Raw genomic sequence first — 57671 nt, 5'->3', positions numbered from 1 at the left:
GCGGCGTGGGGGGCCCGCGCTTCATGGGCAGCGTGCGCTATGAGTTCTTCCCGAACGCCGAGCGAACACGCCCGCGGCGGCCGGGCGGTTGGGTGGTCGGCCCCGAGCTGGGCTGGCGGGGGTTCACGCCCGCGGCCAAGGGCCGACCCATGAGCAACACCTTGTTGTTGGGCATCTGGTTTGGGTACTACTGGGGTCGCTGAGGCATGCCGTTTCGCAGCCACGACGCCGAGCAAGACGAGCACCTGCGCGAACCCGTCGCGCGCTTCTTCGCGCTGGATGCTGCGCTGGAGCCGACCCGGGGCATGTTCGGTGACCGAAGCGCCCAGCGCTTCGCCGCCGCCAGCTTGGTGTTGGTCCCCGGTGAGCCCGCGCAGATCGCCACGCAGCTGCGCGAGACCGCCAAGCAATTTCAGCAGCTCATGCCCTGGCGCGTCGGCTTCGCGCCGCAGCTGCACTTGATGTTCGCCGTGGCCTTGGTCCGCCACGACGACACCCCAGACGCCCTGCTCGACGAGACCAAGCGGGTCCGAAAGATCATGCGCGCGCTCGGGCTGCGCTGGGCTCCCGTCTACGAGTTCATCGCGGTGTTGGTCATGCGCACGCTGGGCGACGGGGCGCCGATCAGCGACGAGCAAGTCCAGCGCATGCGCGACATCTACGAGGCCATGAAGCAGCACCACTGGGTGCTGACCGGGCCCGAAGACTTCCCCGCCTGCGCGTTGTTGACGACCCGGGCCGGCACTCCACAGCAGCTCGCCCAGTATGCCCACGACATCTACGAGGGCCTGCGCGCGGGTGGCCGTGGGCGCGGTGACCCGCTGCAGACCGCCAGCAACCTGCTGGCGATGTTGGCCTCGGACCACTTGCCTGCGCCCGCGCTGAGCGAGCGCTTCTTGGCGTTGGTCAGCGCGTTCGAGCACGCCGGGCAGAAGATCGCGGCCAGCGAGTACGACGAGGTCGCGCTGCTGTGCTTCTTGTCGCGGCCGGTCCCGGCGATCGTCGAGACCGTCGCCGCATACAAGCAGGCGCTTGGGGCCGACATCCGGTGGTTCGAGGGCGACTACGCGTTTGGGTTTGCGACGAACTTGGCGTTCGTGCAGCTCGTGGGTGGCGACCCCGAGCTCGGGCCGATCGCCGACTTCAAGTCGTTGCTCGACATGTACTCGATCTTGCTACAAAATGGCGGCGGCTGAGCCCGTGCAGGGTTCACGCGACAAAGCGACGCGATGCCCGCCAGGTGATCAAATGGCCCCCGATGCCCGGCGCCTTCAGCCAGCCTGGCTCCCCGTTTGTGGCTGGCCTACAATCGGCACCCACAACCTCATGGCTGCGCCCACGAAACGCTCTGTCGCTGCGAAGCCGGTCAAGCACCTGCCTCGCGCCGAGCGCTCGGAGCCTCGCGCATGATCACCCGCATCGAGGCCCAGAACTATCGCTGCTTCGAGAGCGTCGCGGTGCCGCTGGATGCGTTTCGGATTATCGCGGGCTCGAATGGCTCGGGCAAGACGACCCTGCTCGATATCCCGGTGCTGCTCGGGGATCTACTGCGGGCTCGAAACGTCGCGGCTGCGTTCTTGGAGCGTCTGCCCCAGCGTGGGCCCCGGGCAACCTCCCTGGGCGAGCTCTCGTTTCGCGGCCAACAACACAGCTTCGTGCTCGCGGTCGAAGCCAAGCTCCCCCAGCGCCATGCACAGGCACTCGGGAACGCAGCGCCCAAGGCTGTGCAGAGCGATCCTGCACGCCTGCCAACGCACCTTCGCTATGAGCTTCGGCTCACGGTCCACGATGGGCGCCAGCTCGAGGTCGAGAGCGAGTACTTGTTTGCGTTCGCGGCTGGACAAGCCTACGAAGAACGGCGCCTGCCCGTGCAGGGGGAGAGCACCGAGCAGCAGGATTGGCGCTTCATCATCCGCCGAGATCACGTCCACGACGCGGCCGCGTCGGCAGTCAGCCTCACTCCCGAGCTCGCGGACGCGATCCAGCGCGAGACGCAGATCGACCGCACGCGTCTGGCCCTGACACGCCTCGAGCTCGAACCTCCCGCGGAGTTCGGCGCGGGCCGGTGGTTGCTCGAGCACCTGCAGACCGGCGCGGTGTTCTTCGACCCCAACTGGGCCACCCTGCGCCGTGCAAGCCCCCCAGGCCTGCCCAAGCCGTTGATGTCCTCGGGTGAGAACCTTCCTTGGTTGATCCTGCGGCTGCAAAACCAGGACCCCGAGCAATTCGCCGACTGGGTCGCGCACGTCCGCACGGCGCTGCCGCAGGTGGTGTCGATCGAGTTGCGCGAGCGCGAAGAGGACCACCATGTCTACTTTCGGGTTGGCTACGAGGGCGGGTTCGAGGTCACATCGAGCGGCCTCTCGGAAGGCACCTTGCGGATCCTCGCGTTGACGTCCCTGGCCTATGTGCCTGACCCTCCGCAGCTGCTGGTGGTCGAGGAACCCGAAAACAGCATCCACCCCCAGGCAACGGAGGCCATCATGCTGTCGCTGCGGTCGCTCTACGACAGCCAGGTGCTCGTGTCGACGCACTCGCCGGTCGTGCTCGCTGACAGCGAACTCGAGGAGCTCCTGATCACACGCTTGGGTCGGAACGGCGGCGCGCAGGTTCTCACCGGCCCCAGTCACCCGCGTCTGGCCACGTGGAAGGGCGGCATCGATCTCGGCAGCCTGTTCGCGGCGGGTGTGTTCGAATGAGAGAGCTACTGTTGTTGGTCGCCGACGGCCAAATGGGTGCGGCGCTCGGCGGATTTCTCGAGCGCGATGCTCTCGACCGCATTGTGGGCTGCCGAGCGTTCGAATTTGACGGGCGCAGCGATATCCGCGTGGCCAAGGGGCAAAACGACTGTGGCTTGCACACCCGCGCCGAGGAGTTGCTGCGGCCGTTCATGGGGGAGTATCGCCACGCCGCTGTCGTCATCGACGAACAATTTCCGGGTAGCCCGGGGGCCGCAAAGATCGCGGCCCACCTCGACACCCAGCTGACGCGAGCGGGATGGCCACCGCCGATCGGGTTGAGCCTCGTGGTCCGGCCGGCGGCCGATGTTTGGTTGTGGTCCGACTCGCCGCACTCGGCGATGGCCATGGGCTGGGAATCCTGGACGCAACTGCAGCCGGCTTTGGTCGCAGCGGGCTGGCTCGACGAAGGTGCAACCAAGCCAGCGCGACCCAAGGAAGCCGCAACGTGGGCCGTCCGCAACGGCGCGCGCAAGGTCAAACGCTCGGCGGCACTCTACCGAAAGGTCGCGTCGCGGGTCGCCGTAGGCCGCTGCCAGGACCCCGCGGTGCGGGAGCTAATCGCCGCGCTGCGGAAATGGTTTCCAGCGGAGGAACCATGAAGACCGAGCTTCAGCGACGAGTACGAAGGTCACCTTCGAGACCTGGGCCTCACGCGCGCCGCAGGGTCAGCAAGGTGATCTCCGAGGGCGACCCCGCGCGGTTGGGCGGCCCCCAGTAGCCGGTCCCCGCGCTCACGTAGATCTGCATGTCGTCATGCCGCGCGAGCCCGTGCACGTAGGGCTGCATCAGGTGGATCATCAAGCTCATCGGGAAGTACTGGCCCGAGTGCGTGTGGCCTGACAGCTGCAGATCAAAGCCTGCCTTCGCGGCCCCGTACACGCTGCGGGGCTGGTGCGCGAGCAACACGGCGAGGTCGTGGGCGGGCGCGTTGGCCTTGGCTTTGGCGGGGTCCGACGCGTGCGCGGGCTCGTGGCGACCGGCGCCGAGATCCGTCACGCCCGCGAGCAACAGCCGGGCCGCGCCTCGCTCGATCAGTCGGTGCTCGTTGTTCAGCACCGTCGGGCCAAGGGCGTCGATCGCCGCGCACCAGGCCGGGCCGTCCCAGTAGTACTCGTGGTTTCCGGTCACGAAGAACGCCCCGTGCTGGGCGCGAAGCTTGGACAGCCCGCCAAGCTCGGGGCCCAGATCATCGACGAAGCCATCGACGAAGTCGCCAGTCAGCGCGACCAGATCGGGCTCGAGTGAATTCGCAACGTCGACGACCTGGTCGAGCCAGGTCCCGCGGATGGTTGGGCCGATGTGCACGTCGGTCAGCTGGACGATGCGCAGGCCGTCGAGGTCGGGATGCAGATCTTGGATCGGGACGTTGACCCTCACGACCCGTGGGACCCGCCGGGCCTCGGCGAAGCCCACGACCGAGAGGCCCACGGCGCCACCGACGATCCCATAGTTGGCGATGTCGGCGAAGAACTGGCGGCGCGGCGGGGACCCAAGGCCGGGCCCGTTGTCTGGCTGGGCGTCGCTTGCTCGCGGATCCAGCCGGTCTTGGGTGGCTCGCCAGCGCTTGCGCAGCGCGAGGCCGCCCTGGGCGACCAGCCGCGGCGTGTCGACGATCATCGTCAGCGCGATCAGCAAGGTCGACACGCCCATGAACACGAAGCCAATCCACTGAAGGACGCCCAGCTCGTTGACGATCTCGAGCCGGCGACCGAACACCGCGAGCACCGGGACGATCGCCAGCGAGACCAGCACGCCCACGATCATCCGCCGCACCCAAGCGGGGTACTCGCGGCCGCGAACGATCAGGCGCCGACCGACCCAGACGTGCATGAGCGCCCACAGGCACAAGAACACGCCGAAGAACAACACGGTGGAGAGGGTCATGATGCCGGGCGTGGATCGGACGCTGGGTGCGCTCCGATCGAGCATCGGCTGCATACGCCAACTTGGCGAAAAAGCTACTGTCGGGTCAGATCAGCTCGTAGCTGAGCGCCAAGGCCCGGCCGCGCCGCTCGATCGAGAGCTCGATGTGCTCGAGCTCGGGTTCGCCGCTGGTCCAGATCGCCAGCAGCCGATCCCCCGTGCGCAGCCCCAGCAGCCAGAGCGGTGTGCCTGCGTGGATGTTGCGCAGCTCGATCGGCTCGCCTGCGCTCGCGGTCGACATCGCCGCGTCGCGGGCCTTGGCCAAGGTCTTGGCGACGACGCCGATCCGCGCGAGGTCGGCGTCGACTGGTCCGAGCGGGGCCTCGTCGAGGACGCGGCGATCGATCGTGTACGCGTAGCGATCGGTCCGCTGCACCCAGATGTCGAGATTGAGCGGCGTCGGATCGGCAGGGTGTGGATCAACCTGGGCGTGGCGGCAGCGTGGCGACGTCGCCGGGCGGGTCCGCGTCTGCTCGCGCGACTGCTGACGGATAGATAGGCTGTCTGGCTGGGATCGTGCGTCGACATGCACGATCAAGCTGGCAGGGTGCTCGGGTTGGTGATCGCTGCGGAGCTCGTGGATCAACCATCCTGCGTGGGCGCTAGCGCCGAGGAGGAGGGCCGCGAACCATGGAAGGAAGGGGGCCTTGCGACGGATGCTGCTCGATGCGTGCATGCGCGGCGGTTGTGCAAGGCGTGTACCCACTCCGATCGAACGACGACACCCGGCTCACAGCTCGTTTACGCAGGGTATTCGCAGCGAGCGGTGACAATTCGACAGCGCGCGCCCGCGGCTGGTGTCAGACCGGATCCACGCGCGCGCGCACGCCCGCGAATGAATCGCATTCACCGAGGACCACCCACGCGCCTCCAATGTGCGCTGTGGCGGTGAAACAAATTGCCCGATACCGACGCCGGATCAGCGCGGATCGTGAGAGCCCCACGTCGCCGCGTAGCTATCGCCGCGCACCCCCTTTCGCTCCACGCTGCGAACCCCCGCGCACTCGCGTCGTCACGCCCACGACGGCGTGAATTCCCCGACTACGCCTGGCCAAGCTGGCATCCGGCCGCTTATATCGCCCGCGAGGGCAGGACGACGTGGTGAAACGCTTCAAGATTCTCGGCACCGGCATGGCGGTCCCACAGCGGATCATGACCAACTTCGACATCGCGAAGTTGGTCGACACCTCGGACGAGTGGGTCACCGAGCGCACCGGGATCAAGCAGCGCCACATCGCCGACGCCGAGACCTCGTCCGCGACCCTGGGTGCCCGCGCCCTCGCCAACGCCTGCGAGCGCGCGGGCATGCAAACCGCCAACCTCGACGCGATCGTCGTCGCGACCTCGTCCCCCGACACCCTGTTTCCCTCGACCGGCTGTTGGATCCAAAACGAGCTGGGGATCCGTGGGATGCCGGCGTTCGACGTCGCCGCCGGCTGCTCGGGCTTTCTGTACGCCCTCGAGGTCGCGGCTTGCATGCTCGTGGCCGGCTCGGGCAAGCGGATCGGCGTGGTCGGGTGTGAGGTCATGAGCAAGGTCGTCGACTGGACCGACCGCAGCACCTGCGTGCTGTTTGGCGACGGCGCTGGCGCGGCCGTCATCGAGTCCTGCGAGCAAGACGTCGGCCTGCTCTCGTCCAACTGGGGCGCCGACGGCAGCCTCGCGCCGATCCTGTATCTGCCCGCCGGTGGCACCCGGACCCCCGCGACCGAGCAGACCGTGAAAGACGGCCTGCACATGGTGCAGATGAAGGGCAACACCGTGTTTCGCCACGCGGTCCGGGCCATGACCGCGGCCAGCAAGGCCGCGCTCGCGTCGGCCAATCTGACCGCGGCCGACGTCGATCTGCTGATTCCGCATCAAGCCAACATGCGGATCATGGAGGCCTGTCGACAGCGCCTGGACGTTCCAGTCGAGAAGATGATCTCGATCGTGGATCGCTACGGCAACATGTCGGCGGCGACGATCCCGATCGCCATCCACGAAGCCCGCGAAGCTGGGCGCATGCCCGACGGCTCCACTGTTGCGATGGCGGCGTTCGGGACCGGCCTGACCTGGGCGGGCGCGGTCTTGCGAACCTGAGCCAGCAGGCGGTCGCTACACCGTCGCGGCGGCGATCCAGGCGAGCAGGCCCAGCGACCCGTGTCCGCTCGCAAGCGCGAACGCGGCCACCCGCATGCGCTTCTCCGGCGCGCCAAGCAGCACCAGCACGGACATCGCCAGCCCCGCGCCCAACCACAGCGTGGCGACCTCGATCAGCTCCGGATCCCCGTCGGCGCTGAGCAACGCCCGCCCGACGAGCACCAGGATCGCCAGCGCTCCCCACCACAGCCCGCGATGCCCGACCCGCGCGACGCCGCTGCGCTGGGTCCACAGCCAGCGCGTCGCGGTCCCGAGCCCGCGCCAAGACGCACCAGCGACCAGCAGCGTGAGCGCCGACAACCGGGGCCACAACCACTTGGCACTGACGGTCGCACCCCACGCAACGCCGCGCCACGCGGTGGTCACCGCGGTCACGACCACGTGTGCGCCGTGAGCGGTCGCCTGGCGGACGGCCGCGACCGTCTCGGGATCGACCATCGGAACTCCAGGTTCACGCGCGCTCGCACCAGCGGATCCGCCCGAGCCTGCCCGCCCAGCCGTGTTTGCGCCTGTTTTGCGCGGCGAACGCTTGCCTGGCGACGTGCCCATCTCGCGCGAGTGTTCCAGCTCAGAGCGAGCGGTCAACTTTCTGACGAACCCAGCCGGCGTCGGGCTGCCGGGAGCTGGCTGCTCGCAAAAGACAGCGCCAGGTCGCGGTGGTAGCCTGACGCAGTGACTCGCGCTCGGCTGCTGCTCCCGCTGCTGTTCGGACTGTCGATGATCTTTAGCGGGACCCCTGCCGACGCCAAGAGGGTGATCGTGCGCCAGGCCAAGCCGGCTCCGCCTCGGCCGCCGCCCCCTGCCTGGGATCGCGCCGAAGAGATCGGCAACGGCGGCTACGTACCCAGCGGCCCAGAAGCCAACGCCGAGCCAGTCGCACCGGTCGCGCTCGTCGAGGCCACGGCCACGGTCTGGGCCCAGGCCGGCAGCCGCTCGTGGACGGGCTGCTCGAGCGTCGCCAGCGAGGCCTTCAACCAGCTGTTTGGCTATGGCGAAGACGTCAACAACTACCGCGAGAACCATCGCTGGGCGATCCAGGCCACCGAGTGCCCCAACGCCCCCGAGGTGCTCGCAATGGCCGCCCGCAGCGAGCTCCTGCGTCGCTTCGATCTCCCGGAGGGCCTCGACGAGGCCACCGACTTGAGCGTGATCGAGACCGGCGTGGTCGAGAGCCGCGACCACGCCCTCGCCTGGATCGACGCCGCGATCGCCGAGCAACACCGCCGTCGCGACAAGCGCAGCCTTGGGCTCGAGTACTGGCGCGGCCGGGCGCTGCTGTCCACGGGTGACCTCGTTGGCGCCCGCAAAGCGTTCGGGCGCTCGCTCGCGCGAGCCAGCGTCGAAGGTTGGAAGCTCCGCCGCCTGCTCGCGCTCACCGAGCTCTACGCTGGCAACCTCGGCGCCGCGCTGGACCTGGCCAAGCGCGCGTTCATCGACGCGCCCGAGAACGATCGGCTCGCGTCCTACTATGTGTTGGCGCTGGTGCTCGACCGGGCTGGGGATCAGGCCGGCGCCCGCGTGCGCATGCAGACCGCCCTCGATCGGGACGAGGGCAGCCAGCTGCGCGCGCTCGAGAGCGCGATGCCCCTGCACGAGCGCCTGTACGTTCGCGCCTACGCCAAGACCGTCCGCAAAGAGACCAGCGGGGCGCTGCGGCTATGGACCGCCTACCTCGCCCGACCCGAGCCAGAGGACCCCGAGCGTCGCCTCGCCGAGCGCCACCAGACCGCGCTGCGTCCTCTGCCCAGCAACCTCGGCGGTCCGGCCCACGCCAACGAGGGCGAGGCCGCCAATGCCAGGCCATGACTGTTTTCAGCTCGGGGAAGGGCTTCTCGCCCGGTTTTCAGCTCGGGCGAGGGCTTCTCGCCCGCTTGCGGACGGCATTCGTGGACTGGCTCACCGCGGGCAGCGAGCTGTTTGCAACTGCTTCTGAAACATCGTACGTGAGCTCCCATGGCTGAGTCCATTCCGCGCAAGCCCGTCACTGTGCCGGACATCCTCGCCCGCAAGCGCGACGGCGTGCCGGTCGTGATGATCACAGCCTACGACGCGACCTTTGCCCGGCTGATCGACGCGTGTGACGTCGACATCGTGCTCGTCGGCGACAGCCTTGGAATGGTCATGCAGGGCCACGAGCACACGCTCGAGGTCACCGTCGATCACATGATCTATCACGCGCGCTGCGTCCGTCGGGCGCTGCGTTGCGCTCACCTGACGGTCGACATGCCGTTCATGAGCTACCAGGCCAGCCCGGACCTCGCGGTCACCAACGCGGGCCGGCTGATCAAAGAGGGCGGCGCCGCGTCGGTCAAGCTCGAAGGTGGCGCGCAGGTGCTCCCCGCGATCGAGCGCATCGTCGCCGCCGGCATTCCGGTCATGGGCCACCTCGGGCTCACGCCGCAGAGCGTCCACGCGTTTGGTGGGTTCAAGGTCCAAGCCCGCGACGCCCAAGCAGCCGAGCGTCTGCGCAATGAGGCCGCCCAGCTCGAGCAGGCCGGGTGCTTCTCGATCGTGCTCGAGGGCATCCCCGCGGCGCTCGCCACAGAGGTCTCTGCCTCGCTCTCGATCCCCACGATCGGCATCGGCGCGGGCAATGGCTGCGACGGGCAAGTCCTCGTCATGCAAGATCTGCTTGGGCTCGACGACAGCTTCAAGCCCAAGTTCGTCAAGCGCTACGCGACCCTCGCGGATCCGGTCCGCGACGCGTTCTCGGCGTTCGCCGCCGAGGTCCGCTCGCGCGCGTTCCCGGGCCCCGAGCACAGCTTCGCCAGCAAGAACTCCCCCGTCGCCGCTGCCCCGGATCCCGATCCAAACGACCACGCCGAGCCCCCGCGCCGCGCCGGCTACGGACCTCGCTGAGCTCCGCGGGTTTCGACCATGCCCACTCGAGTGTTGCGCAGCGTCTCCGAGCTTCGCGAGTGGCGAACGCAGCACGGCGCCCGCGAGCTCGCGCTGGTCCCAACCATGGGCTACCTGCACGAGGGCCACCTCGCCTTGATGCAAGAGGGCCGCCGTCGGGTCCCGCGCAATCGCGGGGCGCTGGCGATCTCGATCTTCGTCAACCCAACGCAATTCAACGACCCGGCCGATCTCGCCAGCTACCCGCGCGACGAGCCTGGCGATCTCGCCAAGGCCGAGTCGGTCGGCGTCGATCTGGCGTTCATCCCCAAACCTGAAGAGCTCTACCCCCCGGGCGCCAGCACCTACGTCGAGGTGGGCGCCCTCGATCAACACCTGTGCGGCGCGACCCGGCCGGGGCACTTCCGCGGGGTGTGTACCGTCGTCTCCAAGCTCTGGCAGCTGTTCACGCCAACCGTGGGGCTGTTCGGTCAAAAGGACTTTCAACAGCTGGCGATCATCAAGCGCATGCATCGCGACTTGTTCTGGTCTGGCGAGGTCGTTGGCGTGCCGACCATGCGCGAGCAAGACGGCCTGGCGCTGTCCAGCCGCAACGCCCGCTTGGGGGCGTCTGCTCGGGCGGCCGCGATCGCTATCCCCAAATTTTTGCAGCTCGTCCGCCAACGCCACGCCGCTGGCGAGCGCGTGTCCTCGCGGCTGATCGCCGACGCAGAGCAAGCCCTCGCGCCCGGCCGGATCCACTACGTCTCGGTCGTCGACGCCGAGCAGCTGCAGCCAACAGATCATGCCAACGGCCCGACCCTGGTCGCGCTCGCGGTGTTCTTCGACGACGTCCGCCTGATCGACAACACCTTGCTGTAGACCCCAGCGCCAACCCACGCAGCGTAGCTACATTGAAGCTACGTTGGCTTGGTCCGAATCGGGTACAGCGCCAAGAACGCGACCCCGACACACGCCACGATCGCCATGACCCCAACCTCGCCAATGCTCCGCAGCCCGGCATGATTCGCCGCCAACAGCCCAGAGAACCCGGCCACCGTCGTCAGCGCCGACAACAGTGAAGCCTTGCTGGTCGCCGCCAGCGAGGCCCGCTTGCGGCCGTGCCACAGGTGAATGCTGGCGTCGATCCCCAGCCCCACGACCGCCGGCATCACCACCAAGTTGAAGAAGTTCAGCCGCATCGGCCACAGCCCCATCACCGCCACCGCGACGAACACTCCCAGGGTCAGGGTCGAGAAGCACGCCGCGGTGCCCTTCAGCTCGCGTAGATCAATCGCGATGAACAGCAAGATCACGCCCAGCGCATAAAACGGGATCCGCTCGGCGTCGTGCTCCATCAGCGCCATCAGATCCGCGAACACCAGGCGGCTGTCGGCCGCGCGGACCTCCGTGCCGTCTAGCACCACGTCGAGGCGATGCCGGACCGCGACCAGCTCATCGATGCTCCACCCTTCGATGTCCAGGTACACGTGGGCGATCCGATCGCTGCGCCCGTCCTTCTCGCGGAATGGCTCCACCGTCCACGCTGGCAGCTCTTCGAGCGTCAGCGGGTCCGCCTTGGTCATGTGCTCGAGGGCCTCGAGGTGGGTCTGGTACGCGCGCGCCTGCTCGTCGAGATCTGGCAGCTCGGCCAGCAGATCGTTGGTGCGCTCGCCGATCTGCGCGATCACGGGGGCCTTCTCCGCCTGCTGCGTCGGCATCACCGTGCGCAGGCTGTAGACCTCTTTGATCCACGGTCGACGCGGCTCGCCAGTGTCGATGCCACCGTCGAGCAACTCGCCCGACGCCTCGGCGGCCTCGAGCCGATCCACGACGAGGTTGAGCGCCTCGGGATCGTTGGCGACCAACGCCAGCGACTTGTAGCGCCCACCCGTCTGCCCGTAGGCGATCTCTTTTTTGGTCTCGGCGTCGGGTGCATCGCTCGCGTTGAGCACCCGATTGTCCTTCTCCATGCGCAGCTGCGGCGCGCCGTAGAGCGCGACCCCGGCCAGCAACACGAGCACCGCGTAGCGCCCCTTTGACAGCACCGACCGCCAACCGCCAGCGCTGGCCGGAGCGGGCACATCCGCGCTCGCCGGTTCCACCGCGGCCACAGGTTTCCGCATCGGCCCAAGCAAGGTGTCGATCGCCGGGACCAGCACGACCGCGGAGATGAAGCACAGCAGCACGCCAACCGCCGAGATCGAGCCGAACTCGCGGAACGCCTTGAACTCCGCCAGCATCAGGATCAGCAAGCTCGCGCTGGTCGTGGCCATGGTCGCCACCAGCGGACGAAAGTGCTCGCGGATCACCGTGGGCCAGTCGCCGTCGCGACCTTGCCGCTCGCGCAGCGCGTACAGGTGCACGCAAAAGTCCACGCCCATCCCAAACAACACCGCGAACAAGAACACCGTGAGCGCGTTGAGCTGGCCAAAGCTCAGCTTTGCGACCGCGAGCGTCGCGCTCATTGCCACGGCCATTGGCACGATGATCAACGGCAGCACCCGCAGGCTGCGAAACCCCAGCAGCAAGACCGCGAGCACCAGCGTGCCCGAGATCCACGTGGCCCGCCGCGCGTCGGCGACGATCGCGTTGACGGCCCCCGAGACATTGTAGGCAGCGACCACTTGCACGCGGGTGTCCGCCGCCATCCCGGCCTGACGCAATTCTTCGGCCCGTTGATCGACCCGACCCACGACGTCCTGCGCGAACTCGACGTCTGTCGCCGGCCGCGAGAGGCTGCCTTGGATCGTGCGGACCTTGCCGTCCTCGGCGGAGTACGGCATGCCGACATGCTCGGCCCACTCGACCTCCCCCTTCTCGTTCTCTGCGGGCCAGATCAGCGCGACCTCGGCCTCGTCGAGGGTGCCCTGGGCGATCAAGTGCTCGCGCTGCTCGGCGAGGAAGGTCTCGAAGTCACGCTGCTCGGGCGCGTCGTCCTGCGCGTCGTCCTGCGCGGCTGCGTCCGCGGGTGGCTCGGGCTGCTCCGGCTGCCCCGGCTGCTCCGGTGCCGGCGCCCAGTCGAGCTCGTCGAAGCCCTCGTCGTCCCAGTCTTCGCCAACGGTCACCTCGTCGGTGTTGACGTCGCCGTCGCCAAGCCCCGGTCCGATCGCCCGGGCGATCGCTTGCTTGCGCTCGGCCTCGAGCTCGTCGCGCAGCTCTTCGAGCTGGTCGAGCTCGAGCATGTAGAGCGCGTGGGCGCGCAGCGGCGTGTAATCGCGCTCGGCCGTGAGCGAGCGGGTCTCGGGCCAGCTCGCCACTTCGTCGGCGACACCGATCACGGCGGCGTCGGCGTCGGCCGCGGTTGGACCCTCGATCGCGATCACGAACCCCTCGGAGCTGCCCTTGCGCTCCTCGAGTAGATCCAGCGCGGCCACGCTGGGCGCCGACTTGGGCAGCAGGCTGCGGAGGTCCGTGTCGATCTGGATCGAGGCCCCGAACCACAGCGACGTCACGCCAACCAACAAAGCCGTGACCAAGACCGCCGCGCTGCGCGAGCGCGTGTGCGTGACCCAGGTGATCAACTCGGCGCAACGACGCGCCAGGGGCCCCGCGCGGGGCGGCTCGGTCTCCGGCGCCATGTGGCGGGAGCGTAGCAGTCAGCGGGCGCGATCCGACGCGGCGACACCCCGTAGAACGCGCCGGGAACAGGCGTGAGCTTGCCCTCTACTCGCTCGAAAGCCGAGGCCCGGCGCCGCGAACGATGGAGTCTGTGCGGCGAGGCACGAGAAGCCCGCCGGCGTGGGGAGCCTGCGAAGCCCCTCATCTAAAAGGGCGGCTGTCCCCCGCCACCGAAGTTCCCCCCGGAAGTTCAGCGACGGGGACTAGCCGGACCTGGAGATATCCGGCACGATTCGGCGAACGGTTGATTCCACCCGCTCACCCTTGCTCATGATCGCGTCACCGCACCCCGCCATGTTGCCGCGCCTGGCTGACGGCTTGCCGGCCTGGGGGGCCTCGTGTATGCGACGAGCGTCGCGCTGCGACTCGGTTGCGACCCACAACAGGGATCAGGCGGTTCAGTGAGTCGAAAGTACAAAGTCCTCACCCCGATCGAGGCACGGATCGTCGGGGCGCTCGGACAGACGATGTACCCGCGCGGCGGCAACATCCCGGTCGACGCCCGCGATGCGCGAGCGCTCGAGTACGTCGACGAGTGGCTCGCTGCGGTCCCCAAGCGTGAGCGTGTGTTGCTCCGCCTGATGTTCGTGCTGTTCGAGGTTGCAATGCCTGCGTTCGGGCCCAGCCGGACCAAGACCTTCACCCGCGCCAGCCCCGAAGCCCAGCACGCCTACCTCGCTGCGTGGGAGACCAGTGACCTGTATTTTCGTCGGGTCTCGCTGCTCGGGCTGCGCTCGGTGTTCGCGTTCGCGTACCTCGCGGACGCCGAAGTCCTCCGTCACATCGGCGTCGACGATGGCGTCGAGATCCTCCGCCGCCAACGGGCGAGCGCTGGCAAGACCAAGACCGTCGCCGATCTTCCCGGCGCCGACATTGATTCCGCGGCCAACGTCGCGGTCCTGTCCGAGGCCGTCGACGCGGTCCGGGTGATCGAGCGCGAGCGTCGGGCCGCCGCGGCCCGGGCCAGCGGGGGCGACAACTAATGCACGTCGAACGTGTCAAACAACTAGAGCACCGCTGGTCGACCGAACAGTTGATGACCGGGGTCGAGCTGCCAGAGTGGCTCGAGATCCTCAAGGCCAACGACTTTCAGGTCAGCCGCGAATACCTGCACCGGCTCGCGTGGATCACAGGTTGGGGCATCCCCTCGACCGTGCTGGGCCGCCTCGAAGACGCCATCTACGCGCGCAAGCTGGCCCAGATGCGCGTGGACCCAACCCCGATCTTCTTGCTCGGGCACTGGCGCACCGGCACCACCCACCTGCACAACCTGTTCGGGCGCGACCCCAACCACACGGTCCCAACCTACTACCAGGTCATCTTTCCAACCTCGTTCTTGCTGACCGGGGACATCGTGCCGCGCATCGCCAGCGGCGCGCTCGCAGAGACCCGCTCGTACGACAACGTCAAGCAAGGCTGGCACGAGGCCGCCGAAGACGAGATCGCGCTGGCCAAGCTGACCGGGCTCAGCCTCTACCTCTCGTTCATGTTCCCGGACGAGTCGGCCCGCTACGAGAAGTACATCGACTTCCTCGAGGCCACGCCCGACGAGCGCGAGCTGTGGAAGAGCGAGTTGGTCACCTTCATCAAGCGGATCATGCTGGCCACCAACGGCAAGCGCGTGGTGGTCAAGTCCTGCCCCCACACCGCGCGGATCCGCCTGCTGCTCGAGCTGTTCCCCGACGCGCGCTTCATCCACATCCACCGCAACCCCTACGAGGTGTTCTCGTCAACGCTGCACATGCGCTCGAAGACCGACTGGGAGAACTTCTTCCAGCGGCCGCAGCAAGAGTTCATCTCGCAGCGGTGGGAGCACACCGCGGCGATCGGCCGGCGGATCTACGAGCGCGTCATCGAAGACCGCCACCTGATCCCGCCCGAGAACTTCGTCGAGATCGCCTACGAAGACTTTGTCGGCAACGAGCTCAACATGCTCGGCGACATGTACACCAAGCTGCGGCTACCCGACTGGGATCGCTACGCGGCCACGATCCGGCCCTACCTCGACTCCCTGCGCGGCTACAAGCGTAACAAGCTCGACATCAGCGAAGACCTGCGCGAGTTCGTCTACGACCGCTGGCGGCTGGTGTTCGACACCTACGGATACTCCAAGGAATACCCAGCGTGACCGGTAGCATGAAAGAGCTCATCGAGGAGCACCTGACCTCGGCCAACCATCTGTCCAAGCGCCACATCCACCCGCGCCTGCTCAAGATGTTCGAGATGGGTGGGTTGTCGGCGGCGTTCACCCGCGCCGACGGCCAGTACATGTGGGACAAGGACGGCACCCGCTACCTGGACCTGCTCGCGGGCGGCGGCGTGTTCTTCATCGGCCGCAACCACCCGCAGGTCAGCGACGCGCTGCGTGACGTGTTGTCGCTGCAGCTGCCCAACTTGTCGGTCGTCAACGCCTCGGCGCTCGGCGGGCTGCTGGCCGAGCGGCTGCTCGAGCTCGCGGGCCCGCAGTACACCAAGGCCGTGTTCGCCAACTCGGGCAGCGAGGCGATCGAAGTCTGCATCCGCTTCACCCGCTACATGACCCGGCGGCGCCGCTTCCTGTTCTTGCAGGGGGCGTTTCACGGCCGGACCTACGGCGCGATCTCGCTGTGCGGGTTCGAGCAGATGAAGGAGAGCCAGGATCCGCTGATGCCCGTGTGCACCTCGATCCGGCCCAACGACATCGCCGCGCTGCGCAACGAGCTGTCCAAGCAGGATGTGGCCGCGCTGTTCATCGAGCCGATCCAAGGCATGACGGCCACCGTCATGGACGCCGACTACATGCGCGAGGCCGAGGCCCTGTGCAAGCAGTACGGCACCGTGTTCGTGGCCGACGAGATCCAGACCGGCCTTGGTCGAACCGGCTCGTGGTTCGCCAGCGCCGGGCTCGGCGTGCGCCCGGGCATGATGACCGTGTCCAAGACCCTCGCCGGCGGGCAGATGCCGGTCAGCGCCGTGCTCATGACCGAAGAGGTCTACGAGGGCGTCTACAGCAAGTTCAGGGCGGGGCCGATCTACTTCTCGACCTTCGCCGAGAACAACCTCGCGATGGCTGCTGGCATCGCCACGCTCGACGTGCTGCGTGATCTCGACGCGCCCAACCGGGCCCGCGAGCTCGGCGACATGCTGCACGCTGGCTTGATCGATCTCGCCTCGCGCTACGACTGCATCGATCGCATCAGCGGCAAGGGCCTGATGCTCGCGATCTACTTCAAAGACTCGGGCAGCCTGAGCCTGCGCGTGCAGCAAGAGCTGATCGGGGTGGCCGACAAGGGCGCGTTCGCGGCCGCGGTCAACTGCGACATGTTCGCCAAGCAGCGGGTGATCGTGCAGATCCCCGGACCGGCGATCAACGCGATCAAGATCCTCCCGCCGGTCACGATCACCAACGAAGACGTCAGCTACTTCCTTGGCGCAATGGAAGACACGCTGGCCGGCTACTACAAGGTTGGCGGCCCGGTCATCTCGCTCGCGGGCGGTGCGGTCAAAGACGCGCTGCGCAACGTCAAGAAGGTGATCCCTGGCTTGGGTGGCGACGAGGCCATGACCCCGGTCGCCGCGGCCTCGCCCGTCCGCAACGGCAGCAACGGGGCCAAGGCAGCTGCCCCCAAGCTCGAGACGGCGCCCACCCCCGAGCCCGAGCCCGAGCCCGAGCCCGCTGGCCAAGCGGCGGAGGCGGACGACCAAAAAAAAAAGGGCACCGACCCAACGACGACCGTAGGGTTCTAGAGTTCGTCGACTACACCAGCCCGATCGTCGATCACTGCGAGTTCGCGGTCGTCGGCTCGGGCCCGGGTGGGGCCTACCTCGCGCATCGGCTCGCCAGCGCAGGTCGGTCGGTCGTGCTGATCGAGGTCGGCCCGGTCGTGCGAACCCGCGACTTCGACCGGGACGCCGGCGCGACCTTGGCCCGCTACTTCTTCGACAGCGGGCTGCGTCGCACCAACGGCAACCTGTTCATGCCCACGATGCAGGCCCGCTGCCTTGGCGGCGGGTCGGTGTTCAATTCGGCGATCTGCATGCGCGCGCCGCTGTTCGCCGTCGACAAGTGGCGCAACGACCACGGCGTGATCGGGGTCGACCCCGACACCATGGCGCCCCACTACGATCGGGTCGAAGCCTTCATGGGCGTGCGCAAGGTTCAGTCCGAGGTCCAGGGCCGCCGCAACGAGCTGTTTCGGGCCGGCTGCGAGGCCGTTGGCGCCACCGCCACGGTGATCGAGCGCAACGAAGAAGGCTGCCGCGGATCCAGCCAGTGCTTCACGGGCTGCCCAACCCGCGCCAAGAAGTCGCTGGATGTCCGCGGCGTGCCCGAGATGGTCGAGGCCGGGGGCCGCGTCTACACCTCGGTCCGCGCCGACACCCTGCTCATGGACGGCGACCGCGTGCGCGGGGTCGAGGGCGTGGCGATTGAGCCCTTCACCGGCAAGCTGGGCGAGCGCGTGCGGATCACCGCCAAGTGCACGATCCTCGCCGCGGGTGCGATCGCCTCGCCGGTGATCATGCAGCGCAGCGGCATCAACCGTGACCCTATCGGCCGCAACCTGCAGTTCCACCCCGGCACCGCGCTGATGGGCATGTTCCCCGACGAGGTCGCGCCGTGGAGCGGGGCCACCCAGGGCTACCACTGCCTCGACTTCATGCCCGAGGGCATCAAGCTCGAGTCGCTGTGGGTCGCGCCGTCGCTGCTCGCGTTTCGGTTCCCGGGCATCGGCGCCGACCTCAAGGATCTGGTCTCGCGCTACAACCACATGGCGTCGTGGGACGTGTGGGTCAGCGGTGAAGACTCGTCCGGCCGCGTGCGCTCGCTGCCTGGCGGCAACCACGACATTCGCTACCGCATCGAGCAGGGTGACGTGAAGCGCATGCAAGAAGGCATGGCCATGCTGATCGAGATGTACTTCGCGACCGGGGCGACCTCCGTGTACCCCGGCGTCCACGGGCTCCCGCCGCAGATCACCGACGCCTCGGGCGCCGAGGTCGTGCGCCAGGCCAAGCTCTCGCCCAAGAACTTCCCGATCGCCTCCAACCACGTGTTTGGCTCGACAGCGATGGGCGAAGATCGTGCGCGCCACGTCGTCGACTCGAGCGGCGCGGCCTGGGACGTCGACGATCTCTACGTCTGCGACACCGGCATCATCCCAGCCACGCCTGCGGCCAACCCCATGCTCACGATCATGGCGATCGCGGATCGCATGGCCGACACCTTGAACGCCCGCTACTGAGATGGCCCTGGCTCTCACCGCCGCGAGCGCCGGCCTCGTGACCGCGTCGATCGTGCTGGTAGCGATCGTCGTCGGCATCTTCAGCGCGATCGCGCCGCTTGGGCCCGTGACCGTGCTGGTGATCCAGCGGGCGCTCGCCGGCGACCCGGGCGGCGCGCTGAAGATCGGGATTGGGCGGGTACCGGCCGAGCTGCTCTACTGCGGGCTCGCAACCTTTGGGATCGTCGCGCTGCTCGAGCAGGTGCCGGGCGCACGCTTGGTGATCGAGATCGTCGGCACCCTCGTGTTCCTCGCCGTCGGGGTCTGGCTGGTCGTCCAGCGACCCGAGCAACCCACGGCGGTCGCAGACGGGGTCGATCCTCGAGCGGATCATCCGGTCGACCTGCGCGGTCGTCAGTGGGGCTACTGGGCCGGGTTCGGGATCTCGATCCTCAACCCAACCTTGATCTTGTCGTGGTCGGCTGGCGTTGCGATTGCCCTATCCATGACCGAGCTCGAGCCGACGCCGCTGCACAAGCTCTTGTTTCCGCTCGGCCTTGGGCTGGGGATCGTGCTGGGATATTTGATCCTCGTCGGTATATTGAAGCGCTACGGCGCCCGGCTCGAGCAGAAATTCGTGCGCCTCGCGATCCAGGCGATGGGGGTCGTATTCGTGGTGTTGTCGGTGTGGAACGGCTTGGCGCTCTACCTCGCGGCGGTCGCAACGTAGATCAATTGAGGTGCCCCCCAGCTGGAGAGGTTCATGCGCTCGAGCCCCCTTTTAGGGGGCCACACATGCGGATGCGAACAGACGGCCCCGAGGAGCGAAGCGACCAGACGCGCCAGCGGCTGCTGGTCGGCGACCTCTAAGGTCTGTGTCACCCCGCGCTGATCTCAGCGGTGTGCCGCCCGCTCCCGCGCCGCACCTCGACCTGTGCGCGGCCCCGTTCCCCCTCGAGCGAGGCAATGATCGCCGCGACCGAGCTGACCCCCTTGCCGTTGATCCGCTCGATCACATCACCAGCGCGGAGCCCAAGCCGGTGCCCCACGCCGCCTTCGATCACCCGATCCACGACCACGCCGTCCGGCGTCTCGCGGACCTCCACGCCCAACCGCGCAGGTCCCCCATTGTAGAGGTCAACGCTGACCCGGGGGGTCTTCGGCGTTGGCGCATTCTTTGGCGGCACGACCCCAGCGGGCATCCGCACCAGCGAGTTGGGATCCGGGCGCGCCCCAAGCTCGACGTTGATCTGATGCTGCTTCCCGCCACGCAGCACCGCGAGCGTGACCTTCTCGTTTGGCTCGTACTCACCGATCCGCGTGCGCAGAGCGTCAAAATCCTCGATCGCCTTGCCGTCGATCTCGATCACCCGATCACCCGCTAGCAACCCCGCCGTCGCGGCCGGCGTGCCCGCGTGGATCTCACCGATCACGGCGCCCTTCTTGGGCATCGCGCCAAACTCGGGCGGCTCGTCACGACCGCCGACACCCAGCCACCCCCGCGTGACCTTGCCATCTTTGATCAGCTTGGGGATCACGACCTTCGCCTGATCAATTGGGATCGCAAACCCAAGCCCATCGTGACCCCCAACGGCGGTGTTGATCCCAACGACTTCGCCAGCGAGGTTGAACAGCGGACCCCCGCTGTTGCCCGGGTTGATCGCGGCGTCGGTCTGCAAGAAGTCGGCGTAGCCATCTTCGTACAGGCCCAGGCTGCCCCGGCCCTTGGCCGAGACGATCCCACGCGTGACCGTTTGCTCGAGCCCCATCGGGCTGCCCAGCGCGATCACCCAGTCACCCACGAGCAAGCCCTCGCTCGAGCCAAAGCTGACGGCCGGCAGCTGCTTGGCGTTGGTCAGCCGGATCACCGCGACGTCCGTCTGCGGATCGCTGCCGACCACCGTCGCCTCGAAGCGGCGGCCGTCCTGCATGTGGACCTCGAACTTGTCGTTGCCGGCGACGACGTGGTGGTTGGTCACGACCAAGCCGTCATCCGAGATGATGAACCCGCTGCCGATCCCAGAAGACCCGCGGCTGAACGGGCCCGACTTGCTGCGGCGGGTCTGGATGCTGACCACGGACAGCTGCACCTGGCTGATCAGCGGCGCCAGGCTGTCGTTGGGATCGTAGCGAAGCGGCGCCAGAGCCGGCTGAGCGGGCCCAGCACCCGATCCTGCAACCGCAGAAGCCGCCAAACCCTGGGGTGGGTTGGCGGCTTCGTCGGGCTGCGCATGAGTTGGCGGACTGGCCTGGGCCTCGCCGGAGCAACCGGCGCTGGTCACGAGGGCGGGCGCCCCGAGCGTGCAAAATGCCAGGAAGAACAGGCCCTGGGCGCTCAAAGAGGTTCGCTTGCGGCTCATCGGGCGCTCCCAACTCCATCCGCCACGCGATGATTCCCGAGCTACTGCAGAATATCTGCAGTCGCGGGATCGAGCAGAACCCCCGCCGCGAGCAGCCGCCGCGCGTCGCGTGGATCGCTGCGCTCTCGCCACCTCTCGTAGAGCGAGAGTAGATCCGTGTCATCGCGCGCCAGCATCTTGCCGAGCAGCTCGACGATCTCGCGGAAGCGATCCGCGAGGCGCTCGAACACTTGCAGCCGGGCCGAGCGAACGTGGACCTCGCGGTATGCGGCCTCACCGATCCCCGACACATAGGCAACATTGACCGGGGTCCGATCGAGCGAGCGCGGGACCACGCCAGCAATGTAGAGCGCCCGATCCCCGACCTCGCGCAGCGCCTGCGCACCATGCTCGCGCGCGCTCATGAACTGCGTGGCGAGGGCGGGGCTCGTGCGACCCGCGACGTTCGTGCGGCGGGCGTGGGCCGCCAACATGTGGACCAAATACGCCTCGATATCCACGCCAAGGCGGTCTGACTGGCCCTCGCGGGCCTGTTCGAGCTGCGCGAAAAAGAACGACTCCAGCGTGCCCTCGATGCTGAGATCAACTTCTTTGTTCATGACTTGTCCCTTTTGTGTGCCCTAGAACGCCAAATACATGGCCTGTACTAATTCTCACGCTAGCAGCGATGTCGTGTGCCACAAGCTGGTCATCACGTATTCGTGAGATGACTCGCCCATGTTTGGGTCAAAGATTTCCAATCCCGACCTTGTGCCGGTCGGTTGGCGCTTTACCCTCCGGCCGCTGGCAGTCGGAAGGCCCGACTGCTAAAGCGTTCGGCCGCTGGACTTCCAGCGTCTTCCCCGTGCCCCCAACAAGGGCCGGGCGCGACGCGAAGCGGCCATCTCAACTTCGCCCGCGATCCGCACGTGCACACAGGGTCCGGGCTCAGCAACCAACGACATCGGAGACTGCACAAATGAACGTCCGTCCCCTCAACGACCGTGTGCTCGTCAAGCGTCTCGAAGAAGAGACCAAGACCGCCGGCGGCATCTACATCCCTGACTCGGCCAAAGAAAAACCCACCCGCGGCAAGGTCATCGCCGTCGGCAGTGGTCGCTACGACGACGACGGCAAGCGCAAGCCCCTCGACGTCAAAGCCGGCGACGAGATCCTGTTCGGCAAGTACGCCGGCACTGAAATCAAGATCGACGGCGACGAGCTGATCATCATGCGCGAGGACGACATCCTCGCCGTGGTCGAGAGCTAGTCGCGTCGTTCCAACCCCTTTTCCCAACCGTATAGAGATTCAAGGAGACACATCATGGCAGCCAAAGAAGTCCGCTTCGATGCCAGTGCCCGCGGGGCGATCCTGCGTGGCGTCAACACTCTCGCCAACGCCGTCAAGGTCACGCTCGGTCCGCGTGGTCGCAACGTCGTAATCGAGAAGTCCTGGGGCTCCCCCACGATCACCAAGGACGGCGTCACCGTCGCCAAGGAGATCGAGCTCGAGGACAAATTCGAGAACATGGGCGCGCAGATGGTCAAGGAAGTCGCTTCCAAGACCTCTGACGTCGCCGGTGACGGCACCACCACCGCGACCGTGCTCGCCCAGGCGATCTACCGCGAAGGCCTGAAGATGGTCACCGCCGGTCACGATCCAATGGAGCTCAAGCGCGGCATCGAGCTGGCCGTCGAGTCCGTCGTTGCCCACATTCACTCGCTCTCGGTCGAGACCAAGGGTGAGGAAGAGGTCGCGCAGGTCGGCACCATCTCCGCCAACGGCGACGAGGAAGTCGGCAAGCTGATCGCCGAGGCGATGAGCAAGGTCGGCCAAGAGGGCGTGATCACGGTCGAGGAGAACAAGGCCAACACGACCGAGCTCGACGTGGTCGAGGGCATGCAGTTCGACCGCGGCTACCTCAGCCCCTACTTCGTGACCGATCAAGAGCGCATGGAAGTGTCCTTCGAGGACGCCTACATCCTCCTGCACGAGAAGAAGATCTCGAGCATGAAGGACCTCCTGCCCGTGCTCGAGCAGGTCGCCAAGCAGCGCAAGCCGCTGTTGATCATCGCGGAGGACGTCGATGGCGAGGCCCTCGCCACGCTCGTCGTCAACCGTCTGCGCGGCACCCTCGAGGTCGCGGCCGTCAAGGCCCCCGGCTTCGGTGATCGCCGCAAGGAGATGCTCAAGGACCTCGCGTTCCTCACCGGTGGCAAGGCGCTCACCGAGGATCTTGGCGAGAAGCTCGAGAGCCTGCAGTTGAGCGATCTCGGCCACGCTGGTCGGATTGCGATCGACAAGGACACCACCACCATCGTTGATGGCGGCGGCAAGAAGGAAGACATCCAGGCCCGCGTCAAGCAGATCCGCGCGCAGATCGAGGACACCTCCTCGGACTACGACCGCGAGAAGCTGCAAGAGCGCCTCGCCAAGCTCGTTGGCGGCGTCGCCGTCATCAAGGTCGGCGCAGCGACCGAGGTCGAGATGAAGGAGAAGAAGGCCCGCGTCGAGGATGCTCTGCACGCGACCCGTGCGGCCGTTGAAGAGGGCATCGTCCCCGGCGGCGGTGTGGCCCTGCTTCGCTCCAGCCTCGTGCTCGACACGCTCAAGGCTACGACCGAAGAGCAGCAAGTCGGCATCGCGATCGTGCGTCGCGCGGTCGAGGAGCCCATGCGGCAGATCGTCAGCAACGCTGGCGGCGAGCCGAGCGTGGTCGTGAACAAGGTGCTCAGCGGCGAGGGCGGCTTCGGCTTCAACGCTCGCACCCAAGAGTACGGCGACCTCGTCAAGCAAGGCGTCATCGACCCCACCAAGGTCGTGCGCACCGCGATCCAAAACGCGGCGTCGGTTGCCGGCATGATGCTGACCACCGAAGCGATGATCGCCGAGATCCCCAAGAAGGAAGCAGCCCCCGAGATGGGCGGCGGCGGCGGCGGCGGCATGGGCGGCATGGGCGGCATGGGCATGTGAGCCCGGCTCACTAAACCCTGCACTCAACCACCCGAGAGGGCCTGCGATCGTGATCGCAGGCCCTTTCTTTGTTTGGGCCATTGTCACGCTGCGAGGGGCGGCACGGGATCACCGCACGGGCCGGTACAATGCCGGCATGCCCGCGCCTCGCTCAAATCCCTGGACCCACTATCGAGATGACCCAAGCAGCCGCTTGCGGATCTACGACCCCGGATTCCTCGCGGTCCTCGGCGACGGCGCGAAGGTCGAAGAGCTGGTCCAGACCAACGCGCACGAAGGCCCCGTGTACCTCGACGGCGCGCTCTACTTCACGACCGTGCCGGTCGACGTCTCGATCCCGATCGAGGGCTTCAAGCAGGTGGCGATCCGACGGCTCGACCTGGACAGCGGGCAGCTGCACACCGTCCGCGAGCCCTCGAACATGGCCAACGGTATGACCTTGGATCGCGCCGGGAACCTGATCATCTGCGAGCAGGGCACCAAGACCACGCCCGCCGCGATCAGCCGGCTCAACCCGCGCACGAACGAGTACACCAAGCTGGTCGAGGAGTGGTTTGGGCTGCCGTTCAACTCGCCCAACGACGTCGTGGTTCGGCGCGACGGCTCGATCTGGTTCACCGATCCCAGCTACGGGTTCGTGCAGGGCTTCAAGCCTGCGCCGCTCCTTGGAAATTTCGTGTACCGCTTCGAACCCGAGAGCCAGCGCCTGAGCGTGGTCGCGGACAACTTCAATCGACCCAACGGCCTGGCCTTCTCGCCCGACGAGACGATCCTCTACATCAACGACAGCGGCGCGGCGCAGGGGGCCGGGCCCTACCAGCCCCAGCTTCCGCATCACATCCGCGCGTTCGAGGTCAGCGCTGGCGGCGAGCACCTCGAGCAAGATCGGTTGATCACGGTCGTGACGCCGGGCATCCCCGATGGTCTGAAGGTCGACAGCGCCGGGCGCATCTACAGCTCGGCCGGGAACGGCGTGCAGGTCTACAGCCCCGACGGGCGGATGCTCGGGCTGATCGAGGTTCCAGGCGTGGCCAACTTCACGTTTGGTGGGCCGAACAACGACACGATCTACATGATGGCCGACACCGCGATCTGGTCGGCGAAGCTGTCCGCCACGGGGGCGTGAACCAATTGAAAAACCCGCGCCAGCCAAGCGCGGGTTGATCGGAAGAGCAGTTGGTGGTCAAGCGGCCGCGCTGAGCAACATCGACGGAGGAGCCGCGAGCGCGCTGACGGGCGCAAACATCATGCGCTGCCAGCTCACCGATTCGTCGTAGCGGAAGTCAAAGCCAACACCCATCGCGTTGAGCTTCTTGAAGAAGCGCAGGACGACCACGAGGGTGGTCGAGGAGATGTGCTGAAGCTCCGAGAAGTCGAAGCGAAGGTAACGCCCCATGCTCAACAGGCGCTCGAACAAGGGATTCAGGGCAGCGGCGGGCTGGCGGTCGTTTGCGCTCCCGCTCCACTTGACGACGACGGCGCCGGTCAGGTCAATCTGAAGGTCGAGTTCGGCTTGGCTGCTCATGACGACACCTTAACTGGAATTCTGCCCCATGTCTCCAACCAGAGTTGTACAAATACTGGATTCTATAAGAATAATTCTAGCCTGACTGGAAAAATGTATCAGCCACACTGGGATTGTGCGAAATCGGCCATTTATCCTCAGAATTTCGTATTCCCAATTACATTCTCGGGCTACGTACGCTTTCGTACGCGAAATACACGCACCCTGACCCGCGCGACGAACGCGAAACGAAGGCTCCAAGCGCGCAAAGGGGCATTTCCGAGCAGACGACTAGCCAGGAGTGGTCCCCCCAATGTGGCTGGCGAGCCACGGCTACACTCCCGCCGTGAACGGGGCGAAATCGGGGCCAAGTCCGCGGCGCGTCGCCGTCCGGATCCTGCGAGAGATCGAACAGCGTCAGGGGTTCAGCAACCGGATCTTGTCCGAGCAGCTCGAGCGCCACCCCGAGCTCGAGCGGCGGGATCGCGGGTTGATCACGATGTTGGTCTACGGGGTGCTCCGCCACCGCGGCCGGCTCGACAAGCTGATCGACTCGTTCGCGGACAAGCCCAAGAAGGTCAAGGGCGAGCTGCGGATGATCCTGCGGGTCGCGGCGTTCGAGCTGGTCGAGCTCGAGCGCCCGCTGGGGATCGCCAACGCCGAAGCGGGCAAGCTCGCGCGGCGCATTGATCCGCACGGGCGGCTGTCCGGGATGATCACGGCGATCCTGCACATGATCGATCGGGACTGGCCGATCATGGATGTCGCCCTGAGCGACGGTCACGTGCTCGACGCGCTCACCGGTCGCTGGTCGCTGCCGCGCTGGCTGGCGGCGCGCTGGCTGGCGGAGATCGGCCCCGAGCAGGCGCTCGCGCGGGCGCGGGCGCTCAGCGTCCCCCCGACCGTGGATCTGCGCGTGGACATTCATCGCAGCGGCGCCGACTCCCTGCGGGAATTGCTGCGGGCCGAGCAGCCCAAGCTCGAGTTCATCGCGGTGCCCGAGCCAGCCGGGGATCAGCCGCAGTGCCTGCGGGTGCGCGGCGGTGGTGACCTCTTTTATGGGCCTGCGTTCGAGGCCGGGTTGTTCTCGATCCAGAGCCTGGGCAGCCAGCAGGCCGTGCGGGCCTTGGCTCCCCAAGCCGGCGAGCGGGTGCTCGATGCGTGCGCGGGCATGGGAACCAAGACCATACAGATCGCGGAGCACATGGGCCGGCGCGGGAGCATCGTCGCGGTCGATAGCTCGGGCGAGCGGCTCGCAGAGCTCGACGCAGGCCGCGAGCGGGCCGGCCTCGACGGCGAGCTGACGCTGGAGATCATCGAGGCCGAGCTTGGCGGCGCGCTGCCAGACCATGCGCAGGCGGTGCTGCGAGCCGACAGCTTCGACGCGGTGCTGCTCGACGCGCCCTGCACTGGCTTGGGCAACCTCGGTCGGCACCCCGAGCTGCGCTGGACCGCGGTGGAGTCCAACATTGGCGACCGCGCCGCGCTGCAGGCGACCTTGCTGCGCTGGTCCGCGAGCTTGGTCCGGCCGGGCGGGCGGCTGGTGTACGCGGTGTGCAGCCTCGAGCCCGAAGAAGGCGAGGCGATCGTCGCGGAGTTTTGTAGTTCAGATGCAGGACAAGCGTTCACGCGCGAGCTGACCCAGTCGTGGACGCCAGAGCAGCACCACACCGACGGGTTTTGGTTGGCGCGTCTTCGTCGAGCGTGAACCTGGTCGGACGGGGGGGCATGATGACGGAATGGCCCGTCATCGCACCCGCGTCCTGTCTTTTGGTCCGAGCAAGATCCTCGCGATCAAGCTGGTCCGCGAGCTGAGCGGCGCTGGCCTGCGCGAAGCCAAGGAGCTGGTCGAGACCGGCAGCGAGTTCGAGTTCGAGCTGAATCCGCGGACCCAGACGACGCTGCGCGACGCTGCGCGACATGGGGTCCGTTTCGAGCTTGGATCGGCGCAACCAGGCGACGCCGAGGCCACGTCCGGGTCTGTCCAGTCGTTCGCCGTGCGCTTCGTTGCCAGCCGGCAGAAGATCCACGCGATCAAGCTGATCCTCGAGCTGACCAGGCTCGGGCTCGCCGAAGCCAAGGGGATCGCGGATCGGGGCGACGTGATCGCCCGTGACCTCGATCAGGCCGCCGCCGCCGCGATCGTCGCTCAGTTCGCGCAGATCCGCACCGAGGTCGAGATCATCGGCGGCACCGCGACACCGCGACCGACCGAGCCCGAGCACGAGCACGATCTAGAGCCCTTTTACGACGACGATGACGACTTTTGAACGGCCACGTTCACCCCATCTCACCCGACTCGTTTGAGCGCGACGACGCGCCCGACACAAAGCGCAGCAGCCGACTCGCCTCCATGGCCCAAGCGTTCGCGGGGCCGAAGGCACGCAGCAAGATTGGGTGTGCATGCTCCAGCAGCTGCTGCGCCCGCGCTGGTTGGCCGCGCTTCAACAAGAGGTCCGCGAACCTCACCTCAGTCATGCAAGTCCAGGTGTTGTCGGGAGTCCCGTGGACACCGAGCGCGACAATCAGGGCACGCTCGTAGGTCTCAGTCGCTCGATCCAGATCACCCTGAGCGGTCATTACCCCCGCCATCGAACGAAGTGTGATCGCTACGAAGATGTGGGCCGTCGCGCCAAAGATCTGCTGATTGATCTGCAACGAGCGCTCGAGGTGTCGGCTCGCCCCATCCAAATCGCCCTGCGCCGCGAGCACGCCCGCTAGCTCATGCAGCGAGACTGCTACATCGGGGTGAACTTCCGTTCCGAACACCTCGGCTTTGATCTTCAGCGAGCGTTCGAGGTGTCGGCGCGCCCCCTCTAGGTCGCCCTGTCCCCGCCGCACGCTTGCCAGCGAGTGAAGCGAGGCGGCTACCTCGGGATGAAGTTGCGTTCCGTAGACCTCGGCTTTGATCTCCAACGAGCGCTCGAGGCGTCGACGCGCCCCCTCCAGGTCTCCCTGTTTCTCGACGACGCCCGCTAGCTCATGCAGCGAGATCGCTACACTTGGGTGAACTTCCGTTCCGAACACCTCAACGTCAATTTCCAACGAGTGTTCGAGGTGTCGGCGCGCCCCCTCCAGGTCGCCCTGTGTCGCGAGCACGCTCGCTAGCTCATGCAACGAGGCCGCTACACTGGCGTGGATCTGCGTGCCGAAAATCTCAGCCTTGATCTCGAGAGAGCGTTCGAGGTGTCGGCGCGCCCCCTCCAGGTCGCCCTGTGCCCGAAGCACACCTCCCAGTTCATGCAGCGGGGCCGCTGCACTCGCGTGGACATCCGTGCCGAAGATCGACGAAGCGATCTCGAGAGAGCGTTCGAGGTGTCGGCGTGCCCCAACCAGATCGCCCTGTGTATGAAGCACGCTCCCTAGAGCATGATGCGAGGCCGCAGTGCCATCGGTTTTCTCGCCGGCATCGGCCGCGATTTGACGTTCGAGAGCGTGCTCGAGGAGCCTTCGAGCACCAGCGAGATCCCCGAGACCATGCATGACCTCTCCGAGCAACCTTGCTCCACGCGCCATGGCGCTCGGCGCCATTCCGGGATCACGCCGGGCTGCGATCCACCACTGGTCGAGCAACTCACGGGCGCCGCCGAGCTGCCCCATCGCGTTGAGCAGCTCCGCATGTTCGAACAACGCAACGTCGCTCTCCGACGCACGGAGGCTCGAGCGAAGCGCCTCTATCGATCGCAACGCCCCCGCGAGATCTCCCGCGACTCGCAGCTCCCTGACGCGCTCGAGCACGGCGGCCATTTCGCCGTAGCGATCCCCGACCGGCGTCGCTGCGGCATCGACCCCAATCATCTGTACGCGACTGAACACTCCCGAGTGCGCGTTGATCGACATCCAAGCGAGCTCACGCCGCCGCAGGGGCTCATCCGGCAGCGCCATGACGGTGACGTGGACGCTCACGAGGTCACAAAAGTCCGGCGCGACCTGCTGAAGATCAACGAGCCCCTGGTGGTGACCAAGCAAGATCCAAGGCACAGGCGCGACCTCGATCAGCAGGTCTCGCTGAACGTTCAACGCGCGGAAGGCAGCGTCCGTGCGCCCCTCCAGCCCTGTCACCAGCAGCGCCTCACCTAGCTGCTCGCCACGCAAACGCGCGAGCGGGTCCGACCCGAGTTCGTCAAAGTCAACGGTGCTGAGCGCCGCGACCTGCTCGCTCAGCCAACCCTCGAACGCCGCGCGGGCGCCCGGGGTGTCTGCTCGAACCATGGCCAGATCGAATTGTCCGGACGCAAAGTCGAGGAATCTCGACAGCGCGGACAGCCCATCTGGATCGAGCCCACTCACGAGGCCGACGTCTTCGGGCCAAGGAAGCGCTGAACCTCGGGCAACGAGCGTACATAGGGATGCAGCGCGTACCACTCCTCACCGTTGTATTTGAGGATATAGCGGCGATAGAGCAGCTGAAGCGCCTCGGTCCCCTCGGGCAAGCTGTGGGTCCGCTCGATCGCGGCGAGTAGCTCGGCCTTGCCCGAGATCCGTACCTGGTCACGAATGATCCCGACGCGCTTGTGCAGCGCAGCGTCGACATCCGCGACCGTGAGCTTGGGCCCTTGGGCCAAGACGAAGGCCTCGCGCAAGTGCTCCATCAAGTCACGCAGGCTGCCTCCGGTGTGCTGCAACACTCGATCGAGGACCGCGTCGGGGTTGGCGAACACGGCCTCGAGATCCATGCGCTTGCTCAGCGCCTCACGGAACAGTCCCCGAGCAGGCTCGTCGACGGTGTCCGGTGGGTCGTCAGCGCGCCGCAACGCCGGGGTGAACATGAACTCGGTCTGATAGAGGTTGTTGAGGGGCTCGGAGCGCGGATCGAGCAGCAGGCTGACCGGCGGGGTAAAGATCAAGTTGACGTCGAGAGACTGCAGGTGCTCAGCGCCCGCGCTCATGCAACGATCGAGCGTGTCGGGGTTGTATCGATCGAGGTTGTCGACCACGACCAGCAGCTCGCGGTCCCCGAGCGGCTCCTGAGCGGCCCGCAAGAGGTCGTTGGCATATGCCACGAGCTCCGCTGGGTACTTGCGGATCTGCTGCACCACCTTCTCGCGCTCGGTGCTCGTCCGCTTGAGCATGCCAAGCACCGAGGTGAAGTACTTGGCCGGCAATGGCGCGCCCTCGGCGGTGAGCTTGCCTTGAACTTCGACCTGCGCGACCCGCTCCTCGATGTTCTCGCGGGTGACCTTGGCGAACCACCGCTGAAGGCCCTCGAGCGCCTCTTTTGGCAGCGGTTTTTGTTCGAACTCTCGCATGTGCCGCTCGACACCAACTGCGATCGACAAGATCAACTCTGAAAGATCGAAGTCCTCCGCGTTGAGCTCGGTGTTGGCCTCGAGGTACAGGACCACGTAGCGGTGGCGCAGCTCGGCAGCGAGGCGGTGGATCTCCGTCGTCTTTCCGCTGCCACGCAGCCCGAGCAGCAGCAGGCGCATCCACGTGTCGCGGAGCCCGGGCACGCCTGTCTCCTTGAACTCGAAGCGCTGGATGATCCGTGGTTTGAGATCTCCACCCCGCGCGGCGCCGAGATCGGTGTACCAGGGGTGATCCGAGCGCAGCGGACGCGGCGAACAATTTCGATAGGCCTGGCGCAGGTCCGTCGCCGGCTGGCTGGACTCGGTCGGTGCGCTGGACATGCTTCGTTCTATCTCTCCTGCCCACACAGAGCCACTCGCAAGCGGCAGTCAGTTCGAGCGCCACACAGTGCGGAACACGCGCCGCCCATGGCAAACGGAGCTCACTCAGTAAAACAGCAAGTGCACCCCAGCATCGGACGCATACACCACCCGTGAGCTGTGCGGATGGCTGGCGCCTTCGAGCGCGATGAAGTGCAGATTTGGCGCCGGGATCCCAACGAGCTGCGTCCACGCCTGCTGGAAATTCGAGAACCGCTCAAACCGAGACCGCCCCTGCACGGTCGCCCTGCAGTTGGTCCCAAACGTGTCCTCGTGATCGTTGGCGGCCTGGATGTGCCAGATCTCGCGACTGGCATACTGCAGCCGCAGGGCCGCGCGCGCTGCCTTGGCCCACGTCGCGCTGCCGGGGTTGTGCTGGGCTTGGCGCGCGAGCTTGCGATCGATCGGTCGCAGGTAGCGGGCGATCGCATAGTCGGCCGCGCGCGTGGCTCGATCCGCGGCGACACGGTTGAGACCGCCAAGCCCGTAGCCCCACTCGTCGTAACCCTTGCAGCCACGCGGCGCGGCCCAACGCCAGTCGTGGGTGTCGCCGCGCCCCACCCCGGGCCGCACGCTGGCCTGCCCCGGCGGCAGCTTGCGCGTCATCATGGGGAACGCGTACAGGCCGGGGTTGGCGGGGATGTAGCGGACGTGGATGCCCTCTTGCTCGAGGTGCTCGTGGACGCCGGTGCCAAGCAGCGCGTAGCGGTGCACGGTCTGCCCGCCCGCCGAGTGGCCAACGATGACCACGCTCTCGAGCTTGGGAAACTTGACCAGGGCGGCCCGCAGGAACTCGTCGATCACGTCGAACGACGACACCGCGTCGGCCTTGACGAAGCCCACGCCGCTCTCGCGCGGGGCCGCCTGCGTGCCTGTGTTGTAGGTGCTGCCGCTCCAGGTCCAGGCGCGCTTGTCCTCGTCGGTGTAGGGCTGCCAGCCGTGGGTTCGCTGGAAGGTGGGGGCGACGATCGCGATCGAGTCGGGGTCGAGGTTGGGGTCGAGCCGCTGGGCCCGCGCGAGCGCGTTGGCGACCCCGCGCAGCTGATAGAGCCCCGGCGGCTCGCGGAGCCGCTCGAGCTGCGCCGCGCTTGGACCCACGACGCCGTGCACGACGAAGATCATGCGCGTGACCTGGGGATCGGGCGGGCCGTCGAGCTCGCTGCCTGCGTCGCAGTGGTAGGGCATGCGCCCACGAAAGTGCTCGGCGTTGGCCCAGCGACGAAAGCCGAGCTCGGCGGCGACGCACTCGCCGGGGCGACAGCGATCGAGCTCGGCGACCGGCTTGTAGCGGGGCGGCGTGGCGTTGCGGCCCGCGCAAGCGACCATGGCAACCGCGCTCAGACCGATGCAGAGCAGCAGCGCGAAGCGGGCGAGCCAAGACACCGACGCAGTCTAACCGCAGCTGGCGCGCGGCTCTGCAACAAAGCGCAGCGCGCCGCGTGGGTTCGCCTGCGCGCGCAGCTACACTCGCGCCGATGTCGGATCCAGATCCGCGGGAGATTGACGACGATGGCTTCGCGGCCGTCGAGCGCAGCGCGTGGATCGACGGCCGGGCGAGCGCGGTCGAGCTCGACATGCTGGCCCGCGAAGAGCCGCTCGAGATCCGCGTCAACCAGGTCGCGATCGCCGTCGTCATGCGCACGCCCGGCGATGATGAAGAGCTGGTCCGCGGGTTCTTGCTGTCCGAGAGGATCGTAGCGGGGGTCGACGACATTGCGAGCATGCGTCACTGCGACAACGTCGAGACCCCCGAGGCCGAGGACAACGTGATGCTGGTCCGCCTCGATCCCTCGGTCCAGGTCGACCTCGCCGCGCTGCGCCGCAACATGTACGCGAGCAGCTCGTGCGGGGTGTGTGGCAAGGCGAGCATCGAGGCCGCGATGGCGCTGCCCGAGCTCGCGCAGCTTTGCGACGCGCCCGGGCCCCAGCTGCGGGTCAACGTCGAGACGCTCACGAGCCTGCCAGCGCGGCTGCGGGCCCAGCAGCTGGTGTTTGATCGAACCGGGGGGCTACACGGCGCGGGCTTGTTCGACGCAGACGGCCAGCCGTGGGTCGTGCGCGAAGATGTCGGCCGTCACAACGCGGTCGACAAGGTGTTCGGCTGGGCTGCCCGCGAGCGCGTCGATTTCTCGCGCTGCGTGCTGATGGTGTCGGGCCGGGTCTCGTTCGAGATCGTCCAAAAGGCGCTGGCGCTGGGGATCCCGATCGTCGCCGCGGTCTCGGCCCCGACCTCCCTGGCCGTGGAGCTCGCGCGCGAAGCTGGGATCTCGCTGGTCGCGTTCGTGCGTGACCGCCGGCTGTGCGTGTACGCGGGCGAGCACCGGATCGTGGCTGCGCCTACCTCATGACCCAGGTTGGGTAGCGCTCGACCACGGCCATGCTGCCGCTGGGGAACTCCACGGACTGTTGGCGCTCGATCGGCAAGCCGTTGGCGCGCAGCCACAGCGTCGCGCGGCCGACCGGCTGGCCCTCGACCTCGATCCCAAATCCAAGCGGCTGGGCCTTGCCCGCGCCGAACGGCTGGATGGGGCCAAGCTCCGGCTCGACGTAAGATAGCCAGTCGTCCATGCCACCCTCGCCGTGCTCGGGCTGGGATCCCACGGTCAGCACCGCGAGGTTGTGCAGCAGGCCCTGGCGCGTGAGCCCGATGACGATCGCCTCGACCAGTTCGGGCGGGCGCGGACCGGTCCAGACTTGGTGACCGTCAACGAAGGTCACGAGGGTCTCGGCGTCCCCGCGCAGCTCGAGGTTCTGGGGGACGCCGTCGAACTCACCGGTCGCCCGCAGCGACAGCGCGTCCTCGCCCTCCCAGTGCAGGGTGCCGCTGAAGTGCGAGACGACCGCGCCGGTCGAGTCGACCTCGAATTCGATGACGACCCGGCGCGCGTCGATCAGTCGCTGCTCGAGCGCGCTCATGGCTTCTTCGCCCGGCTCTTCGGCGGTCGGAGACTCCGCGGCCGCGTGGGTCGGGTCGGTCGACGGCTGGCCAGGCCGGGGGTCGCGCTTGCCTGCGCAGCCAAGCACCAACGCGAGGGCGAGCAGGCATGGACCCCCACAGCTTTTTTTACCCCCACAGCCGCCTTCGCACTTCGCGGTCATTCGCTTCGCTCACTCCCAACGGGTCGGCTGTTCGCGGGGGCATGTGTGGCCCCCTTGAAGGGGGCTTTTCTACACTCCCGCAGCCGCCTTCGCACCTTTTTTGACCCCCACAGCCGCCTTCGCACTTCGCGGTCATTCGCTCCGCACCTTTTTTGGCTCCCGCAGCCGCCTTCGCACTTCGCGGTCACTCGCTTCGCTCACTCCCGACGGGTCGGCTGTTCGCGGGGGCATGTGGGGCCCCCTGGAAGGGGGCTTTTCCACACTCCCGCAGCCGCCTTCGCACTTCGCACTTCGCGGTCGCTCGATCCCAACGAGCTGGGGCCCTGCTGGGAGGCTTGGGCTCGTGTATGCTGCGCCCCCGATGAAACGCTTGCTGTGGATCCCCGCCCTCAGTCTGTCCCTCACGAGCTTGCCCGGCTGCAAGGGTGACGACACCCCGGCCGACTCGAACACCACCGAGACGGGTGATGGCGACGGTGATGGAGATGGCGACGGTGATGGAGATGGTGACGGCGACGGCGACGGTGACGGCGACCTGGTCGAAGAGCCGGCTCCCGAGGTCGCGTGGCCGACCATGGAGTGCGACTCGCTGGTGCCGGAGTACTGCCTGTTCCCGTACCCAAGCAACGTCTTCACGAGCGAAGACGCGTCGAGCCCGACCATGCGGCGGGTCGCGCTCAGCTCGGACCAGCTGCCGACCAAGAACGACAACACGATCTTGGCCGACCCCTTCAACGACGCCGACGGCTTCTCGCCGGGGCTGGCGATGCTGACCTACCTGCCGGGGGCTTCGACCACGGGGCTCCCCACCTGGCAGGATCTCGACGCCTCGCTCGACGCGGCCTCGCCAACGGTGGTGATCAACGCCGAGACCGGCGAGCGGGTCCCGCACTTCGCGGAGATCGACCAGTCGCTGGCGGGCGCGAGCAAGAACGCGTTCATGATCCGGCCCGTCACGCGGTTGGCGGACAACACCCGCTACATCGTTGGGATCCGCAACGTGGTTGACGGCAGCGGCGCCGCGATCCCACCCAGCCCGGGGTTCCAAGCGCTGCGCGACCTGCTGCCCAGCGAAGACGCCACCGTCGAGGCCCGCCGCCCGCTCTACGCCGACATCTTCATGCGCCTGGGCAACGCGGGGGTCGAGCGCGAGAGCTTGCAGATCGCGTGGGACTTCACGACCGCCAGCTTGGACAACAACACCGCGGACCTGATCCACATGCGCGACGACGCGCTGTCGATGTACCCGGCCGACACGGGCCCCACGTACTCGATCACCAACTTTGATGACGAGTACAACCCCGACACCATCGCCTACCGGGTCGAGGGCATGATCGAGGTCCCGCTGTACCTCGACGACGCCGATCCAGGCGGCCGCATCGTGTACGGCGACGACGGTATGCCCGAGGTCCAGGGGACCGCGCAGTTCCCCTTCTACGTGCTGATCCCCAACAGCGCGATCGAGACGCCCGCGCCCTTGCTGCAGTACGGCCACGGCCTGCTTGGCAGCGCCCAAGAGCTGGGCGCCGGGCACATGCGCTCGTTCATCAACGAGTACAATTACATCCTGTTCTCGGTCGACTGGATCGGCATGGCCGACGAGGACGCGCTCAACATCGCGGGCATGCTCGACTCGGGCGAGGTCCACCGGTTCAAAGACGTCAGCGACCGCCTGCAGCAGGGCCTCGTCAACTTCGTGCTGGCCACCCGCATGATGAAGACCAGCTTCGCGAATGACGTGATGTTCGGGAGCTACGTCGATCCGAGCGCGGCCTACTATCTGGGCATCAGCCAGGGCGGGATCTTTGGCGGCACGTTCATGGCGATCAGCCAGGACATCGAGCGCGGCTGTACTGGGGTCCCGGGCCAGCCCTACAACTTGTTGCTGAACCGCAGCGTCGACTTTGACTCCTACTTTGGGATCTTGCAGGCGGGCTTCAGCGACTCGCGGGATCTGCAGATCATCCTGGCGCTGCTCCAGGGGCTGTGGGACCGCGCCGAGCCAACCGGCTACAGCCACAAGATCATGAACGACACGTTCCCGGACACGCCGGCCCACGACGTGCTGATCCGGGCGGCGATCGGGGATCACCAGGTGACCACGCTCGGCGCTCACATCATGACGCGGGCGGTTGGCGCGAAGCACCTCGACACCGGGATCCGCGACGTGTGGGGAGTTGACAAGGTCTCCGGGCAAAACGCGGGATCGACCTACGTCGAGTACGCGTTCGGCCTGCCCGAGGATCCGCTGGGCAACGTGCCGCAAGAGGCGTGCGACGACCCCCACGGAAAGCTGCGGCAGCTGCCCGAGGCACGCGAGCAGCTCGACACTTTCTTCCGCACGGGCGTCGTGGAGAACACCTGCACTGATGGCGTGTGTTCGTTCCCGGAACTGGGCGGGTGCTGAGCCAGCGTTACCAAATCGGACGCTTACTCGGGCGGGGTGCGGTCGCCAGCGTCCACGCGGTCACGGACGCAGACGGGGTCGTGTACGCGGGCAAATTCCTGCACGCCTCGCGCGACGGAGACGAGAGCGCGACGGCGCGGTTTGGTCAGGAGGCGCGGCTGCTCGAGGGGCTGTCGCATCCCAACTTGGTCCGGGTCGACGGCAGCGCGATCGGGGTCGACGACGCGGGCAACGAGCGCAGCTTCGTTCGCATGGAGCTGGTCGAGGGGTGCGGCCTCGACGTGCTGGTCGCCCGCGAGGCGCCGATGCCCGAGGCGCGCGTGGCCGAGTTTGGTCGGCAGCTGGCCGAGGGGCTGGCCTACGCGCACGGGCACGGCATCGTCCACCGGGATCTCAAGCCGGCCAACGTGCTGGTCCAGGTCGGTGATGCGGGCGCGGACCCGGTGCTCAAGATCGCCGACTTTGGGATGGCGCGGGCCAGCTCGCTGTCGGGGGTCGAGGCGGGCGCGCTGACCGTGCTTGGGACCCCCGACTACATGGCGCCGGAGTCGATCGAGCCGCTGGCCGTCGACGCCCGCACGGATCTGTACGCGCTTGGCTGCATGCTGTTCGAGATGCTCACGGCCACGGTGCCGTTCCCAGCGGCGACCCCGTTTGGTGTGCTTCGTCGGCATCGCGAAGATCCGGTCCCGCCGCTGCCCGCTGATCTGTCGCCCGCGATGCGAGCGATCGTCCAGAGCCTGCTGGCCAAGTCGCCCGCTGATCGCCCCCCATCGGCGGGGATCGTGGCGCGGCGCTTGGCCCAGATCGCGGCCGGCGAGTCCGCGCTCGCGCTGGTTGGTGAAGCTGGGATCGGGATCGCCGAGTCGATCACGTCGTCGTGTGCAGGCTGCGGCCACCCGCTCGTCGCCCACGTCGCGGTGTGCCTCAACTGTGGGCTCGCCAGCGCGACGCTCGAGGCCGGGAGCTTCGGTGTCGTGATCACCGGGCCGGGCGAGGTCGGCGACAAGATGGACGCCCAGCTGCGCCAACAGCTGCTGGTGTGGCTCGATCAAAACCCCCAGCTCGGGCTCGAGGGCGGCAAGGGGCTCAAGCAGCGGATCCCCCGGCTGCCCGTGGTGTTCGTCACCCGGGTCAGTGAGCGCAGCGCCAAGGCGATGGTCGCGTCGTTGGCCGCGCTTGGGTTCGCCGCCGAGGCGATCTCGGGCGCGGCGATCCGTCACCCGCAGGTGCGGTCGAAGGCCGGGAAGCTCGCGGGTCGCGTCGGCTTGATCGCCATGACCTCGATGGGCGGCATGTTCAACAATGGTGTGTGGGTGATCGGGGTGTTAGCGGTTGGCGCGGTCGGGGCGCTGATCGGCACGACCGTGCACTCCGCGAGGTCGGTCACCCGTGGCACTGGCCGCAAGCCGGACGCGCTGGGTCCCGAGCTGCGCGCCGCGTTCGACGACGTCGAGGCCCTGGTCCCCACGCTGGACCAACCCCGCCACCGCCACGCGCTGCGAGCCGTGATTCGTCAGGTCCTGGCGCTGCGCAAGCGGATCGGCGCCGAGCAAGACGAGCAGCTGGCGCTGGCGCTGACCCGGGCAACCGCGACAACCGGCACGCTCGCGCGGATTGATCGGCAGCTGTCGGAGGTCGATCTCAACCTCGCCGACGACAACACCCGCGCGCTGCTGCACCAGCGCGATCTATGGTCGGGGCGCATGCTCGAACTATCTGGCGCGCTCGAGGGGCTGCGGGCTCGGGCCACGGCCACCCAGCTACGCGCCGCGGAAGCCAACGATGATGGCGGGCTCGATGATCTGCGCGCGACCGTAGAGGCGCTCGAGGAGGTCCAGAGCCTGTGACGCAGCTGCCAAACACCAGCGATCTGGCCAGCGATCTGGCCAGCGATCTGGCTGGGGTCCTGGGGCCCGCGGCGCACGGCCTGGTCGTGCTCGACGGGCCGAAGCGGGTCGGCAACGAGCGGCGCTGGCAGCTGCGCCTGGCTGACGGTCGCGAGGTCTTGCTCGCCCAGCTGGTCGAAGAGCTCGCCAACGACGAGTGCGTGCGGCGGCGCTATCGGCAGGATGTCGAGCGCCTGGCGGCCTTGGATCTGCAGGACGTCGCGCCGCTGATCGCCTGGGGTCCCAAGCAGGACAACGGCCCACCGTGGCGCCTGCGCCCGCGCCCCGCTGGCCAGACCCTCGAAGCGTGGCTCGACGCCCGCGCGCCCGCACCCGCCGACGAGGTCGCGCAGATCCTCGCGGCGCTGTGCGATCGGCTGGCCAAGCTCCACGACTTGGGCATGGTGATCCGCGATCTCTCGCCAGCCAAGATCGCGCTCACGGCCGAAGGTCCGGTGTTCGTCGACATCGGCCTGGCGCGGGTCGACATCCTCTCGACCCGAACCGCCGCGAGCCTGGTCCTGGAGGGCTCGCCCTACACGGCGCCCGAGCTGCTGATGCGCACCGCCGTGGACGGCCGCGCGGATCTCTACGGGGTTGGCGTCCTGGCATTTCGAGCGCTGACCGGTCAGCTCCCGTTCCCCGACACCCACGCGCTGCTGCGCCCGGCGGGCCCGGCCCCGCGCCCACGCTCGATCCAGCCCACGGTGCCCGAGCCGATCGACGCGCTCGTCGCCAGCTTGCTCGACACCGAGCCCGCGACCCGGCCGCGGGCCGCTCGCCTGGTCGCCGATGTCCTGCGCGGCCAGGCCCAGCTCGGCGCCATGGTGCCAGCCCGATCGAGCTGTCAGAGCTGCGGCGCCGCGATGCCGCTGGGCCAGCGCCTGTGCACCGCGTGCGGAAAGTTGGCGGTTCAATTCCAACACGCGACCGACGACATCAACCCCGACGCCCGCGTGAAGCTGGTGCTGCGCAAGCTCAAGGAAGACGCCGAGCCGATGGCTGCCCTGCAGCAGCTGAGCGCGGACCTCTGCGAGGGCCAGGCCCCAGCCTTGAACTTCGTGGTTGGCGACGCCCGCATGTACTCCAAGCAGGAGATCGAGCGGCGGATCCCCCTGCCCTGCACCTTGTTCAATGATCTCGACGCGGACACGGCCGCGCGGATCCAGCAGCGCTACGCAGACAAGGGCATCGAGCTGAAGGTCGTGAAGCTCGACGCGGTCGATCGAGGCGGGAAGCCGAGCGCCCTGACCCACACCCAGCGACGCACGGGTGGGATCATCGCGGGGGTCATAGCTGTGGTTGGCGCGGGCGCGATCGTGATCGGGGCGCCGATCCCAGTGGTGCTAGCGAGCGTGGTGGCCGGCGGCGGGCTGCTAGGCGGCCTGATGGTGTACGGATTTCGCAAGGCCAACCGGCGGCGGCTCGAGCGATGGGGTCGCTCGCTGATGCAGCTTCGAGCGGGTCCGGCGGCGCTGCCCGCCTCGGATCCTCTGGTCGCGCGTCTGACTGCGCTGATCCAAGCCAAGCCCGCGGCGGATCTACACGCGCTGCTGGCCGAGCTCGCGCTGATCGTCCAACGCCTGGTCGATCACCGCGCCAGCAACCAGGGCGAGGCCGCGCAGATCGACATGGCGACCCAACCAGTCGCCGCGCTGGTGTCCCAGGTCGAGCGGCGCGTGGGTCTGATCAACGCGATCGATGCGGAGCTCGCCGAGCTCGACGAGGGTCTGCTGGTCCGTGGCCTCGCCGCCGCGAACGCCCGAAACGAGCCCGCGACCGGCGAGACCCAGGTCAAGCTCCTCAATGGCCTCGATCGCCTGCGCGAGCTCGAGGTCCGCCGGGCGCAGAGCCTCACCTCGATCCTCGAGGCCGCCGATCTGATGCGTCGGGCCGTCGAGCTCGGGCTCGCGGTCCACGATCCCGAGCACGAGCACGAGCGTCACGTTCGCGCGGCCATGTTGGCGCTCGAGGCTGGCCCCGAGACTTGAACCGAAAGCTCGCGCGTCAGCCCAGCCGATCTGCGCCTGCCCGGGTGGACGCAGCCCCCCGCTCGGACAACAGATTCTCGGCCAACCGTTGCGACCCGCGCAGCGTGTGGCGCGGTTCTGGTCGCGTGTGTGTGGGTTATGCTGCGCGCCTGGAGCATGGCTCGGTTTCAAGACATTCCGGTGCCTCGCCGCGACGTACTCGCGGCCCTGCTCGACGAGGTGTCCGCGACGGAAGACGCTGCGGAGCTGGCCACGATGCGGGCGTTGTTCGACACGCTGACCGCCATCTACCACTTCGAGTTCCACGCCGAGCTCGAGCTGATGAAGCGCAGCTACGCGCCGTTCAACCCGGACCTCGACGACGAGCGCTTCGACGTCGCAACGGACTCCACCGAGGCGCGCGCGCAGCAGCTCAACCAGCGGCTGCGATCGGTGCTCGAGCGCGGCAACTACAAGAAGCTGACCGATGAAGACATCACCCACGCGTTCGCCGAGCGATCGTTGTTTCCGCTCGCCGTGGTCGTTGACACCTCGGTCTACGAAGAGGCCGTGATCTACGCCCGCGGCGAGACCGAGCGGACGGCGGAGGTCCCACGCTGGTATGGGCTGCGCCAGCGGGTCATCCAGGTCCCGACCTTCGATCGGGTGTGTCTCTACATTCGCTTCAAGCCCCAAGCCGAGCTCGAGCAACCGCAGACCCGACGCTCGCGCGCCAAGTTCGAGCCAGGAACGACGATCCTCAAGCTGTTTCGCAACATCCCAAAGGCCGACCTGGAGATCCTGTTTCCCAACTGCCAGCTCGAGATGCGCGCGTCCGACAAGCTGTTCTTTGGGGTCCCCGCGCTGCTGGGTGGGATCCCCGTGATCGCCAAGATGATCCCGGCCGCGTTCGCGCTGGCGATCCTGCTTGGCCTTCGCCGTGGAGAGATCGACACCGGCTCGATCATCACGGGCCTCACCGGTCTGGTCGTGCTTGGGGCCTACCTGTTTCGGCAGTGGGGCAAGTTCAGGAACCGCCGGGTCCTGTTCAACAAAGAGCTGACCGAGAACCTCTATTTTCGCAACCTCGACAACAACGAGGGGGTCTTGACCCGGCTCGTCGACGAGGCCGAAGAGGAGGAGTGCAAGGAGGCGCTGTTGGCCTACTTCTTCCTGCATCGGGCAACCACAGCCTCACCACCGAGCAGCCTGACCGAACCCGAGCTCGACGCCGCCGTAGAGGCATGGCTCAGCGAGCGATTTCAAGTCACGATCGACTTCGAGATCGGCGACGCGCTCACCAAGCTCGAGGCCCTGGGCATGGTCGTCCACGATGACCAGCAGCGCTACACCGCGTGCTCGCCCGAAGACACCCTGGCCCAGCTACACGTCCGCTGGGACGCGATCCTAGATCGTCCGCAAAGCACGACCCGGTCACGACCATCGGCACGGCGCCAGTGAGCCCCGCCTTGGTCGTGACATTGGCTGCTAACCAGCGCCTGGGGCCAGCGCCGCCCCGCGTGCCTGCTGCTGCTCTAGAAACTCGGCGAGGCTGCGCACGCTGGTGTAGATGCGCTGGTTGGCCGCGTCGTCGCCCTCTGTGGTGATCCCGAACCGCCGGTGCACGGCCATCGCCAGCTCGAGCATGTCGATCGAGTCGAGCCCGACCCCGGCCGACGCCAGCGGCGCCTCGCTGTCGATGTCTTCCGGCGAGGTCTCATCGAGCTTCAGGGCGTCGATGATGAGGACCTTGAGTTCCACCTCGAGCTGCTCCCGGGTCATCTTGCGTGCGGCGTCGCCGGGCATGGGCGCGATGATGGTAGACGGCGGCTCCGTGGGCGTCCAGCTGATGCGCGCCCCGTGGCCACCTCCGCGGTCAAATTCGACGCTTCGGGGCCGTCCTGGGCGACACGGGACCCGCGTTGACCCAGGCGCGACCCCCTCGCGCGCACGCCACGGGGTGCTCGCGTCGTGGTCGGGAACCTCGGGCCCGCGCGCGCGTCCGTCGGCCCATGCGTGCCGCGATCGCCCCAGCCTTGGTCCTGATCCTCTCAATTCTGATCTCGACCGCGGGCTGTGGCCACCCTCCGAGCGTCGCCCCCTTCACCGAGCTCGGCGTCGCCCTGCCCCCGGCCGTGTTCGTCGAGCAGCTTGGTGCCGCCCCGCCCGGCGTCGTCGAGCTTGGCCCGGCCTGCCCGGCCGAGGTCGGCGTCGCCCCAACCTCTTTCTTCGAGGACCGCGTGTTGGTTCGGCTCCCTCCCGGGGTCGAGGGCGAGCAGGTCCCCGAACAGAGCCCCAACTTCGCGCGTAGTCACAGCCCGATCGCGATGGGCTGCGAGTCTGGGCTGACGGCCTCGGTGTTCGTTGACAGCCAGCGAGACACGGGCAAGCGAGGGCTCGCGGGCGCGCGCGAGCGCTTGTTCTCCAACCTCAATTTCCCGGACCAGCGCGACATCGACATCATCAAGGGCTCGGACGAGGGCGAGGACATCTCGTTGGTCATGAGCTTCCCCGAGCACCCGGTGTGGGGCAGCGTCCGCGTGTATCTGCGCATGGCCGAGCGCTACGGACGGATCCACACGATTGGATTCCTGGCCGATCAGCGCAGCTACCATCAGCTCGAGCCGCTGTTTCGGGCCTCCGCGACGACCATGGTGATCGTGCCCGGTTGATCGTGCCCGGTTGGTCGTGCCCGGCTGGGTCGAGCGGCCGCGTGCGCAAACGGGTGACGCCCGCGTCCGCGGCGTCCGTCACGATGGCCATCCCCGCGCGTATGGTTGGCCCCGTGCAGACCACCCCACACGGCTGGCAGATCATCGACGCGGACGCGGGTGTCTTGGCTCTCACCTATCAGTTTGGGCCCGGCGCGACCGCCAATTGCTTCGTCGCCAAGCTTGCGAGCGGCGGCCTGCTGGTGATCAGCCCGCCGCCCAAGATCTCGACGCAGGAGCTCGAGGATCTCGCGGCCTTCGGCACGGTCGAGGCGATCGCCACCAACAACGGCTTTCACCACCTGGGTCTCGGGCGCTGGCGCGAGCTGTTTCCGAACGCCCGGTTGTTCGCGGCCCCCGGCGCGGCCGAGCGAATCGCCAAGAAGTCCAACAACGCCGGCGAGCTCGAGCCATTGTCTGCTTTGCAGCCACTGCTGGGTGATGACGTCGCGGTCGTCGAGACCCCCGCGAGCAAGTGCGGTGAGACCTGGGCGCGGGCCAAGATCCAAGGTGGCTACGCTTGGTACGCGTCGGACATCCTCGCCAACATGGACCTGCCGCCCAAATTCATGGCGCGGATGCTGTTCAAGCTGACCAAGAGCGCACCCGGCTACCGCGTGTTTCACTTGGCGCACAAGTTCATGGCCACGGACAAGCGGGCCGTGCTGCAGGCGATGCTCGACGATGTTCGCCAGCACCCGCCCACGGTCATGATCCCCGCCCACGGAGAGATCCTCGACGCGGCCTCGGTCGCCCAGGACACAGAAAATTTGCTCGTCGCCGAGACCGGGTGAGCTGCCTGTCCCCCAGCGTCTGTGGTATGGGACGGGCGTGCGCACAACAATGATTCTCTTGGCGAGCGTGACCTTCGGCCTGGCTGCGTGTGACAAGGGTGGCGATCCACCCGCGGCAACCAAGGACGACGCGAAGGTCGCCGACGAAGGCAAGTCAGACGACGCGGCCCAGGCGGACGCCAAGCCGACCGGGCCTGACTTCTCAAAGTGGGACACGCAGGCCAAGGGCAAGGCCTGGCAGGGATCGTGGCTCGCCAAAGAGAACGGCAAGATCCAGGCGTGGACGATCACCGGAGACAAGGTCCAGACCTGGGACGGCGAACAGGAGAAGGCGTTCACGCTGGTCGTCGAGTCCCCGTGCAAGGTGTCGTTCAAGAATGACGCCGGCATGAGCTTCCCGCGGCCGTTCTCGGTCGTCGGGGGCAAGCTGCGCTACGGCGCGGGCGGGTACCGGTCCGGCGCCGAGGTGATCTTCTGCGACGACTCCGGCTCGGTCTATACGATTGACGCAACCGGCAAGTGCAGCGAGTACGAGGACGACTTCGGAAAGTGGAAGCAGAAGGATGGCGACTGCGGGGTCGAGAAAAACGATGAGGGCGCCGAGGTCTTCGTCCACGGTGACCCAAACGGCGGCAAGTGGGTGATCGAGGGCGACGCGATCGTGCCGCGGGGTAGCTTTGTGACCGAAGCGGTGGAGGGCGACTTCGCGGCAGCAAAGCTGGCGCGCGACGCCAAAGCTGCCGAGTGACGGCCGCCTACAGGTCGAAGCTGTCGCCCTCGACGTGCACGAGCCCGTCGAGCGTGTAGAGGCCGCGAAGTGTCCGCGGCACATGTTGGCAGCTCTCGCAGTCATCCTCGACCCACGACAGCTCCTGGTCGCGCTCCTCCTCCTCGCAGGTGTCGATCATCTCTGGCACCAACAGCTCGAGCTCGAACCATATGGCGTCCCCGTGGCCGGTGACCGACGCCTGCTCGACCTCCACGTAGTGTGCCCCGCAGCGCGGAGCGAAGCTCTGGCTCCCCCACGTGGCGATCACATCACCTGCCGCCACTGCGTCCCCAAACTCCACGGCAACCCGGACGAACGACCCCCACACTCCATCGTCATCGATCTCGTGGTGCAGGATGAGCTTGGGTCCCGCGCCCTCACATCCGGCAATACACAGCTCTTCCAGCGCAGCTTGGGCGGAGCTGGGCCACTTGCTGCGGTCCTCGACCGTCGAGCTCATCAGGACTACCCAGAGCTCGCGCCAGTCGATCGCGTTGGGCTGATCTTCGGGCGCGCGGGTCGGGGCCGGGCTCGCTTTGGCTGGCGTCGGTTCGGCTGGCCCGAGGTCGGCGCTGATCGGATCAGGGCACGTGGCTGGTGCGGTGCTGCACGCGAGCGGCAGCAGCGGGACCAGGAGCAGTGAACGAAGGCGCATCGCCGATCTCTACCGCGCTTCGCCTGGGACGCGGCTTTGTATCTCTTGGATGTCGTCCTTCGCCGTCAACGGGCACAACGACACCCGCTTCGCCCAGCTCGAGGCCGTCGACGCGTGCGGTCGGCAACGCGGGGAGCCGCGGGCTACCCACCGCTGCGCGCAGCGTTGAGCGCGAACAGCCGATCGATCACCTCACGGTCAAACGCCGCCCGCGGGCCAAGATACTCGGGGACCGCGATGTCTCCCCAACCGTAGGCCGCCAGCACCGCGCGATCGACCTGTACATGCAGCGCGCGCAGCTCCTGCACCTTCGGCGCCTGCACGCCCGGATCTGCCAGCGCATTGTAGATCTTCGTCAGCCCCACGTTCGCGTCGAGCATGTACTGCCCGCGGGCCCGCTCGAGCCGCTCGCCCGCGAGCTCGAGCTTGGGTCCGAACGTTGGCAACGCGAAGCAGCCGAAGCAATCGCTGGGTGAGTAGTTGATCCCGGCGTTGCGCATGGTCGAGCTCAACAGCCACGCCCACGCCGCGTGGACCCGCGACTGCAACACCGCGAACGCAGCGTGGGAGTCGAGCGGGAACACGCACAGCTTGTGTGAGAACAGCCGCCGCGCAGGCTGAAACGCGAACACCAAGTGCTTGTTCACCAGCGAGGTGACCAGGCACCTCGACAGGGGCGCCAGCGCGGCGTGCAGGGAGGGCGTGGCGCGGCCGTGCTGCCACCAATAGGCCTTGCGGCGGCGCCCGTCGGCGTTGTCGCCCAGCTTGTCGCGCCGGGGCTTGACCTCGCGGCGAACGATCTCGAGCAGCATGGGCCACGCGCTCGCTTCGGCCAGCGAGAGCTGTTCGAAGTCGATCGCAAATCGATTGGCAGCCTGGGTTGGCGAGGTGTTGACCTGCTCGCCGCCGATGTAGGGGCGGATCCGTTCGGCGTTGCGTGGGTCCTTGGCGATGAGCTCGTCGCGCTGCGCTGGCGTGAGCACGAACCCGCGACCGAGCACGTAGGTGCCAATGAACGCGAGCTTGGCGTTGGCCGCGAGCGGGACCGGATCCGCCCGCTCGGCGCAGGGCCGCAGGCGACTGTCGATGCACGCGACCGCCCGGCCGTTGAGCCGCGGGGCGATCCCTGCCACGCCACGCGCGAGGTGGACGATCGAGACCGTGACGTTCGCGGCTCCAGGCCACTCGAGGTGCTCGACCGCCGTGTAGATTTGGACACCGTCAGCAACCAGCGCGGCGAGCCCGGTCGTGCGGGTGTCGCCTTGGCCGATCGTGTTGGTTGCGACCAACCCGATCGTCCCGCCGTCGTCGCCCAGCAGCAGGTTCGCGCGGCGAAAAAAGTGAGCCGCGTAGTCGGCGTTGCCGTGAGACCCCGGGTGCTGCAGCTTGAGCCAGTCGAGGTAGGGCCGCCCACGCTTGGCGAGGATCCCATTCTTGCCGAGGAAGGGTGGGTTGCCGATGATCACGTCGAAGCCCCTCGACCCGAGCTCGGGGAACTCCAGCCACCAGTGAAACGGCCTGACGCCGCCCTGATCGGGCCCGCCGAGCTGCCCGATCCGATCGAGCACGCGGGCCCGGGCGTCGGCGCGTGCGCGGAGCTTGGTCGAGCACGAGAACGCCTGGATCACCTGGTCGGCGAGCGCCCGCGCCGGGCCCAGATCAACAGCGGCCTGGCGGAGCGCCGCGCCGCGCTGCTCGGGCGCAAGCCCACCAAGCTGCTCGCGCACGCTCGCGCAACGGGCCAGCGCCCGCTCGACGATCTGTGTCGCGGCGCTCGGGATCTCGGCGGGGCGCTCTACGTCCCAGTGCAGGCGTCGCAGCTGTTCGACGCTCAGCCCAATCAGCGAGTCGCCGCAGCGCAGCGCGTGATCGAAGCAGTCAAACCCAAGCGCGCCAGCGTGGGTCTCGAGCCACAGCGAGAGCTTGCCGAGCTCGACGGCGTCGGGATCCTCGTCAACCCCAAACAGGTTGGTCAGCGCGATACTCGAGCCGTGATCACCGACCCCTTGCCTGGCGCCAAGCCAGCGCAGCGCGGCCAGCAAGAGCACCCCCGATCCCATCGCGGGATCGCACACGCGCAGCGAGGCCAGGTCTCGCTCGTTGGCCACCGGCTCGAGGGCGCAGGCGGCGATCTGATCGGCCAGCTCGCGGGGCGTATAGTGTGTGCTCGTTCGACGCCGCTCCTTGGGCGAGCGCATGGTCTCGTAGACGCGGCCGAGCAGCTCGACCTCGGCGTGGGCGGACGCGCACAGGCAGTCGAGCAGCGCGAGCACGGTCGCGTCACACGGGGCGGCCGTCGCGAGCAGGGCCAGCCGGTCCGGCCCAAACAGGCGGCCGCCACGACGCTCGTGCAGCTCGGCAAACAGGTCCATGAGCCGCGGCCACGCGCTGGCGGGCCGGGTGGCTGGGCTGGCTTGCCGCAGGCGCGCGTGCAGCCGGCTCAGCTCACCCCCGAGCAACCCGCGAGCGTCGGCGAGAAACAAGAAGAGCAGCCGGAGCACGAGCGTGAGCCGCTCTGCATGCAGCCGCGCCGACTCGCCCTCGCGCGGATCCGCAGCGACGCCGCGCAGCAACGTCATGGCCTCGGCGGCGGGCAGGACAGACATCGCGCGCGCCGATGATACTGGCGCGGCAGGCTCCTCGCGCGTCGCCGATCAATTCACGCAGCTACAGCTGGCTTCGTCCCACGCAAAGCCGACTTCGCAGCGAGAGATGACATTGCAGGTGCTGCCGCAGTTGCCGATCTCCGTGCAAGTCTGGGTGCAACCTTGGTCGGGCTCGCACGCCTCGCAGCTCCACTCGCAGGAGGCGATCGGGCCATCCAACTGCGAGCTCAGGCCTTGGCTATTTTCGCGATCGATCCGAACGCGATCGCGATGATAGTCAGGGTGGAGCGAATCGGTTTGCGCGGGCCCGGTGCGGTCTTGCCCAACGCTTCCACCGAGCACAGGCGCGAGCGCCAGGCCGAGCAACAGCGTTGAGAGGGTGATGAGCTTGTACATGGGGGACCTGAGGGCCGAGCTGCCCCATTCTTGAAGCGTTTGGGGTGCCGATCAACACTTCTTTGGCAGGGCTCAAAGCCAACCTTGGGCGCCGGCGATTGGTCTTTAGATCGAAAAAGTGGCTGTGCAGGCGCAGAAACGGCGCGGTAATCTCGCTCTAGGCGCGATAGCTCACGAGATATCTGGAAAAATTGGTCTTCCGACGTGGTCGTTTGGCCGTTCTTGGAGCGATGTCGCGCGGCTCGCAGACGGCGCGTCACGTACGCAGAGACATGACCGCCGGAGCACGCGTGTGCCCTGTCCAGTCGTGCAGCAACGGATCCTGGACGCTCCCTCTCCACGGCGCGCGAGTTCCATTCGGGAGTATGTTGGCGTCGATGAGTCTTTGCAGAGTCTTACCGCTCACGCTCGTGGTTTTGTTGACACCGATCGGATGCGAGATGATTTCGCTCTGTGAGGTCCCCGGGCACGAACACAAGTGCGCGGCCGAGGATGAGTCGACGGAGAGCAGCGGCGATGGCGATGGCGACGGTGATCCCGGCGACGGCGACGGTGATCCCGGCGACGGCGACGGCGACGGCGACGACAACGGCCTGCCACCGGTCATCGATGCCTTCACCATCAACGGCAGCGGCACACCAGCTCCCATCGAGGTCGCCGGCGCGGCCAAGCTGCTTGCCCTCGCCTCGGATCCCGACGGTGACCTCGTCCGCGTCGAGTTCCAGGCGACGGGTCAGCTACTCGGCTCTGTCAGTGGTGCTGGCCCCGACTTCGAGCTCGAGTGGCTCATCAGCGGTGCCGAGAACAACGACAGCCACACGGTCACGGCAGTTGCCTACGACGCCAAGGACAACGCCAGCGCGCCAATCATGCTCGAGCTCGGCGTGGCGATGCCCGATGGTGGCGGCGAGGTCGATCAATGGATCTACGACGGAGGGCTGCTCGACGCAGTCTACGACGTCGCGGTATCGCCCGACGGTGATCAAGTCCTGCTCGTCGGTCAAACATCGACGATGAACGGCAGCGGTCAGCGGGTCGACCGCGTCGTGGGTCCTCTGTGGGCGGACAAGGTCAAGACCGACTCGGTCGCGGCCGCTGGCGTGGTGTGGTCGCAAGGGACCTTCGTCGTCGCCGGCTCGCTGTTCGCCAACATGGCGCTCGACACGGCTCTGTACGACTTCGACGCAGGCGGCACGATCGCTCAGCAGTGGGTGTTTGATGGGTCCAGGCCCGAGCTCGGCAACCCGGAGATCATCGACACGCCAAACGGACTCGAGCGCGACAGCACGGGGCGGTTGTACGTGATCGGCACGTATTCACCGCTGTCTGGACCGCAGATGGGGATCACCGCCAGCTTCTTGCTCGCTGTCACACCGAACGGCGACCAGGAATGGCTGCGTTGGCCCACGCAAGATCCAAACATTGAAGGCAGCCCGGTGCTCACCGAGCTCGCGGTGTCCAGCACCGATGCGCTGGCGACCGTCGGCACCCGCGATGTGGGCGGACCTCGAATGTGGGTGTCTCGTTGGAACTCAGACGGCCAGCTCACCAGCGAGCATGAGGTTGGCGACGGAACAGCCAGCGAAGGCCACGCGATCGCGTTTGCTGAGGACGACTCGCTGTACATTGGCGGGGGCGTGGTCGCGAATGGCGAGGTGAAGTCGTGGATGCGCAAGCTGGACGCCCAGGACAACGAGCTGTGGACGGCTCAGCCGATGCACGTCGGCCGGGGGGTGACCGCGGGGATCGCCGTCGATCCCTGGGGTGAGGTTGTCACGGTGTCGACACAAGCGTGCTCGCAGGATGGTGACAGCCTGACCGACTGCGAGCTGGTCGTGCGCAAGTACGATGCCAAGGGCACGCTCATGTGGTTCGAGATCTGGGACACGGAGAACTTCGTGGGCCCGGTGGCCAACCTGCCCGGCTTCGACGCGTCGCTGGCGATCGACCGCTTCGGGTACATCTACGTGACCGCCGTCGTCTACAACGGCAACACGGGCACGGACTGGTGGGCTCGCAAGCTACATCCCTAAGGACACGTGCAGCGACTACACTGCGCGCCACGGTGAGCGACACGAGCACATCGAGCGAGCGCATCCGGGGGCTCCTCGAACATCGAGCGATGCTGTGGGTATGCGTCCTGCTCGGGATCCTCCTCGCCAGCCCCGCGCTCGGCTCGGGATTGCTGGCGGATGACTTTGGCCAGCGCGCGTTCATCCTGGCCAAGCTGGGCGGCCACGCCGAGCAGCCGTGGTGGGACATGTTCGTGCTCGTTGGGGCGACGCCCGAAGAGCTCGAGCGGATGCGCTACTTCGGCCAAATTCCGTGGTGGAGCAGCTCTGAAGTTCACATTGCGTTCTGGCGGCCACTGACCGCGGTGACCCACTACCTCGACTACATGCTGTGGCCAGAGACGCCGTGGCTGATGCACCTCCACCAGCTCGCCTGGCACGGCTTGGCCTGCGGCCTCGCGTGGGCACTGTACCGGCGGCTGGCAAGCTCGACTTGCGCCGCAGGTGCGGCCGCGCTCGGGTTCTCCTTGACCCACCTGCACGTGTCAGCGGCCGCTTGGTTGGCCCACCGGAACGCGGTGTTGGTCGTGGTGTTCGCGTTGCTGTGCCTGCTCGCGCACGATCGCTGGCGGCGAGATCGGTGGCGGCCGGGCGCGGTGTTGGGTCCGGCAGCGTTGCTCGCGGGATTGCTGGCAGGCGAGATGGGCGTGGCCGTGCTCGGATTCCTGATCGGATATGCCTTGATGATCGAGCACGGTGGCACGGGAAGGCGCATCGCTACGCTCGCCCCGTACGTGCTCGTGATCATCATCTGGCGCGTTGCCCACGACACCCTCGGGCATGTCGTGTTTGGCTCGGGCGTCTACGTTGACCCGATCACGGAACCCCTGCTGTGGCTGTCGGGCATGCCCGAGCGCGCGCTGGAGCTGCTCGTGTACTTGTTCGGCCCGCCGGGGCCGATCGACGCGGCGGCGCTCGGGCGAGTCTTCGGCGCAGTCTTGGTCATGCTCGCCGTGGCGTTGGTAGCCGCGCGAGGCGAGCCGGAGCTTCGCCGCCGGATCGGCTTCGTGGCGTGCGCGGTCCCGCTGAGCCTCGTGCCGCTAACGACCACCATTCCACACGACCGCGTACTCGTGCTCGCGACGATCGGCTCATGCCTTGCGTTCGGCGAGGTGATCGCGGCGGCCCTGCAGTCCGCTCGCACGTTGGTCCTCGAGCGGCTCGCCGCGCTGGTCGTGATCGTCGTCCACTACGTGCTGAGCCCTGCCGCGTCGTTGTTCGTGGCCGCGAACGTCGACCGCCTGCGAGTGGAGAGCGCCGAATACCCGATCGCTGCGTCACTCGACGATGCCGAGCTGCGTCGACAGTCGCTGGTCATCGTGCATGCGCCCAACTTGCTGCTCGCGTCGCTGCTCTCGCCCTCCCGCGTGGCGCGGGGCCTCAATCGACCCAACTTCACGTGGGTGCTCCATGCCGAGCCGTCGTCCAACCTCCAGGTCCGCCAGATCGATGCGCGGACACTCGAGCTTCAAGACGACGAGGGATGGCTGCGCAGCCCCGACAGCACCTTGATGCGCAGCCCGACCCAGCCGTTCGAGGTGGGCGACGAGGTCGCAACGCTCGATTTTCGGGTGCGGGTTCTCGAGGTCGCCGATGGACGGCCAACGCGGATCTCCGTGCAGTTCCGAACAGACTTGGACGATCCCTCGTTCGCGGTGGTGACGTGGACGGGCGACGACTTCGAACCGTGTCCCGCAGCGGGCGGGAGTTGCCCGGATCCGTAGCCGACTCCAATCCGCCGGTAGTTAGCCGCAGATCGGCTTGTAGGGCTCCGAACTCGGCGATGTTGGGCACGCTCGACCTCGAGCGTGCGATGGGAACGAGGCGTGGGCCCTCGAACACCGCCAACCTCACCTCCCCGCCGCCTCCCCAAATTGGCCGTTTGGCTAGCCCAACCATCAAAATTTCCCGTACGTGAGACGGCGCACTATCGCCCGTGAGTTATATTTAATGCATTTTTTTTTGTTTAGCCTAGCGTACGAAGTGCACAAGGCGGCCCTCAAATGAGCCGGGTTTTCAAGATAGCGGCAATCGCGATCGTCATATTGATGATTGCCATCGCGATCATCGCCACGAGCCAAACGTGGGACCAGGGCAAACCACCCGTTCGTAGCAGCACATCGCCAACCGAAGCAAGTCGCGCTGCCGACACGTCGCCGTTCGGCGAAGTGAACCCGCTGCTTGCATGCTCCGTGACGGCGCACGTGCGAAACGAAAGCAACGTGGCCTTGGGGGCTGCCTCAGTGTGTATCCACGATGCAATCACCCTCAACCAGGTGAGTTGCGTGGCTACGGACCAATCCGGCCAAGGTCACCTGGAGTGGCCATGCGTCGATCCCGATGTCATGATCGCATTGGCGAGCAAAAATGGATATGCTCAAGTGAGCGGCGCGCGTTTCCCCGCTTCGCCCCACAAGAATGCCGTTGTAGAGTTGGTGCTGTTCCCAGCAAGCCGACAGGTACAAGGCCGAGTCGAGGACATATTCGGCGGTCCACTCAACGGCGCGTGGGTTTGGGCTGCTTGTACCGGGCTGAAAGGTGCATGGGAGGCGGAGGTCGCGGCCAGTGCTATAAGTGACGACGATGGGCGATTCTCTCTGAATTTCACGAATCGTTGTACCGCCGACAAGCTACTCGTCAAGGCCGAAGGCTACGCAAACCACTCTCAGGACATTAGCAAAGCCGACAACGAGATCCTGATCAAGCTCTCGCCAGAGTCAGTGATCCGAGGTACCGTGCTCAGCGACGGACAGCCTGTCGAAAGCGCCTCCGTGACAGCGATCACAGCGCGGTTTGGAGAGAGCCAGGCGCTTCGCTCCGTGAGCGGACCGGACGGGCGCTTCGAGATTACAGGCGTTCCTCCTGGCCAATGGATCGTTGAGGCGCAGAGGCGTCCGCTGCGAGGTGCAGCTGATGGCGTCGTTCAAGTCGGGATTGGGGAACGGGCTGCGCCAGTTACCATTCATCTGGTTGAGATGGCACTCGTTCGGGTCACCCTCGAAAGCGAGCAAGAGACCCCTTGTGCGGGCGGCGTGGGGAGCATTTGGCCTGTGAGCGACGCGGGCTTGAACTATGGAGTTCTTTCAAAGGAATCTATTGACCAAAGCGGAGAGATTCTGTTCCACGGGGTCGGAGACGGAAAGTACATTGTGCGAGTAGACTGTCGAGGATACAGTCCACTGCAAAGTGCCGAGTTCCAGGTCGCGGCGCCCGAACACAAAAATGTATCGATTCCCATGCCCCCCGGCGACACTGTCACCGGGATGGTCATCTCGGCCGTCGGCGACCCGGTCGGAGCATGTAGCGTCAGCGTGGGCGGCACCGTCGAGCGTTGCGACGAGAACGGCGAATTTGAGGTTTTCGTCACTGACGCCACGACCTTTCCTGCCACCATCACCGCCAACGGATCGAATGGTGAGTCGGCGAGCCTCGAACTCTCCAAGCCGACCCGCAACATCACTCTCCAATTTTCGGAGAGCGTCACCACACGAGGCAGGGTTGTGTCGTCCACCGGTATTGGAGTTCGCTCTCTCACGCTCGAGGGTGAGCAAGTTCAGTGCTCCACTACAGACTCAAACGGGGCTTTCACTTGCACTCACACGCCTCCCGTTTCCCGGGAAGTTGAGCTTACAGCGAGCCGCCGCGACATCTTCCTTGGCCAAGCAATGGTTAGCGTCGGCGCGCGGGATGCTGTAATAATCACGAACACGGCAGATATCTCCGGCCAAGTCATTCGGGACTCCGGGATGCCGGTCGAGTTTGCCAACGTCGCAGTGTGGGAAGAAATCGATGGTCGCAGGGCCTCCGTCGGATCGGTCACGGCGGACGTCGAGGGTAATTTTGTCATCGGGGGGGCCCGTGCCCATGTCAGTCACATTGTCACGGCTGTCGCGCCCGATGGTTCGAGCGGCGAGACCACGACGGTGAATGGCCCGGTTACCCTTCTCATGTCAGATCCCATCGAGTTGGCCATCGACGTCCAACCATGTGCCGGAAGCCTGAACACTGGGCGAGCTACCGTCCGGGCCGAGGGCAAAATTATGCCAGTGCTTTCGCGTGTATTCGTTATCAGCGGTTCGGGCAAAGCTAGGATTGCCTTAGGCAGCGTCGCTGCCGGTACTTATGACGTGACGGTGGAAATTCCGGCTTGTGGAACAAAAAAGTTGAGTCATTCAATTGCTGGGACGGAAGAAAGGGCCACTATCACTGTGAGCTTTTAGGTGTGATGCTCGCGGCCCTCAACTACTGGCTGCTCTTGCTCGAGGTGTCGAGCAAGACGGTGGACGACCCGAATTCAGCATCCACGCGTTCGAGGCCTCGCAGGTCGAGGCCGCGATCGGGTCGCTGAACGACAAAGGTGCTCCGGCACCTCGGCTCCCCCTCAGCCGCAGATCGGCTTGTACGGCTGACCCGGCAGCCAGTCCTGCCACTCGGCTTCAGTTGGACTGCGCCCAACCGCGTAGCAGCCAAGCTGGACCATGCGCGGTGGGGTCATGGGCCAGACCCGAGCGGTCCCATCGTAGCTGCCGGTCAGCAAGAAGCTGCCGTCGACCGGCATGACCATGGCCGAGACTTTCTTTTCATGACCCCGCAGCAGCTGGTGATCATCGCGGCCTTCGAGCGGCTCGGGGTACCAGATGTGCACGCTGCCGTCGCCGTTGCCGGTGTACAGGCGCTTGCTGTCGGGCCCGAAGTAGACCCACTCGACGCCGTTGGAGTCGATCATCTCCAGGGCGCGGGACCCCTCTTCGGGGTGCTCGGAGCTGCGGTCCCACAGCCGCACGGTGCCGTCGCGGCTGCCGGTTGCGATCCACCGGCCGTCGTTGGAGAAGCTGGCGCTGTTGATCGTGTCGGTGTGGCCGCGCAGGACCAAGGTGGCCTTGTTGAGCCCGTCGTCGCTCATGCTCCACACGCGGGCGTTGCGGTCGGCGCTGCCCGTGATCATCACGGAGCCGTCCGGTTTGAAGCCGACCATCCAGATCTCGCGCTCGTGCGGCTTGAACCGCTGCTTGGGCTCGCCAAGCGGCGCGTTGAGATCCCAGGTCATCAGCGCCCCGGTGATGTCGGCCGAGATCAGCAGGCTGTCGTCGGGCGAGATCGCGAGACGCACGACCTCGTCGTTGTGAGCGACCAGCTCGGTGCCGGACCAGCCGGACTCGGCCGACCACGCGCGCACGGACTTGTCGGCGCTGCACGAGAACAGCCGCGACCCGTCGGAGCTGAACACCAGGTCCATGATCTCGCCAGTGTGCCCCTCGAGCTTCTTGACGGTCTCGTTTGGGTTGTCCTTGACGATGTCCCAGATCAGGATGTTTTGGTCCTGCCCAGCGGTCGCGGCGTAGCGGCCACCGGGGGCGAGCGCGGCGGCGTTGATCGGCTTTTCGTGACCCACCAAGACGTCGCGTGGAAACGGGCGACCGCTCTGCTCGAACTCCCAGAGCACGGCCTTGGTGTCACTGCCGGCGCTGATGAAGCGCTTGCCGTCGCGGCTGATGTCGACGTCGTTGATCGTGCCGGTGTGCAGGCGGGCCGGGAAGTAGTTGCCGTTGGACGCGTCGGTGCCCCCGCGGTAGTCCCAGACGAACGCGTTGCCGTCGATCGAGCCAGAGACCATGGACCGACCGTCGGCGGACAGGGCCACGGCCACGGCGTCGCGGGTGTGACCGGCGAACTCGATGGTCTCGACGACCTGCGCGCGCTTGGCCAGGTTCCACGCGATGACCTTGGCGTCCTTGCCCGCGGTCACGGCCCAGGTGCTGCTCGCGTCGACGCGCAGCTGGTTGATGAGCTGCTCGTGGCCCTTGAAGGTGACGCCCGTCGCCGCTGGATCCTTGGCTTGTAGCTCCCAGATCTTGAGGGTGTTGTCGCTCGACGCGGTCACGGCGAGCTTGGAGTCTGGCGTGATCGCAATGTCGTTGATCGGGCCGGTGTGGCCGATCAACACGACCGGGTTGCGCCACGGCGCCGCCGAGCTCAGGTCCCACATGCGCGCGGTCTGATCTTGGCCACCGCTGATCAACCAGCGACCGTCGTTGCTGACGTCAACGGCGAGCACCGGGGCCTCGTGACCGCTGAGCGAGATCCGCTTGCCAACCCGGCCATTGTCGAGCGCCCAGATCTTCACGGTGGCGTCGTCGCTGACCGTGTAGGCGGCTCGGCCGTCGCCCGCGATCGCCACGTCGGTGATCACGCCTTCGTGACCCGAGATCGCCCCAGTCGGGCTGCTGGGATCAGCGGCGTGCAGATCCCAGATGCGTGGGCGCCCGTCTTCCGCGGATGAAGAAATCATCCAGCGCCCGTCGGTCGAGAAGTCGAGCTTGTTGACCTTGCCCGTGTGATCCCGAAGGATCCGCGTGTCGGTGCCGGGATCGTCGGCCCGAAGATCCCACAGACGAATGGTGCGATCTTCTGCCGTGGTGACCAGCCAGCGCCCGTCGGGGCTGGCTTCCGCCAAGATGATCGGGCCCTGGTGACCACGCAGGTGCACGGGCTTGGTGCTGCCCGTGGACAGGTTCCAGACCATCGCCTCCTTGCCCGCGGTCGCGATGGCTTTGTCGCCCTTCGGAGACAACGCGACGGCGCTGACGGCCTTGCCGCTGCCCGCGTTGAGCTCGTCGACCAGCGCGCGGCCGCGGGTATGGGCCAGGCTGGTTCGCAGCGCACGATCTGGATCGGACCCAGCCACGACCGGGGTCGCGGCGACGAGGTGCAGGGCCGCCGCGGCGATCAGCGCCGCGGTGCGTGCGTCGGTCTCGGCGGTGGCGACCGCGTCGGCGGCCGCCTTGTTGGCGATCTTGTAGATCTCGTCTTCGCCCTCGCGCGTGAGCTCGCCGGTCTCGGTGTCGCCGTCGTCGTTGTCGTCACTGCCGCTGGGATCGCTGCCGATCAGCAGCTTGGCGACCAGACCACCGGCGGCGATCGTGCCCACGCCGGCGCCAATGATCCCCGCGACGCGGATCAGCTTCTTGCGCTTGCGGTTCTTGCTGGCCTCGATGTACTCGCGGTGCAGCGCGGTCGGCTTGGGATCCCGGTTGCGGTTGCGCTGGTACCAGACCTCCGCCTCTTTGATGTTCTTGCCGTCGAGCAGCGTGTTGTCGCTGCGACCGCTGTCGTCCCACGCGTTGGCGAGCTCGTCCCAGCGCATGTACTCGTCGTCGGGCTCGCCGGCCTTGCGACGCTCTGGGCGTGCGGGGACCCGCGAGCCAAGCCCGCCGCCTGAATCAGCGCCAGGCATCGCACCGACCGCGCCGCCGGCCAGACTGGGCATGCCGCCAGCTCCGGCACCACCTGCGCCAGGCGCAAACGCGGCGCCGAGCGAGGGACCGCCGCTGAGCGAGGGCCCACCGCTGAG

At 67.0% G+C, this 57671-nt stretch carries 45 protein-coding genes (1 of these 45 running past the window's edge); 29 read left to right on the top strand and 16 right to left on the bottom strand.

Annotation, left to right across the window (positions count from 1 at the left end; all coding sequences use genetic code 11):
* The 4 genes from DB30_RS12020 to mads4 all read left to right on the top strand — a co-directional run.
* On the top strand, positions 1-203 hold the 3' portion of the coding sequence (locus tag DB30_RS12020; protein ID WP_146658581.1) for a hypothetical protein. It extends 514 nt beyond the left edge of the window; the window shows 203 of its 717 coding nt (coding positions 515-717); its start codon lies off the left edge, out of view; it ends in the stop codon at positions 201-203.
* 3 nt (positions 204-206) lie between these two features.
* Positions 207-1196, top strand: coding sequence for a DUF4003 family protein (locus DB30_RS12015; protein ID WP_052548551.1), 990 nt, complete (start codon positions 207-209; stop codon positions 1194-1196).
* Positions 1197-1406: 210 nt separating this feature from the next.
* A complete protein-coding gene (gene mads3, locus DB30_RS12010; RefSeq protein ID WP_052548550.1) occupies positions 1407-2699 on the top strand; it encodes a methylation-associated defense system AAA family ATPase MAD3 in 1293 nt (430 codons plus the stop codon).
* An 11-nt stretch (positions 2700-2710) separates the two neighbouring features.
* Positions 2711-3340: a methylation-associated defense system protein MAD4 gene (gene mads4 / locus DB30_RS12005; protein WP_146658580.1), complete on the top strand. Its 630-nt coding sequence runs from the start codon at positions 2711-2713 to the stop codon at positions 3338-3340.
* Between the two features lie 49 nt (positions 3341-3389).
* Here mads4 and DB30_RS12000 read toward each other — a convergent pair whose 3' ends face one another.
* Both DB30_RS12000 and DB30_RS11995 read right to left on the bottom strand, forming a co-directional pair.
* A complete protein-coding gene (locus DB30_RS12000; RefSeq protein WP_165703727.1) occupies positions 3390-4625 on the bottom strand; it encodes a metallophosphoesterase in 1236 nt (411 codons plus the stop codon).
* A gap of 85 nt (positions 4626-4710) precedes the next feature.
* A complete protein-coding gene (locus tag DB30_RS11995; protein WP_052548547.1) occupies positions 4711-5340 on the bottom strand; it encodes a hypothetical protein in 630 nt (209 codons plus the stop codon).
* Positions 5341-5765: 425 nt separating this feature from the next.
* On the opposite strand from DB30_RS11995, the gene DB30_RS11990 reads away from it, so the two are divergent.
* Positions 5766-6746 carry a beta-ketoacyl-ACP synthase III gene (locus DB30_RS11990; protein ID WP_165703726.1) on the top strand — a complete coding sequence of 327 codons (981 nt, stop codon included), beginning with the start codon at positions 5766-5768 and terminating at the stop codon, positions 6744-6746.
* 15 nt (positions 6747-6761) lie between these two features.
* Here DB30_RS11990 and DB30_RS11985 read toward each other — a convergent pair whose 3' ends face one another.
* The gene (locus DB30_RS11985) at positions 6762-7244 is read right to left on the bottom strand and encodes a hypothetical protein (protein WP_052548546.1); all 483 of its coding nucleotides are present in this window, start codon (positions 7242-7244) and stop codon (positions 6762-6764) included.
* 234 nt (positions 7245-7478) lie between these two features.
* On the opposite strand from DB30_RS11985, the gene DB30_RS11980 reads away from it, so the two are divergent.
* The 3 genes from DB30_RS11980 to panC all read left to right on the top strand — a co-directional run bounded on the left by DB30_RS11980 (position 7479) and on the right by panC (position 10526).
* Positions 7479-8612 carry a tetratricopeptide repeat protein gene (locus DB30_RS11980; RefSeq protein WP_052548545.1) on the top strand — a complete coding sequence of 378 codons (1134 nt, stop codon included), beginning with the start codon at positions 7479-7481 and terminating at the stop codon, positions 8610-8612.
* Positions 8613-8759: 147 nt separating this feature from the next.
* Positions 8760-9665, top strand: a complete 906-nt coding sequence (panB, locus tag DB30_RS11975) for a 3-methyl-2-oxobutanoate hydroxymethyltransferase (RefSeq protein WP_052548544.1) — start codon at positions 8760-8762, stop codon at positions 9663-9665.
* An 18-nt stretch (positions 9666-9683) separates the two neighbouring features.
* Entirely contained in the window at positions 9684-10526 is an 843-nt protein-coding gene (gene panC, locus DB30_RS11970; RefSeq protein WP_052548543.1) for a pantoate--beta-alanine ligase, read from the top strand.
* A 38-nt stretch (positions 10527-10564) separates the two neighbouring features.
* On the opposite strand, the gene DB30_RS11965 is transcribed toward panC, so the two are convergent.
* A complete protein-coding gene (locus DB30_RS11965; RefSeq protein WP_052548542.1) occupies positions 10565-13225 on the bottom strand; it encodes an MMPL family transporter in 2661 nt (886 codons plus the stop codon).
* Between the two features lie 441 nt (positions 13226-13666).
* Here DB30_RS11965 and DB30_RS11960 point away from each other — a divergent pair, with 441 nt between their 5' ends.
* From DB30_RS11960 to DB30_RS11940, 5 genes are read left to right on the top strand one after another with little or no spacing between them, the layout of a single operon-like run.
* The gene (locus DB30_RS11960) at positions 13667-14248 is read left to right on the top strand and encodes a hypothetical protein (RefSeq protein ID WP_052548541.1); all 582 of its coding nucleotides are present in this window, start codon (positions 13667-13669) and stop codon (positions 14246-14248) included.
* A complete protein-coding gene (locus DB30_RS11955) occupies positions 14248-15393 on the top strand; it encodes a sulfotransferase family protein (RefSeq protein WP_146658579.1) in 1146 nt (381 codons plus the stop codon). Before DB30_RS11960 ends, DB30_RS11955 begins: the two co-directional genes overlap by 1 nt.
* Positions 15394-15401: 8 nt before the next feature.
* Positions 15402-16991, top strand: a complete 1590-nt coding sequence (locus DB30_RS11950; protein ID WP_146658578.1) for an aspartate aminotransferase family protein — start codon at positions 15402-15404, stop codon at positions 16989-16991.
* Between the two features lie 23 nt (positions 16992-17014).
* Entirely contained in the window at positions 17015-18487 is a 1473-nt protein-coding gene (locus DB30_RS11945) for a GMC family oxidoreductase N-terminal domain-containing protein (RefSeq protein WP_240480218.1), read from the top strand.
* Between the two features lies 1 nt (position 18488).
* Complete coding sequence (locus DB30_RS11940) at positions 18489-19196, top strand: LysE family translocator (protein ID WP_052548537.1); 708 nt, start codon at positions 18489-18491, stop codon at positions 19194-19196.
* Positions 19197-19344: 148 nt separating this feature from the next.
* Here DB30_RS11940 and DB30_RS11935 read toward each other — a convergent pair whose 3' ends face one another.
* Positions 19345-20826, bottom strand: coding sequence for a trypsin-like peptidase domain-containing protein (locus DB30_RS11935; RefSeq protein WP_052548536.1), 1482 nt, complete (start codon positions 20824-20826; stop codon positions 19345-19347).
* Between the two features lie 41 nt (positions 20827-20867).
* Positions 20868-21425 (bottom strand): hypothetical protein, encoded by a 558-nt coding sequence (locus tag DB30_RS11930; protein ID WP_052548535.1) that lies wholly within the window; start codon positions 21423-21425, stop codon positions 20868-20870.
* Positions 21426-21784: 359 nt separating this feature from the next.
* On the opposite strand from DB30_RS11930, the gene groES reads away from it, so the two are divergent.
* The 3 genes from groES to DB30_RS11915 all read left to right on the top strand — a co-directional run bounded on the left by groES (position 21785) and on the right by DB30_RS11915 (position 24905).
* Positions 21785-22075, top strand: coding sequence for a co-chaperone GroES (gene groES, locus DB30_RS11925; protein WP_052548534.1), 291 nt, complete (start codon positions 21785-21787; stop codon positions 22073-22075).
* Positions 22076-22129: 54 nt separating this feature from the next.
* On the top strand, positions 22130-23779 hold the full coding sequence (gene groL / locus DB30_RS11920; protein ID WP_052548533.1) for a chaperonin GroEL: 1650 nt from the start codon (positions 22130-22132) through the stop codon (positions 23777-23779).
* A 136-nt stretch (positions 23780-23915) separates the two neighbouring features.
* Complete coding sequence (locus tag DB30_RS11915) at positions 23916-24905, top strand: SMP-30/gluconolactonase/LRE family protein (RefSeq protein WP_146658577.1); 990 nt, start codon at positions 23916-23918, stop codon at positions 24903-24905.
* A gap of 57 nt (positions 24906-24962) precedes the next feature.
* Here DB30_RS11915 and DB30_RS11910 read toward each other — a convergent pair whose 3' ends face one another.
* Entirely contained in the window at positions 24963-25304 is a 342-nt protein-coding gene (locus tag DB30_RS11910; protein ID WP_052548531.1) for an STAS domain-containing protein, read from the bottom strand.
* 325 nt (positions 25305-25629) lie between these two features.
* Here DB30_RS11910 and DB30_RS11905 point away from each other — a divergent pair, with 325 nt between their 5' ends.
* Complete coding sequence (locus DB30_RS11905; protein WP_165703725.1) at positions 25630-26991, top strand: transcription antitermination factor NusB; 1362 nt, start codon at positions 25630-25632, stop codon at positions 26989-26991.
* 31 nt (positions 26992-27022) lie between these two features.
* Positions 27023-27553: a ribosomal protein L7/L12 gene (locus DB30_RS42235; RefSeq protein WP_052548529.1), complete on the top strand. Its 531-nt coding sequence runs from the start codon at positions 27023-27025 to the stop codon at positions 27551-27553.
* A 10-nt stretch (positions 27554-27563) separates the two neighbouring features.
* On the opposite strand, the gene DB30_RS11895 is transcribed toward DB30_RS42235, so the two are convergent.
* The 3 genes from DB30_RS11895 to DB30_RS11885 all read right to left on the bottom strand — a co-directional run bounded on the left by DB30_RS11895 (position 27564) and on the right by DB30_RS11885 (position 32335).
* Positions 27564-29378, bottom strand: a complete 1815-nt coding sequence (locus DB30_RS11895) for a tetratricopeptide repeat protein (protein WP_165703724.1) — start codon at positions 29376-29378, stop codon at positions 27564-27566.
* Between the two features lie 191 nt (positions 29379-29569).
* Positions 29570-30913, bottom strand: a complete 1344-nt coding sequence (locus DB30_RS11890) for a hypothetical protein (protein WP_052548527.1) — start codon at positions 30911-30913, stop codon at positions 29570-29572.
* Positions 30914-31018: 105 nt separating this feature from the next.
* Positions 31019-32335, bottom strand: a complete 1317-nt coding sequence (locus DB30_RS11885) for a hypothetical protein (protein ID WP_052548526.1) — start codon at positions 32333-32335, stop codon at positions 31019-31021.
* 92 nt (positions 32336-32427) lie between these two features.
* Here DB30_RS11885 and fdhD point away from each other — a divergent pair, with 92 nt between their 5' ends.
* Positions 32428-33300 carry a formate dehydrogenase accessory sulfurtransferase FdhD gene (fdhD, locus tag DB30_RS11880; RefSeq protein WP_052548525.1) on the top strand — a complete coding sequence of 291 codons (873 nt, stop codon included), beginning with the start codon at positions 32428-32430 and terminating at the stop codon, positions 33298-33300.
* Here fdhD and DB30_RS11875 read toward each other — a convergent pair.
* Positions 33290-34051 carry a hypothetical protein gene (locus DB30_RS11875; protein WP_146658576.1) on the bottom strand — a complete coding sequence of 254 codons (762 nt, stop codon included), beginning with the start codon at positions 34049-34051 and terminating at the stop codon, positions 33290-33292. The genes fdhD and DB30_RS11875 overlap by 11 nt on opposite strands.
* 361 nt (positions 34052-34412) lie before the next feature.
* On the opposite strand from DB30_RS11875, the gene DB30_RS11870 reads away from it, so the two are divergent.
* From DB30_RS11870 to DB30_RS11855, 4 genes are all read left to right on the top strand, one after another.
* Entirely contained in the window at positions 34413-36458 is a 2046-nt protein-coding gene (locus tag DB30_RS11870; RefSeq protein WP_052548523.1) for a hypothetical protein, read from the top strand.
* Complete coding sequence (locus DB30_RS11865; protein ID WP_052548522.1) at positions 36452-38308, top strand: serine/threonine-protein kinase; 1857 nt, start codon at positions 36452-36454, stop codon at positions 38306-38308. The genes DB30_RS11870 and DB30_RS11865 overlap by 7 nt, the downstream gene beginning before the upstream one ends.
* Positions 38305-40338: a protein kinase domain-containing protein gene (locus DB30_RS11860; RefSeq protein WP_052548521.1), complete on the top strand. Its 2034-nt coding sequence runs from the start codon at positions 38305-38307 to the stop codon at positions 40336-40338. The genes DB30_RS11865 and DB30_RS11860 overlap by 4 nt, the downstream gene beginning before the upstream one ends.
* 156 nt (positions 40339-40494) lie before the next feature.
* Positions 40495-41778 (top strand): TMEM143 family protein, encoded by a 1284-nt coding sequence (locus DB30_RS11855; protein WP_165703723.1) that lies wholly within the window; start codon positions 40495-40497, stop codon positions 41776-41778.
* A 27-nt stretch (positions 41779-41805) separates the two neighbouring features.
* On the opposite strand, the gene DB30_RS11850 is transcribed toward DB30_RS11855, so the two are convergent.
* On the bottom strand, positions 41806-42123 hold the full coding sequence (locus DB30_RS11850; RefSeq protein WP_146658572.1) for a phosphopantetheine-binding protein: 318 nt from the start codon (positions 42121-42123) through the stop codon (positions 41806-41808).
* A gap of 206 nt (positions 42124-42329) precedes the next feature.
* Between DB30_RS11850 and DB30_RS11845 the strand changes: the two genes are divergently transcribed.
* The 3 genes from DB30_RS11845 (at position 42330) to DB30_RS11835 (ending at position 44570) form a co-directional block, all read left to right on the top strand.
* Positions 42330-42989, top strand: coding sequence for a hypothetical protein (locus tag DB30_RS11845; RefSeq protein ID WP_052548519.1), 660 nt, complete (start codon positions 42330-42332; stop codon positions 42987-42989).
* Positions 42990-43102: 113 nt separating this feature from the next.
* Positions 43103-43822: a hypothetical protein gene (locus tag DB30_RS11840; protein ID WP_146658571.1), complete on the top strand. Its 720-nt coding sequence runs from the start codon at positions 43103-43105 to the stop codon at positions 43820-43822.
* 37 nt (positions 43823-43859) lie between these two features.
* Positions 43860-44570, top strand: a complete 711-nt coding sequence (locus tag DB30_RS11835) for a hypothetical protein (RefSeq protein ID WP_146658570.1) — start codon at positions 43860-43862, stop codon at positions 44568-44570.
* A 7-nt stretch (positions 44571-44577) separates the two neighbouring features.
* On the opposite strand, the gene DB30_RS11830 is transcribed toward DB30_RS11835, so the two are convergent.
* From DB30_RS11830 to DB30_RS11820, 3 genes are all read right to left on the bottom strand, one after another.
* The gene (locus tag DB30_RS11830; protein WP_052548516.1) at positions 44578-45246 is read right to left on the bottom strand and encodes a hypothetical protein; all 669 of its coding nucleotides are present in this window, start codon (positions 45244-45246) and stop codon (positions 44578-44580) included.
* Positions 45247-45389: 143 nt separating this feature from the next.
* Positions 45390-47852 carry a DNA methyltransferase gene (locus DB30_RS11825; RefSeq protein WP_052548515.1) on the bottom strand — a complete coding sequence of 821 codons (2463 nt, stop codon included), beginning with the start codon at positions 47850-47852 and terminating at the stop codon, positions 45390-45392.
* A 48-nt stretch (positions 47853-47900) separates the two neighbouring features.
* Positions 47901-48248 (bottom strand): hypothetical protein, encoded by a 348-nt coding sequence (locus tag DB30_RS11820; protein ID WP_052548514.1) that lies wholly within the window; start codon positions 48246-48248, stop codon positions 47901-47903.
* A 440-nt stretch (positions 48249-48688) separates the two neighbouring features.
* Between DB30_RS11820 and DB30_RS11815 the strand changes: the two genes are divergently transcribed.
* From DB30_RS11815 to DB30_RS11805, 3 genes are all read left to right on the top strand, one after another.
* Positions 48689-50281 (top strand): hypothetical protein, encoded by a 1593-nt coding sequence (locus DB30_RS11815; RefSeq protein ID WP_146658569.1) that lies wholly within the window; start codon positions 48689-48691, stop codon positions 50279-50281.
* An 89-nt stretch (positions 50282-50370) separates the two neighbouring features.
* Positions 50371-52044 (top strand): glycosyltransferase family 39 protein, encoded by a 1674-nt coding sequence (locus DB30_RS11810; RefSeq protein ID WP_052548512.1) that lies wholly within the window; start codon positions 50371-50373, stop codon positions 52042-52044.
* A 279-nt stretch (positions 52045-52323) separates the two neighbouring features.
* On the top strand, positions 52324-54540 hold the full coding sequence (locus DB30_RS11805) for a carboxypeptidase-like regulatory domain-containing protein (RefSeq protein ID WP_146658568.1): 2217 nt from the start codon (positions 52324-52326) through the stop codon (positions 54538-54540).
* A gap of 161 nt (positions 54541-54701) precedes the next feature.
* Here the strand turns inward: DB30_RS11805 and DB30_RS11800 are convergent, their stop codons facing one another.
* On the bottom strand, positions 54702-57587 hold the full coding sequence (locus tag DB30_RS11800; protein WP_146658567.1) for a WD40 repeat domain-containing protein: 2886 nt from the start codon (positions 57585-57587) through the stop codon (positions 54702-54704).
* Between the last annotated feature and the right edge of the window lie 84 nt (positions 57588-57671).

The sequence above is a fragment of the Enhygromyxa salina genome (assembly GCF_000737335.2).
GTDB classification, from domain to species: Bacteria; Myxococcota_A; Polyangia; order Nannocystales; family Nannocystaceae; genus Plesiocystis; species Plesiocystis salina_C.
Note: the sequence above shows the minus strand (reverse complement) of the source record. Positions and strands in the feature narration are given on the sequence as shown.

Coding starts and splice junctions, on each gene's coding strand:
- DB30_RS12015 (WP_052548551.1), top strand. CDS start 207: ATGCCGTTTCGCAGCCACGACGCCGAGCAAGACGAGCACCTGCGCGAA.
- mads3 (WP_052548550.1), top strand. CDS start 1,407: ATGATCACCCGCATCGAGGCCCAGAACTATCGCTGCTTCGAGAGCGTC.
- DB30_RS12000 (WP_165703727.1), bottom strand. CDS start 4,625: ATGACCCTCTCCACCGTGTTGTTCTTCGGCGTGTTCTTGTGCCTGTGG.
- DB30_RS11995 (WP_052548547.1), bottom strand. CDS start 5,340: ATGCACGCATCGAGCAGCATCCGTCGCAAGGCCCCCTTCCTTCCATGG.
- DB30_RS11985 (WP_052548546.1), bottom strand. CDS start 7,244: ATGGTCGATCCCGAGACGGTCGCGGCCGTCCGCCAGGCGACCGCTCAC.
- panB (WP_052548544.1), top strand. CDS start 8,760: ATGGCTGAGTCCATTCCGCGCAAGCCCGTCACTGTGCCGGACATCCTC.
- panC (WP_052548543.1), top strand. CDS start 9,684: ATGCCCACTCGAGTGTTGCGCAGCGTCTCCGAGCTTCGCGAGTGGCGA.
- DB30_RS11965 (WP_052548542.1), bottom strand. CDS start 13,225: ATGGCGCCGGAGACCGAGCCGCCCCGCGCGGGGCCCCTGGCGCGTCGT.
- DB30_RS11955 (WP_146658579.1), top strand. CDS start 14,248: ATGCACGTCGAACGTGTCAAACAACTAGAGCACCGCTGGTCGACCGAA.
- DB30_RS11950 (WP_146658578.1), top strand. CDS start 15,402: ATGAAAGAGCTCATCGAGGAGCACCTGACCTCGGCCAACCATCTGTCC.
- DB30_RS11940 (WP_052548537.1), top strand. CDS start 18,489: ATGGCCCTGGCTCTCACCGCCGCGAGCGCCGGCCTCGTGACCGCGTCG.
- DB30_RS11935 (WP_052548536.1), bottom strand. CDS start 20,826: ATGAGCCGCAAGCGAACCTCTTTGAGCGCCCAGGGCCTGTTCTTCCTG.
- DB30_RS11930 (WP_052548535.1), bottom strand. CDS start 21,425: ATGAACAAAGAAGTTGATCTCAGCATCGAGGGCACGCTGGAGTCGTTC.
- groES (WP_052548534.1), top strand. CDS start 21,785: ATGAACGTCCGTCCCCTCAACGACCGTGTGCTCGTCAAGCGTCTCGAA.
- groL (WP_052548533.1), top strand. CDS start 22,130: ATGGCAGCCAAAGAAGTCCGCTTCGATGCCAGTGCCCGCGGGGCGATC.
- DB30_RS11915 (WP_146658577.1), top strand. CDS start 23,916: ATGCCCGCGCCTCGCTCAAATCCCTGGACCCACTATCGAGATGACCCA.
- DB30_RS11910 (WP_052548531.1), bottom strand. CDS start 25,304: ATGAGCAGCCAAGCCGAACTCGACCTTCAGATTGACCTGACCGGCGCC.
- DB30_RS42235 (WP_052548529.1), top strand. CDS start 27,023: ATGGCCCGTCATCGCACCCGCGTCCTGTCTTTTGGTCCGAGCAAGATC.
- DB30_RS11890 (WP_052548527.1), bottom strand. CDS start 30,913: ATGTCCAGCGCACCGACCGAGTCCAGCCAGCCGGCGACGGACCTGCGC.
- fdhD (WP_052548525.1), top strand. CDS start 32,428: ATGTCGGATCCAGATCCGCGGGAGATTGACGACGATGGCTTCGCGGCC.
- DB30_RS11875 (WP_146658576.1), bottom strand. CDS start 34,051: ATGACCGCGAAGTGCGAAGGCGGCTGTGGGGGTAAAAAAAGCTGTGGG.
- DB30_RS11870 (WP_052548523.1), top strand. CDS start 34,413: ATGAAACGCTTGCTGTGGATCCCCGCCCTCAGTCTGTCCCTCACGAGC.
- DB30_RS11855 (WP_165703723.1), top strand. CDS start 40,495: ATGGCTCGGTTTCAAGACATTCCGGTGCCTCGCCGCGACGTACTCGCG.
- DB30_RS11850 (WP_146658572.1), bottom strand. CDS start 42,123: ATGCCCGGCGACGCCGCACGCAAGATGACCCGGGAGCAGCTCGAGGTG.
- DB30_RS11845 (WP_052548519.1), top strand. CDS start 42,330: ATGCGTGCCGCGATCGCCCCAGCCTTGGTCCTGATCCTCTCAATTCTG.
- DB30_RS11830 (WP_052548516.1), bottom strand. CDS start 45,246: ATGCGCCTTCGTTCACTGCTCCTGGTCCCGCTGCTGCCGCTCGCGTGC.
- DB30_RS11825 (WP_052548515.1), bottom strand. CDS start 47,852: ATGTCTGTCCTGCCCGCCGCCGAGGCCATGACGTTGCTGCGCGGCGTC.
- DB30_RS11820 (WP_052548514.1), bottom strand. CDS start 48,248: ATGTACAAGCTCATCACCCTCTCAACGCTGTTGCTCGGCCTGGCGCTC.
- DB30_RS11815 (WP_146658569.1), top strand. CDS start 48,689: ATGATTTCGCTCTGTGAGGTCCCCGGGCACGAACACAAGTGCGCGGCC.
- DB30_RS11810 (WP_052548512.1), top strand. CDS start 50,371: ATGCTGTGGGTATGCGTCCTGCTCGGGATCCTCCTCGCCAGCCCCGCG.
- DB30_RS11805 (WP_146658568.1), top strand. CDS start 52,324: ATGAGCCGGGTTTTCAAGATAGCGGCAATCGCGATCGTCATATTGATG.
- DB30_RS11800 (WP_146658567.1), bottom strand. CDS start 57,587: ATGCCCAGTCTGGCCGGCGGCGCGGTCGGTGCGATGCCTGGCGCTGAT.